At 67.8% G+C, this 53,708-nt stretch carries 64 protein-coding genes (2 of these 64 only partly in view); 36 read left to right on the forward strand and 28 right to left on the reverse strand.

What is annotated here, in order from left to right; genetic code table 11:
- The 8 genes from ACI8U3_RS12435 to ACI8U3_RS12470 form a co-directional block, all read right to left on the reverse strand.
- The coding region (locus tag ACI8U3_RS12435; RefSeq protein ID WP_415015192.1) for a type IV secretion system protein at positions 1-448 on the reverse strand (448 nt) is incomplete at its 3' end.
- A complete protein-coding gene (locus ACI8U3_RS12440) occupies positions 445-666 on the reverse strand; it encodes a hypothetical protein (RefSeq protein WP_415015193.1) in 222 nt (73 codons plus the stop codon). The genes ACI8U3_RS12440 and ACI8U3_RS12435, both read right to left, overlap by 4 nt.
- The gene (locus ACI8U3_RS12445) at positions 663-1,388 is read right to left on the reverse strand and encodes a type IV secretion system protein (protein WP_415015194.1); all 726 of its coding nucleotides are present in this window, start codon (positions 1,386-1,388) and stop codon (positions 663-665) included. Before ACI8U3_RS12445 ends, ACI8U3_RS12440 begins: the two co-directional genes overlap by 4 nt.
- Positions 1,385-3,760: a VirB4 family type IV secretion/conjugal transfer ATPase gene (locus tag ACI8U3_RS12450; protein ID WP_415015195.1), complete on the reverse strand. Its 2,376-nt coding sequence runs from the start codon at positions 3,758-3,760 to the stop codon at positions 1,385-1,387. Before ACI8U3_RS12450 ends, ACI8U3_RS12445 begins: the two co-directional genes overlap by 4 nt.
- Positions 3,753-4,088, reverse strand: a complete 336-nt coding sequence (locus ACI8U3_RS12455) for a type IV secretion system protein VirB3 (protein ID WP_415015196.1) — start codon at positions 4,086-4,088, stop codon at positions 3,753-3,755. The genes ACI8U3_RS12450 and ACI8U3_RS12455 overlap by 8 nt, the downstream gene beginning before the upstream one ends.
- A 76-nt stretch (positions 4,089-4,164) precedes the next feature.
- The gene (locus tag ACI8U3_RS12460; RefSeq protein WP_415015197.1) at positions 4,165-4,509 is read right to left on the reverse strand and encodes a TrbC/VirB2 family protein; all 345 of its coding nucleotides are present in this window, start codon (positions 4,507-4,509) and stop codon (positions 4,165-4,167) included.
- A gap of 178 nt (positions 4,510-4,687) precedes the next feature.
- Entirely contained in the window at positions 4,688-5,686 is a 999-nt protein-coding gene (locus tag ACI8U3_RS12465) for a DUF6624 domain-containing protein (RefSeq protein ID WP_415015198.1), read from the reverse strand.
- Positions 5,687-5,771: 85 nt separating this feature from the next.
- Positions 5,772-7,265, reverse strand: a complete 1,494-nt coding sequence (locus ACI8U3_RS12470; RefSeq protein WP_415015199.1) for a hypothetical protein — start codon at positions 7,263-7,265, stop codon at positions 5,772-5,774.
- Positions 7,266-7,615: 350 nt separating this feature from the next.
- On the opposite strand from ACI8U3_RS12470, the gene ACI8U3_RS12475 reads away from it, so the two are divergent.
- The gene (locus ACI8U3_RS12475; RefSeq protein ID WP_415015200.1) at positions 7,616-7,915 is read left to right on the forward strand and encodes an SDR family oxidoreductase; all 300 of its coding nucleotides are present in this window, start codon (positions 7,616-7,618) and stop codon (positions 7,913-7,915) included.
- 174 nt (positions 7,916-8,089) lie between these two features.
- Here the strand turns inward: ACI8U3_RS12475 and ACI8U3_RS12480 are convergent, their stop codons facing one another.
- The 7 genes from ACI8U3_RS12480 to ACI8U3_RS12510 form a co-directional block, all read right to left on the reverse strand.
- Positions 8,090-9,331 (reverse strand): hypothetical protein, encoded by a 1,242-nt coding sequence (locus tag ACI8U3_RS12480; protein ID WP_415015201.1) that lies wholly within the window; start codon positions 9,329-9,331, stop codon positions 8,090-8,092.
- A 55-nt stretch (positions 9,332-9,386) separates the two neighbouring features.
- Positions 9,387-10,163, reverse strand: coding sequence for a SagB/ThcOx family dehydrogenase (locus ACI8U3_RS12485; RefSeq protein WP_415015202.1), 777 nt, complete (start codon positions 10,161-10,163; stop codon positions 9,387-9,389).
- A gap of 37 nt (positions 10,164-10,200) precedes the next feature.
- The gene (locus tag ACI8U3_RS12490; RefSeq protein WP_415015203.1) at positions 10,201-11,544 is read right to left on the reverse strand and encodes a YcaO-like family protein; all 1,344 of its coding nucleotides are present in this window, start codon (positions 11,542-11,544) and stop codon (positions 10,201-10,203) included.
- Positions 11,541-12,410, reverse strand: a complete 870-nt coding sequence (locus ACI8U3_RS12495) for a TOMM precursor leader peptide-binding protein (RefSeq protein WP_415015204.1) — start codon at positions 12,408-12,410, stop codon at positions 11,541-11,543. Before ACI8U3_RS12495 ends, ACI8U3_RS12490 begins: the two co-directional genes overlap by 4 nt.
- Positions 12,411-12,490: 80 nt before the next feature.
- On the reverse strand, positions 12,491-12,640 hold the full coding sequence (locus ACI8U3_RS12500) for a hypothetical protein (protein ID WP_415015205.1): 150 nt from the start codon (positions 12,638-12,640) through the stop codon (positions 12,491-12,493).
- A 113-nt stretch (positions 12,641-12,753) separates the two neighbouring features.
- Positions 12,754-13,584, reverse strand: coding sequence for a metal-dependent hydrolase (locus tag ACI8U3_RS12505; protein WP_415015206.1), 831 nt, complete (start codon positions 13,582-13,584; stop codon positions 12,754-12,756).
- Between the two features lie 42 nt (positions 13,585-13,626).
- A complete protein-coding gene (locus ACI8U3_RS12510) occupies positions 13,627-14,844 on the reverse strand; it encodes an MFS transporter (protein ID WP_415015207.1) in 1,218 nt (405 codons plus the stop codon).
- 83 nt (positions 14,845-14,927) lie between these two features.
- On the opposite strand from ACI8U3_RS12510, the gene ACI8U3_RS12515 reads away from it, so the two are divergent.
- The 3 genes from ACI8U3_RS12515 to ACI8U3_RS12525 all read left to right on the forward strand — a co-directional run bounded on the left by ACI8U3_RS12515 (position 14,928) and on the right by ACI8U3_RS12525 (position 17,334).
- Positions 14,928-15,257, forward strand: coding sequence for a winged helix-turn-helix domain-containing protein (locus ACI8U3_RS12515; RefSeq protein ID WP_415015208.1), 330 nt, complete (start codon positions 14,928-14,930; stop codon positions 15,255-15,257).
- 333 nt (positions 15,258-15,590) lie between these two features.
- Positions 15,591-16,274 (forward strand): YkgJ family cysteine cluster protein, encoded by a 684-nt coding sequence (locus tag ACI8U3_RS12520; protein WP_415015209.1) that lies wholly within the window; start codon positions 15,591-15,593, stop codon positions 16,272-16,274.
- Between the two features lie 145 nt (positions 16,275-16,419).
- Positions 16,420-17,334, forward strand: a complete 915-nt coding sequence (locus ACI8U3_RS12525; protein ID WP_415015210.1) for an SDR family oxidoreductase — start codon at positions 16,420-16,422, stop codon at positions 17,332-17,334.
- A gap of 58 nt (positions 17,335-17,392) precedes the next feature.
- On the opposite strand, the gene ACI8U3_RS12530 is transcribed toward ACI8U3_RS12525, so the two are convergent.
- On the reverse strand, positions 17,393-18,256 hold the full coding sequence (locus ACI8U3_RS12530; protein ID WP_415015211.1) for a DUF2306 domain-containing protein: 864 nt from the start codon (positions 18,254-18,256) through the stop codon (positions 17,393-17,395).
- 366 nt (positions 18,257-18,622) lie between these two features.
- Between ACI8U3_RS12530 and ACI8U3_RS12535 the strand changes: the two genes are divergently transcribed.
- The 17 genes from ACI8U3_RS12535 (at position 18,623) to ACI8U3_RS12615 (ending at position 32,623) form a co-directional block, all read left to right on the forward strand.
- On the forward strand, positions 18,623-19,099 hold the full coding sequence (locus tag ACI8U3_RS12535) for a (2Fe-2S)-binding protein (RefSeq protein ID WP_415015212.1): 477 nt from the start codon (positions 18,623-18,625) through the stop codon (positions 19,097-19,099).
- Positions 19,096-21,435 (forward strand): molybdopterin cofactor-binding domain-containing protein, encoded by a 2,340-nt coding sequence (locus ACI8U3_RS12540; RefSeq protein WP_415015213.1) that lies wholly within the window; start codon positions 19,096-19,098, stop codon positions 21,433-21,435. The genes ACI8U3_RS12535 and ACI8U3_RS12540 overlap by 4 nt, the downstream gene beginning before the upstream one ends.
- Before the next feature lie 52 nt (positions 21,436-21,487).
- Complete coding sequence (gene moaA / locus ACI8U3_RS12545) at positions 21,488-22,528, forward strand: GTP 3',8-cyclase MoaA (protein WP_415015214.1); 1,041 nt, start codon at positions 21,488-21,490, stop codon at positions 22,526-22,528.
- Position 22,529: 1 nt separating this feature from the next.
- On the forward strand, positions 22,530-22,784 hold the full coding sequence (locus tag ACI8U3_RS12550) for a MoaD/ThiS family protein (protein ID WP_415015215.1): 255 nt from the start codon (positions 22,530-22,532) through the stop codon (positions 22,782-22,784).
- Position 22,785: 1 nt separating this feature from the next.
- Positions 22,786-23,244 (forward strand): molybdenum cofactor biosynthesis protein MoaE, encoded by a 459-nt coding sequence (locus tag ACI8U3_RS12555; protein ID WP_415015216.1) that lies wholly within the window; start codon positions 22,786-22,788, stop codon positions 23,242-23,244.
- Entirely contained in the window at positions 23,241-23,804 is a 564-nt protein-coding gene (moaB, locus tag ACI8U3_RS12560) for a molybdenum cofactor biosynthesis protein B (RefSeq protein WP_415015217.1), read from the forward strand. Before ACI8U3_RS12555 ends, moaB begins: the two co-directional genes overlap by 4 nt.
- The gene (gene moaC / locus ACI8U3_RS12565; RefSeq protein WP_415015218.1) at positions 23,804-24,280 is read left to right on the forward strand and encodes a cyclic pyranopterin monophosphate synthase MoaC; all 477 of its coding nucleotides are present in this window, start codon (positions 23,804-23,806) and stop codon (positions 24,278-24,280) included. The genes moaB and moaC overlap by 1 nt, the downstream gene beginning before the upstream one ends.
- The gene (gene glp / locus ACI8U3_RS12570) at positions 24,277-25,473 is read left to right on the forward strand and encodes a gephyrin-like molybdotransferase Glp (protein ID WP_415015219.1); all 1,197 of its coding nucleotides are present in this window, start codon (positions 24,277-24,279) and stop codon (positions 25,471-25,473) included. Before moaC ends, glp begins: the two co-directional genes overlap by 4 nt.
- A complete protein-coding gene (locus ACI8U3_RS12575; RefSeq protein WP_415015220.1) occupies positions 25,470-26,423 on the forward strand; it encodes an XdhC family protein in 954 nt (317 codons plus the stop codon). Before glp ends, ACI8U3_RS12575 begins: the two co-directional genes overlap by 4 nt.
- Positions 26,420-27,013, forward strand: coding sequence for a nucleotidyltransferase family protein (locus ACI8U3_RS12580; RefSeq protein ID WP_415015221.1), 594 nt, complete (start codon positions 26,420-26,422; stop codon positions 27,011-27,013). The genes ACI8U3_RS12575 and ACI8U3_RS12580 overlap by 4 nt, the downstream gene beginning before the upstream one ends.
- A 32-nt stretch (positions 27,014-27,045) precedes the next feature.
- Entirely contained in the window at positions 27,046-27,804 is a 759-nt protein-coding gene (modA, locus tag ACI8U3_RS12585) for a molybdate ABC transporter substrate-binding protein (protein WP_415015222.1), read from the forward strand.
- Positions 27,797-28,495 carry a molybdate ABC transporter permease subunit gene (modB, locus tag ACI8U3_RS12590; RefSeq protein ID WP_415015223.1) on the forward strand — a complete coding sequence of 233 codons (699 nt, stop codon included), beginning with the start codon at positions 27,797-27,799 and terminating at the stop codon, positions 28,493-28,495. The genes modA and modB overlap by 8 nt, the downstream gene beginning before the upstream one ends.
- Positions 28,492-29,136, forward strand: coding sequence for an ATP-binding cassette domain-containing protein (locus ACI8U3_RS12595; protein WP_415015224.1), 645 nt, complete (start codon positions 28,492-28,494; stop codon positions 29,134-29,136). Before modB ends, ACI8U3_RS12595 begins: the two co-directional genes overlap by 4 nt.
- A gap of 411 nt (positions 29,137-29,547) precedes the next feature.
- Positions 29,548-30,003 carry a MarR family winged helix-turn-helix transcriptional regulator gene (locus ACI8U3_RS12600; protein ID WP_415015225.1) on the forward strand — a complete coding sequence of 152 codons (456 nt, stop codon included), beginning with the start codon at positions 29,548-29,550 and terminating at the stop codon, positions 30,001-30,003.
- On the forward strand, positions 30,000-30,815 hold the full coding sequence (locus ACI8U3_RS12605) for an NAD-dependent epimerase/dehydratase family protein (RefSeq protein ID WP_415015226.1): 816 nt from the start codon (positions 30,000-30,002) through the stop codon (positions 30,813-30,815). Before ACI8U3_RS12600 ends, ACI8U3_RS12605 begins: the two co-directional genes overlap by 4 nt.
- Before the next feature lie 123 nt (positions 30,816-30,938).
- Positions 30,939-31,898 (forward strand): alpha/beta hydrolase family protein, encoded by a 960-nt coding sequence (locus tag ACI8U3_RS12610; protein WP_415015227.1) that lies wholly within the window; start codon positions 30,939-30,941, stop codon positions 31,896-31,898.
- A gap of 143 nt (positions 31,899-32,041) precedes the next feature.
- The gene (locus ACI8U3_RS12615) at positions 32,042-32,623 is read left to right on the forward strand and encodes a YybH family protein (RefSeq protein WP_415015228.1); all 582 of its coding nucleotides are present in this window, start codon (positions 32,042-32,044) and stop codon (positions 32,621-32,623) included.
- A gap of 51 nt (positions 32,624-32,674) precedes the next feature.
- Here the strand turns inward: ACI8U3_RS12615 and ACI8U3_RS12620 are convergent, their stop codons facing one another.
- A complete protein-coding gene (locus tag ACI8U3_RS12620) occupies positions 32,675-33,238 on the reverse strand; it encodes a TetR/AcrR family transcriptional regulator (RefSeq protein ID WP_415015229.1) in 564 nt (187 codons plus the stop codon).
- Entirely contained in the window at positions 33,235-34,194 is a 960-nt protein-coding gene (locus ACI8U3_RS12625) for an SDR family NAD(P)-dependent oxidoreductase (protein ID WP_415015230.1), read from the reverse strand. Before ACI8U3_RS12625 ends, ACI8U3_RS12620 begins: the two co-directional genes overlap by 4 nt.
- Positions 34,195-34,464: 270 nt before the next feature.
- Here ACI8U3_RS12625 and ACI8U3_RS12630 point away from each other — a divergent pair, with 270 nt between their 5' ends.
- Positions 34,465-35,310 (forward strand): SDR family oxidoreductase, encoded by an 846-nt coding sequence (locus tag ACI8U3_RS12630; protein WP_415015231.1) that lies wholly within the window; start codon positions 34,465-34,467, stop codon positions 35,308-35,310.
- A 263-nt stretch (positions 35,311-35,573) separates the two neighbouring features.
- On the opposite strand, the gene ACI8U3_RS12635 is transcribed toward ACI8U3_RS12630, so the two are convergent.
- The 6 genes from ACI8U3_RS12635 to ACI8U3_RS12660 all read right to left on the reverse strand — a co-directional run bounded on the left by ACI8U3_RS12635 (position 35,574) and on the right by ACI8U3_RS12660 (position 42,786).
- Entirely contained in the window at positions 35,574-36,011 is a 438-nt protein-coding gene (locus ACI8U3_RS12635) for a MucR family transcriptional regulator (protein WP_415015232.1), read from the reverse strand.
- Between the two features lie 154 nt (positions 36,012-36,165).
- Positions 36,166-37,713: a methyltransferase regulatory domain-containing protein gene (locus ACI8U3_RS12640; RefSeq protein ID WP_415015233.1), complete on the reverse strand. Its 1,548-nt coding sequence runs from the start codon at positions 37,711-37,713 to the stop codon at positions 36,166-36,168.
- A gap of 729 nt (positions 37,714-38,442) precedes the next feature.
- On the reverse strand, positions 38,443-39,366 hold the full coding sequence (locus ACI8U3_RS12645; RefSeq protein ID WP_415015234.1) for an AraC family transcriptional regulator N-terminal domain-containing protein: 924 nt from the start codon (positions 39,364-39,366) through the stop codon (positions 38,443-38,445).
- A gap of 105 nt (positions 39,367-39,471) precedes the next feature.
- Positions 39,472-40,821 (reverse strand): MFS transporter, encoded by a 1,350-nt coding sequence (locus ACI8U3_RS12650; RefSeq protein WP_415015274.1) that lies wholly within the window; start codon positions 40,819-40,821, stop codon positions 39,472-39,474.
- Positions 40,818-41,723: an AraC family transcriptional regulator gene (locus tag ACI8U3_RS12655; RefSeq protein ID WP_415015235.1), complete on the reverse strand. Its 906-nt coding sequence runs from the start codon at positions 41,721-41,723 to the stop codon at positions 40,818-40,820. Before ACI8U3_RS12655 ends, ACI8U3_RS12650 begins: the two co-directional genes overlap by 4 nt.
- Positions 41,724-41,883: 160 nt before the next feature.
- A complete protein-coding gene (locus tag ACI8U3_RS12660; protein WP_415015236.1) occupies positions 41,884-42,786 on the reverse strand; it encodes an SDR family oxidoreductase in 903 nt (300 codons plus the stop codon).
- Between the two features lie 80 nt (positions 42,787-42,866).
- On the opposite strand from ACI8U3_RS12660, the gene ACI8U3_RS12665 reads away from it, so the two are divergent.
- From ACI8U3_RS12665 to ACI8U3_RS12690, 6 genes are all read left to right on the forward strand, one after another.
- Positions 42,867-43,712 carry a helix-turn-helix transcriptional regulator gene (locus tag ACI8U3_RS12665; RefSeq protein ID WP_415015237.1) on the forward strand — a complete coding sequence of 282 codons (846 nt, stop codon included), beginning with the start codon at positions 42,867-42,869 and terminating at the stop codon, positions 43,710-43,712.
- Between the two features lie 234 nt (positions 43,713-43,946).
- Positions 43,947-45,038: an aldo/keto reductase gene (locus ACI8U3_RS12670; RefSeq protein WP_415015238.1), complete on the forward strand. Its 1,092-nt coding sequence runs from the start codon at positions 43,947-43,949 to the stop codon at positions 45,036-45,038.
- A gap of 1,286 nt (positions 45,039-46,324) precedes the next feature.
- Positions 46,325-46,792, forward strand: coding sequence for a nuclear transport factor 2 family protein (locus ACI8U3_RS12675; protein WP_415015239.1), 468 nt, complete (start codon positions 46,325-46,327; stop codon positions 46,790-46,792).
- Positions 46,793-46,802: 10 nt separating this feature from the next.
- A complete protein-coding gene (locus ACI8U3_RS12680) occupies positions 46,803-47,087 on the forward strand; it encodes an Atu4866 domain-containing protein (protein ID WP_415015240.1) in 285 nt (94 codons plus the stop codon).
- A 75-nt stretch (positions 47,088-47,162) separates the two neighbouring features.
- Positions 47,163-47,366, forward strand: a complete 204-nt coding sequence (locus tag ACI8U3_RS12685) for a hypothetical protein (RefSeq protein WP_415015241.1) — start codon at positions 47,163-47,165, stop codon at positions 47,364-47,366.
- Entirely contained in the window at positions 47,363-47,677 is a 315-nt protein-coding gene (locus ACI8U3_RS12690; protein WP_415015242.1) for a hypothetical protein, read from the forward strand. The genes ACI8U3_RS12685 and ACI8U3_RS12690 overlap by 4 nt, the downstream gene beginning before the upstream one ends.
- 102 nt (positions 47,678-47,779) lie before the next feature.
- On the opposite strand, the gene ACI8U3_RS12695 is transcribed toward ACI8U3_RS12690, so the two are convergent.
- Positions 47,780-47,935, reverse strand: a complete 156-nt coding sequence (locus ACI8U3_RS12695; protein ID WP_415015243.1) for a hypothetical protein — start codon at positions 47,933-47,935, stop codon at positions 47,780-47,782.
- A gap of 91 nt (positions 47,936-48,026) precedes the next feature.
- Here ACI8U3_RS12695 and ACI8U3_RS12700 point away from each other — a divergent pair, with 91 nt between their 5' ends.
- Genes ACI8U3_RS12700 through ACI8U3_RS12710 form a run of 3 tightly spaced genes read left to right on the forward strand, consistent with a single transcriptional unit; the run spans position 48,027 to position 49,080 of the window.
- Entirely contained in the window at positions 48,027-48,209 is a 183-nt protein-coding gene (locus ACI8U3_RS12700) for a hypothetical protein (RefSeq protein ID WP_415015244.1), read from the forward strand.
- Positions 48,210-48,262: 53 nt separating this feature from the next.
- A complete protein-coding gene (locus ACI8U3_RS12705; RefSeq protein ID WP_415015245.1) occupies positions 48,263-48,421 on the forward strand; it encodes a hypothetical protein in 159 nt (52 codons plus the stop codon).
- Positions 48,421-49,080, forward strand: coding sequence for an SOS response-associated peptidase (locus ACI8U3_RS12710; protein WP_415015246.1), 660 nt, complete (start codon positions 48,421-48,423; stop codon positions 49,078-49,080). Before ACI8U3_RS12705 ends, ACI8U3_RS12710 begins: the two co-directional genes overlap by 1 nt.
- A gap of 44 nt (positions 49,081-49,124) precedes the next feature.
- Here the strand turns inward: ACI8U3_RS12710 and ACI8U3_RS12715 are convergent, their stop codons facing one another.
- Positions 49,125-49,373 (reverse strand): helix-turn-helix domain-containing protein, encoded by a 249-nt coding sequence (locus ACI8U3_RS12715; RefSeq protein ID WP_415015247.1) that lies wholly within the window; start codon positions 49,371-49,373, stop codon positions 49,125-49,127.
- A gap of 115 nt (positions 49,374-49,488) precedes the next feature.
- The gene (locus ACI8U3_RS12720; protein ID WP_415015248.1) at positions 49,489-50,001 is read right to left on the reverse strand and encodes a helix-turn-helix domain-containing protein; all 513 of its coding nucleotides are present in this window, start codon (positions 49,999-50,001) and stop codon (positions 49,489-49,491) included.
- A gap of 284 nt (positions 50,002-50,285) precedes the next feature.
- Between ACI8U3_RS12720 and ACI8U3_RS12725 the strand changes: the two genes are divergently transcribed.
- The 5 genes from ACI8U3_RS12725 to ACI8U3_RS12745 all read left to right on the forward strand — a co-directional run.
- Positions 50,286-50,828 (forward strand): GntR family transcriptional regulator, encoded by a 543-nt coding sequence (locus ACI8U3_RS12725; RefSeq protein WP_415015249.1) that lies wholly within the window; start codon positions 50,286-50,288, stop codon positions 50,826-50,828.
- A 70-nt stretch (positions 50,829-50,898) separates the two neighbouring features.
- Positions 50,899-51,027, forward strand: coding sequence for a hypothetical protein (locus ACI8U3_RS12730; protein WP_415015250.1), 129 nt, complete (start codon positions 50,899-50,901; stop codon positions 51,025-51,027).
- A 98-nt stretch (positions 51,028-51,125) separates the two neighbouring features.
- Positions 51,126-51,251 (forward strand): hypothetical protein, encoded by a 126-nt coding sequence (locus ACI8U3_RS12735; protein WP_415015251.1) that lies wholly within the window; start codon positions 51,126-51,128, stop codon positions 51,249-51,251.
- A 119-nt stretch (positions 51,252-51,370) separates the two neighbouring features.
- A complete protein-coding gene (locus tag ACI8U3_RS12740) occupies positions 51,371-52,039 on the forward strand; it encodes a lasso peptide biosynthesis B2 protein (protein ID WP_415015252.1) in 669 nt (222 codons plus the stop codon).
- Between the two features lie 2 nt (positions 52,040-52,041).
- Positions 52,042-53,708, forward strand: the 5' portion of a protein-coding gene (locus tag ACI8U3_RS12745; RefSeq protein WP_415015253.1) for an asparagine synthase-related protein. The gene runs 49 nt beyond the window's last position; only the first 1,667 of its 1,716 coding nucleotides appear in the window; the start codon lies at positions 52,042-52,044; the stop codon falls past the right edge of the window.
- A protein-coding gene (locus ACI8U3_RS12750; RefSeq protein ID WP_415015254.1) for a prolyl oligopeptidase family serine peptidase crosses the window boundary here: on the reverse strand, positions 53,702-53,708 show its 3' end. The gene runs 2,366 nt beyond the window's last position; the window shows 7 of its 2,373 coding nt (coding positions 2,367-2,373); the start codon falls outside the window, past its right edge; the stop codon is at positions 53,702-53,704. The two genes, ACI8U3_RS12745 and ACI8U3_RS12750, sit on opposite strands and share 56 nt — an antisense overlap.

Here is a 53,708-nt window from a genome sequence, read left to right on the forward strand (position 1 = left end):
CGATGATGAAGACCGCCGCGGCCACCACATAGGGGGCCGGGTTGAAGGCGGAGGCGTCGCGCGAGATGTCCTCGCCCAGCCAGGCCGCATAGGCGAAGAACTGGTCGAAGGCGGCGCCCACCCCGGGCGTCTCCGCCCCGCTGACGGCCCGCGCCAGGGCGTTGGGCAGGTCGCTGAACAGGGGCTCGGCCACGAAGCTGGTATAGGCCGTGGTGGTGGCCAGGGCGTAGAGCAGGGCCAGCTTGATGGAGCGCACCGCGAAATCCATCACCGGCTCGGCGATGGCGCCGCGCAGGATGGCGAAGCCGTAGAGGACCACATAGAGCAGCAGCGCCACGCGCAGCGGGCCGTCCACCTGGGCGATCACCGAGGCCAGCCTCTCGCCGAGAAACACGTTCAGCCGCTCGTCGATGAAGTCATAGCTCGGCGCGAACACCCGGAACGTCATGACCCGGATTCCCGCATTGTCTCGGCGTAGGCGGCCATGCGCTCGCGGCGTCGCGCCTCGGCCAGGCGCGCGCGGGCCGCGTCGCAGTCCGCATGGGCAAGACCGCGGTCGCAGTCGGCGACCCTGCGGCGCGCCCGGCCCGGATCGGCGTCCGGCGCGGCCTCGGGCTGCGAGCAGCCGGCCAGGAGGAGGATGGCGAGGAGGCTGGGGCGGATCATTGGAACGCCCGTTCATAGGCGGCCTGACGGGCGGCGCGGGCCGCCTCGGCGCGCTCCCGGGCCCGCTGTTCCTCCAGACGGTCTTCCGCCGCCTGGGTCAGGGCCAGTCCCTGCATGCGCAGCTGTTCGTTCTGGATCAGGGCCTGTTCGGCGGCGAGGCGCGCCTCCAGGTCCAGGACGGCGCGGGCGTTCGGCGCCGTGTCGAGGGCCTGGCGCAGGGCCTCCAGCCCCTCCACCCTGCGGTCCGACGCCTGATCGACCGCCTCGCCGAGCGCCAGGTCGCGCGCGGTGCGGGCGCCGGCGCGCTCCAGGCTGTCGCGATACCAGGCGTCCGCCGGGGACAGGTCGTCCGCCGGGGGCGTGTAGAGGCGGGTCTCGCGCCGGATGGCTTCCGCCCGTTCGGCCAGATCCTCAAGGGCGGACAGATCGCCGTCGCCGGCGGCGCGCAGGGATCGGAGGTCGGGCAGGGGGCTGCGGACCTCGGGCAAGCCGAGGGTCCGGGCCAGCCCATTGACGTCTGACAGATCGTTCAGGCTCTCGAACAGCGCCTGTTGCTGCTCGATCTGGGCCTGCAGGGCCTGAAGTTGCTCCAGCGCGGTGCGGGCCTCCCGGATCATCTGGGCGTAGGCGGTCGGATCGTGGACGATCATCTGGGCTTTGGCGGGGGCGGCGACGAACAGAAGGGCGGCCAGACTGGCCGCCGCGAGACGACGCGGGGTCATGGGGAACTCCTTCGGGCGTGGAAGGGGGCGCGCCAGTGGGCGTAGTCGTCGCCGACCTCGGCGCGGATGCGGTCCAGAAGGGCCACGGTCTCGGCGCGGCCGGACAGGATGGCCAGGGCCTCGTCCATGCCGGACAGGTCCAGCTGGACCACCACGCTGTCGTGGCCCTGCTTGACCAGAAAGCGATGGGATTCCGGCGTGAGCTCTTCGCGGACGAGCCGATACTCCTCCCGGGTCAGGCCGAAGCCGTCCATATAGTCGCGCGCCTGGGCGCGCGGGTTGGGCAGGAAGATCCGGGTGGCGCACTGCTCCAGCACGGCATGGGCGATGGGCGAGCGCAGCACATCGGCGGGGGACTGGGTGCCGAACACCATCAGGGCGTTCTGCTTGCGCCAGGTCTTCAGGCCGTCGCGCGCCAGGTCGGTGAAGGCCGGATCGCCCAGCACCTTCCAGAACTCGTCGATGTCCAGCACCAGGCGGCGGCCATCAACCCGTTCCATGATCCGGTGGAACAGATACAGCGTGGCCGGCGTCCGGACCTCGTCGTGGTCCAGGAGCTGGGTCATATCGAAGCCGGCGAAGCGGGCGTCGAGACTGAGCACGTCCTCGTCATTGTCCAGCACCCAGCCCAGGGGCGCGCCGCTGCGCCAGCGCTCCAGCCGCGCGCCGACTCCGCCGGCGTCCGCCTGACCGAGCAGGCTACGCAGGGCCGCGATGGAGCGCCGCTCCCGGGGCAGGGCCTCCAGCGCCGCGACGCCGTCGTCAATGGCCCGCGCCTGGGCCACGGTGAGGGTTTCGTCCGGCCGCGAGACCAGGGCCCGCACCAACTGGACGAGGAAGGCCCGGTTGGCGGGGGAGGGGGCCAGGGCCTTGAAGGGGGCGAAACCGGTGGGCTCGCCGTTGCGCAGGGCGAGATAGGTCCCGCCGCAGGCCCGCACGAACAGCTCGGCGCCGCGATCCTTGTCGATGAAGACCTGCTGGGGCCCGAACCGTTCGAGCTGGGCCAGCATGAAGTTCTGCACCACCGTCTTGCCGGAGCCCGAGGGGCCGCAGATGAAGGTGTGGCCCAGATCGCCCACGTGGAAGTTGAAATGAAAGGGCGAGCCGGCCGTGGTCCTGAGCACGGCGACGGCCGTGCCCCAGTGATTGCCCTTGGCCTGACCGACAGGGTGGGCGTGCAGGGGCGCCAGGGCCGCGAAATTGAGCGAGGTGATGGCCGCCGGCCGCGTGCGGCGGGAGAAGACGCCGGGAAACTGCGCCCAGAAGGCGCCTTCCAGGCCCAGATCCTCCCTTGCGACCACAAGGCCCGACTCCGCCAGCATGGCGCGCGCCCTGGACAGATGATCGGCCAGCGCGGACGGGGTGTCGCCATGGACAAGGACCGAGGCCTGGTGCTCGCCCATGACGAAACGGTTGCTGACCAGGTCGTCCAGGGCCTCTGTGAGGCCGTCGATCTGGGAGCCGGCGCGGTCGCGCGCCGAGACCATCTGGTTCTGCTTGCGCTCCATCACCGCCCGCGCCGACGTCTTGGACAGAAAGGCGAAGGACTGGGACATGACGAAGCCGAAGGGCGCCTTGAGCAGGGCGTTCCAGAGTCCGGGCCGGGTGGCGGCCGGGTACTCCTTGACGGCCAGGATGGCGCCGTAGCGTTCTCCCGCCACATCGCGCAGCTCCAGCGTTTCCCGCCCGAAGATGGCGCGCACCGTGTAGGCCGCCGCGCCCAGATGGCCGCGAACCAGCGGGGCCGGTGCCCGGCGACCGGTCAGGATCAACTGGATGACCTCCAGGGGCTCCGAGAACCACAGGCCCTCCCGCTGGACGAGATCGAGCCGACGCGGCGTGTAGCGGGCGAGATGCTGGGCCAGGTCCCGCCCGGCGTCCTCCAGCCGCCGCACTTCGGCGGCCAGCAGCTCGTGGTCGTCGCGCCGGGCCCGGCGCAGGCGGCGCAGCATGGCGGCCGCACGGTCGGCGCCGTCCCGGCCGGGATGGAGAACGAGGGTGACGAAGAGCTCGTTGACCCACAGGCGCCGTCCCGACATCCGCGCATCGTAGGCGCCGGCCAGCTCGGCGGCGAACGCGGACCGGAAGCCGGTGGAGGCGGTCGGCGTGATCTCCCGGCGGACAATGTGGTGCCAGATCGCCAGCCGGTCGTCGGCGAGGTTGCGCCAGGCCTGGTTCAGCCGGGCGTGCCAGGCGTTGAGGTCGCGGGCGTCGGCGGTTTCGAAGCTCGCTCCGGCGACCTGGAACATCATCATCAGGGCGCCGCTGTCCAGGGCGACCACCGATTGCGCCACGTGCCGGGCATAGGGAAGCTGCGGCCCCGCTTCCGTTTCGCGGCGCAGACGCGCGCGGGAGAGTCGCGCCTCAGCCACGGCGGAACTCCGCCGGACCATAGCGGCGCACCACCGGCAGCGGGGAGACCGAACTGCCGCCCCACAGGGCGCCGTTGCGGCAGCGACCCTTGGTGTCGACGTAGACGAACAGGAGCCGGAAGGCGTTGTGGTCGGCGCGGCAGACGGCGCGGAACACCAGGTGCAGCGCGGGCGCCACCAGGAGATAGAGCAGGCTGCCGCCCACCAGAAAGACGACGCCGGAGACGATGACATTGACGCCCATCGCTTCCATGGGCACGCCCAGGACCATGGCGGGTCGGGTGCAGGCCAGAAAGAGCGGGTTCTCGATCAGGCGATCGTCGGTCATGGCCGCCTCCCGCCAGGGCCCGGGCGCAGCAGGGGATGACGCTCAGCCACCATGGAGATCGCCGTTGCGGCGGACATCAGGCGCCGCCGGTGATCAGGTTGACGATCTCCGCCGCGCCGAAGACGACGACGATGCCCAGCACCACGATCGCTGCGCGGCGCAGGTCGAACAGTCCGAACATCCAGAGGATGCCGACGATCACCACAGCGAGCACGGCGAGGAGGCGCGCGGTGTTGCCGGTCAGCATGTCGACCACGTTCTGCAGCAGCCCCTCGACGTTGGCCGAGGCCAGCGCCGGCTGCGCGGAGAGGGCCATTGCGGTCAGGGCGATGCAGACCAGGGCGCCTAGCCGGCGGCCGCAAGACGAGCGGGCCGGGACGGCGGATCGGGGCGGGGCGAGGACGGCGACGGAAGGGGTCATGGGCGTCTCCAGACGGGAGCGCTCATCTCAGCCGGTCCCGCGGGACGTCGCGACCCGTCAGGTCGCCGTGGGAGATTTACGGATGGAGGGGAAGCCGTCTGTTCCGGGTCTATATGACCTGAGCCGTTCTCCCCTCGCCTTCAGCACCGCCTGCCCGGTGGAGGCCGGCACACTAACGTCAGCCGTCCTCGGCTTCGGCGCGGGTGCAGAACCGCGCCCCGCGCGCCGCGTAGTCCGCCATTGGTGGCAGGCCCGCATCTTCCCTCAGCCGATCGAGCTGCTCCGGGGCCTCCAGCGGCCGAGGGCGCCAGTCCTGCGGGCCGGCGCAGTACATCTGCGTTCCATAGCGCTGCCGCCCGGTCGCGGCGAGACTGACCCGATCATGAAGGTAGGCGTACTGCGAAGCCGGGATGTCCCCGCTTTCGACCAGCGGCGCCATCTGGCCGAGGACCGTCCGCTGAAGATCCGGAAAGCCATCCGCATGCTGGACCATGAGCCAGGCTGCGCTGGCCGCGAGTTCGCCGTCACCAGACTCAGAAAACCATCCCCGCGTGGCCAGAATGTCCGTCAGCCATTCCGCGTTGGCGGCGTCGCTGGCGCAGACCACGGGCCACATCAGTCGCCGGTAGACGGTCTCCACAACCGCGAGGTTGGCGGGAGCCGGATCAAGCAGATCGCTCGAGGACATCCCCCTGAGGTACTGGTCCCTGGCCGCCCGACCGAGGAGTTCAGCGACCACGACATCCGCTTCGCTTCGCGAGGCTGTCAGGAATTCGTGGGCGCGAGTGACTGAAGGAACATCCCTCAACTGGCCGCTGGCCAGATCGGCCGTGATCGTGTCCGCCGCCGCCCGGGCCGCTTCAAGGCCGGCGCGCGCCTCCTCCGGCCCGAGTCCATCCGCCACGGCGTCAATGCGCGCCAGTGCGGTCGCTTCAGACGGCGCCGGACAGCCCCGGAAGCTCGCCGCATCGAAAATTGAAGACGCACCATGGGCGTCGGCGACCTCGCGATGGGCATTCCGCAGGACCTGGTCGAGTTCATCCGCGTCAAGAGCGGCCAGCTGTGGCAGCGTCATCGCCTTCCAGTCCGGCTCTGGAAGCCCGCCTGAAATCGGGGCGCAGGCGGCAAGGAGCGAAAGCTGAAGGAGACAAAGACACTTTCTGGAAGTTCTGATCATCGCCGACGCCTTGATTGAAACGGGGCCCTGACGGTTACTGGATATTGATCGCGCCAACGTCCCAGGTAGCCGTGATCTCTGTCTATCAGGGCGTTCTCGGCCGGGGGCGAATTGTGAATCCCGGCGAGGGGATCTCGACATCAGACGGGCAGGGCAGCTGAATGGATCGGCCTTGGCCGAGGCCCACCGTCAGTTGATCATCCGCCTGGCAGCTGGCCAGCATTCCATGAGCAGCTTCTGCGTCCTCCAGGAGGGTCTGCCCCGCGATGGAAATCACGTCCGGATCCCCGCTGAGGCCGCCGCAGTCCGATCCTGTTCTCAACCGCATGTCCTCACCGCCGATCTCGATGCCGGCGTCCACGCCCGCGCATGTCTCCGCCAGCAGGGTCCCGAGGATCGCCAGTCTGTAGGCGTCTTCATTCACGCCGAACTCGACCTTTAGTTTGTCGCTGGACAGTTCCGCGGCGATCCGGCTCCAGTCCTGGTGGGTGGACGCGCCCAGGACATGCCGCGCCATGCGCCAGCGCTCATCCGTCCCGCCGGCGCGGCGGTTCAGATTGTCCCAGAACCGGTCGCCGGGCTGGCTTCCCGGTCCGGCGTCGGCGGCCCAGACGGCCAGAAGGCCGCAGGAATAGGTGGCGTAGGACCGGCCGGACCCAAGGTCCAGGAAGGACCCGCCCCCCAGCAGGGACAGGCTGCTGTTTCCGGCCAGCCCGAGGCGGGAGGCGACCTCGGCCGGACCGTGCTCAAGCGCATGCGAACGGGCCAGCAGGGCCGCGTACTCGGCAGATCCTTCGCGAAGCCAGTCCGGCTGGTCAGCGCCTACCCCGGCAGCCAACTGGAAGACGTGGAAGATCTCATGGGCGATGAGACGATGTAGGGCGTTGGCAGCGTCCTCGGGAGGGCTCGTCCAGATGGCTCCTCCGAGACGCAGGGTCAGGAGGGCGGGCGGCGTCACGTCGCCGATCAACCCCATCGGGCCGGGTACGTCGTGCGCAATGATCATCTCCGCGCTCACGGCGATGGGCTCGGGCCACGCGGCCCGGTAGTAATGGAGAGCCTGCGCTGCGGCGCTGCACGCCGCGCTCGTCAGATCTGGCGGGGCGTCCGAGGCGACGGAGAGATCCGACCCACAGGCGACGATGGACCCCTCCGGCCCCAACAGGACGTTCCCAAGCGCCGCGTCGCCGGCGATCACCCCATGCGCCTGATCGCCGACAGCGAGGGTGATGCGGGCGCCGGCGAGGGAAGGAAGATACGGGCCGTAGACCACCAGACCACGCTCGCCGAACCTGAATGCGGGGCGATATTGCCCCAGGGCTTCATCAGCGCCCAGATCCGCGCCAAGTCTGATCGAGGTCCCCGCGGGGTCTGATGCGCCGGATGCCGAAGACGCGATCGGGCGCCAGTGATCGGAAGCGGACTGGACGTCAGCGAGGCATCCCGGCCGGGGGGTGAGAACCAGCTGCACGTTCGTCGGATCGCTCCAACCGAGTTCGAAACGTGCTTCTGCGACTGGCTGGTCACAGGCTGCGGCGGGCGCCGGGGACACGGCCAGAATGGCGGCCAGGAGCATCATCCCGGGATCTCCCTGGATTGAACTGATCCTGGTTGAGCGCTGCCCTTCAGGGGCGACACGCCGCAAGCTGTTTGAAAGGCGGTGGTCATTTGGGATTGGATGGCAAGGCCCGTGAGGTGGGCGATCGGAGGGCTGAAGGTTCAACTGCCTCAGGTTGTGTGAGCATCAGCCACTTCCAATGTCGTTTGCGCTGTGCTGGCCATGAGCCTTGGGGAGTTCGGTGGCCGTTTGCCTTGAGCGAGATGTCGTCGGCATGCGCGCTTCTCTCGGTGCGAGGCGTGTTTTCAGAAAGCCCAATGAACTCCCCAATCCCATGACACGCTCGCCTCGATACACTTAAAAGTCGAGTCATGTTCGCGACCTACGGCGTTTCTGCCGCCACCAAGGCGGCGGTGCAGAGTCTCAAGCAGATCCTCGCCCAGGAGATGCGGGGCCGCATGATCCCGGTCATTGGGGCGGCGCCCGGCCCGGCGAGGACCAAGCTGCCCCTGGACGGCAAGAGCGAGGAGCTGGTCCAGCGTCTAGCTGGAATGAATCCCATGGAGCGCCTGGGCGAGCCCGAGAGTATCGCCCGCCTGGTCGCCTTCCTGCCGGTCCCGGCGGCGGCGGGGTCAACGGCCAGACCATCCACCGATGGCGGCATGTGCTGACGCCGCGAAGCTGTGTGCATGCTCACGCTGAGGCCCTGCCGGTTTCCTGGGGCCGGGGCACGTCACCAATGGAGGTTCAGGCAGGTTTCCGTCGTTGCGCATTCGCCGTAACTCAAGGCTTCCGCTCACATGCGGCTCAGGTGTCGCCTCCTTCGTCGTCTAATCTGAATTGCATCAGGGACGGCGAACATGCTGCTCAAAGTCATCGAGCGCCCTGCGAAGATACGTGTCTGACGGAGCCATGGCGCTGGCCCGCGACAGGCTCGCCAGAGCGGAAGCCGAGGGACTCTCGGTCCCGTGATCGTCAAATTCAAGGAGGGTCGGTTGGGTGAGCGAGATCATATGGATCGCGGCGTCCAGCAGATGCCATTCAGGGGCGTTGGGCGAAAGCAACGATTTGAGGTACGCGGCGGAATCGCCAAGCCACGCAGAAACACCGCCCCCCCGCGGAAGAGCATGAAAAATCCGAAAAGCAAGCCAACGCGCACAGAGATGCTGAAGCGCCACCGCTCCTCCGCGAACGGACGAATCAAACAACAAGTTGTAAGTGTGAGATGCAAGTCTGCCGCTGCTGGAAAAGTCTACGAACGCAGCCATCGCCCTATCGTATAGGTCCGGAGGCGGGAGCGGGGTCGGAAACCTTTCGCCGAACAAATCCGATTCAATATCAGCAACAGGCGCGCTAAAAACTTGCTCGATAAAGTGAATGGAAGCACTCCCAGGCAGGCATGTATCATAAGCGGCCTTAAGGGAGCTGGAGCCAACTCGAAGCTGCATCTCTTCAACTAGACGCGCCGCGTAAAGGTAAGAAAATTTTCTCTGCCTCGGATTGTTGCTCACACTGGCAAAGAGGGCGTCGCCGGCCGGCACCAGCATCATAGCTGCGAGCGACCGCCGGAGTGGAGCGTGCGCCGCCATGATTTCCCCTTCCTCGTCCTCCGTGGCGAATGCTGCTGATGCAGGAGGAAAAAGCGTATGATTTACTACTGCGATACCCTCATCCAGAAACCGACAACCAGACCGAAAGAAGCAGTGGGTAAGCTCATGAGCAAGAATCGACTGTGCGGAGGGGCCGCATAGATCCTCCTCGCCGATGCCGACAACATGAAGCCCTTCCATCGCGTGGTCATTGAAGGCAAGCCTTCCAGCGCCGTTCAAAGGAACGACAAGAACACATCCATCATGGCTTCCGTACATTTCTTCCAGGTATGAAAATACGTCGACCGCGAGCCTAATCCATGTGCCGACAACGCGATACTCTACTGCAAACAGTTTGCCAAATGCACTTATATGACAACCTCGACTGGCCCCGGACATAATCGAGCGCAAGTGCGGATGATCCAGCCCCCACGCTTCAAGGGTCGACCAGGAACGCTCAATCTCGGCCTTATCGTTTCTCGCCATCGCATCGAGCAACGACCGAACAGTATCAACGTCATGGCGAGGGTGTGAGCGCCCTGAGGTCATCGTTTCAGCCTTCCGGCGGACCGCCAATAAGCAGGGTGTGCAGGACGGATTCATCCCTACCATCCAGTCCAATGATCTCATTCAATTCCGCGTCGTAGTACGCTCCCCACGCTGTGCAGGACAAGTTCAGGGCGGCGGCGCTGAGACAGACATTCTGGCCCATGTGTCCGGCTTCCAGGCACATGAACCGGTATGCGCGAAGGGCGTACTTTTCAATCACGCGCGAAAGGATGCCGGACACGACTATCGCGCAAGCAAACCCGTTCTTGAGGCCAAAAAACGGCTGCAGCAACATGTCCAGCGAGGCTTCCCTCTGGATCGAAGACAACGATCTCGATGTCGGGTTGTAATGATACACCCCTTTCTCAAGCCCCGTTACATCAGCAACCAGAATATAGACCTCACACGGATACAGAGCGCCCGGGGAGGGGTATGTTCTCTTATGTATGGTGGCGTCCCCGACCCTTGTTTTATCGATGCGTGTCACGCCAAAGGAGTCGGTGAGAAGCGTTTCCAGTTGGGGAAGCGTGACCGCCTGTGCGGTGGGCGGAGTCGAGCGACGCCGACCGAGGACCGGCTGCAGCGGCGAGGTCAGCGACGGAGGGCCCAGGAATGTCTTTTCATGCGTTTCGTACTGCTTTGCACGACCCAGCGCATGTCTGATGATCTCAGGGTCCGAGTTAAAGGCCGCAACATTCTGTGCAAACGAACTCCCTGCGTCGCGGTCCCATCGCTCGGCCAGCCTCAGCTCAAGCACCAGTCGCCATGCTGTATCGACCAAACTTGACTGCCGAGCGTAGCGCACTGAGAAATCTCCGTCAGGGGAAGGGGTGCGGATCCATGTTGACCGTCCCAGGCAGTTCAACTCCGAGAAACTCGGCAACCACCGCTAGACGTTTTGTGTCATTTGTGTAGTTTACTATACCGGCGTGAAGGGGTTGAAGACCAGGAACCAGAACACGACCTGTATATAGAGAGAGATCGCGCACGTCTTCGGTTGTCAGGTCCACAAAAAGCGTCTCGTATCCTCGCGCTGAAAGTGTGTTTACCATTGAGAACAATTGATCGGACTTATCGCCCACCTGGAATGGATCCGACAGCAGGAGAGACTGACGCGGCGAGTTATAGAGAAACTCAAGTCGTGGCTCATTATCTTTGCAGAGATAGAATTCCATGTGATGATGGAAATTGCTTATATCTTCTATCGCCGGCGGAGCTGTAACATTGGCCATCTTGGCCTGTAGAGCCCACGATAAAGAGTGATACGCCTCCACGATTGCTTTCGACGCCGCCTCTAGTGGATCGGGGTGTGCGGAAGCGCCGACCACTGTGGAAATTGATCCCCATCGCGGTCTAATAGTCACAAAGACCACGGGTACACCTAGGTCCGTAGTAATGTCGAATACAGTAATGGACAGCTCAGGCCGTTTCAGAATGCTGGATACGCCAGGGCTGAACAGCCCAATGGTTTCGGGACCAATCGCGATCTGTGGGGGAGATCGTCGGAGCGCCCACATGCAGGCGAATGCGTCGCGTTCGATTACCTCACGCAGTCCGGTCCAGGCCACGTCTACAATTTCGGCGCCGCACGCCATGCCGGTGGATGTGGATTGGGTCAGGATCTCTGCCCTATCCGCCGCTTTGTAGCCAAGATACACAAGCTGAGCTGGCACTAGCGTGGTTCGATCCCCAGACAGTAGCGTCGCATTGCACCACGCCCTGGAAGCGAGCTCATCGTAGGGCGCATAGGGAAAGCCATCTACGTACTGCTCGGAACTGAAGAGGACAAATTTTTCGCAATCAAAAGCGGATGAACCGAGGTCAATAGCGCTTGACTGTATTAGAGTGGCCGGATTGTATATTCCGCCAGCATAGCGCTCTATAGACTCTCCGATGGTTGAATAAAGACATTCAACGCGATTTAATCCTGCTCCAGCAGCGCTCAGGCGCTCGCTAGGTGCGCTCTGCTTTCCAGTTCTGGGATAATAGGGATCAGCCAGCCTGGTCCAGGCCGTGTAAAGGCCTGGCACGCTTTCATTAGGCTCACTCTCGGTGAGATTTCGAATGACCCCCAAGCGGGAATGGATGGCTCTTTCCATAAGGCGTTGGAGGTCGGCGGGGAGCTCTCCCATCCGCGGTATTTCGTATGTCTCTGAGGTCACGGAATGGTCCGGCAAGCTGGACAGTCAGGCAACCTGAGAATGGTGGCGCGCGCGGTGCGACCGGTTAGGGGATTTGTCTCCCAAAGTTCCGCAGGGTGGGAAGGGTGACCGGTCCCTTGAAGGGCTGAGAGAACCAGGCAGGCGACCTGGTGAGCCGCCCACGACGCCAGGAATGGGCTCGGCTTGTGCGGAAGCCAGGCGGGTTGATCAGCCCGCGCATCAAACTCTTTGAGGTGCAGGGCGCTGCTCCGCATTCGCTGGTGGTAGCATTCATAACATGCCGTGGCGCCAGGCCTGACGAACGGGCCCATCTGAATTGAGGACGCTGTAATGCCCACAAAAATGAACGCTGAGGCGGAAGTAGCGGCAATCAGGTCGGAATTGGCTTTCCGAAAATGCGAAGGATCATTCTGATCGGAACAGACCACAGCCAATGCCCCGGTCGAGAACAGTTCTCCAGGCGGCACGGTCCGACATTCTATGTCCAGGCCGGAGAACACGCGTTCGACCGCTTCTGCAAGCTGGCCACCGCCCGTTAGTTCAACTGGCCCGTCGAGATTACTGTCGCCCCCAAGATTCAACACACTGTTGTGCAAGCGATTCAACGAACGTATCGGATCGCCCTGCGTCTGTTCGCAATCGGCCAAAAAACCCTCCTGCTCCAGTGCTTCAAGGGCCGGACTTGCTGCTTCACCAACGATCCGCGTAAGCTTGCTCTGAATGTCACTTCGCCGGCGACCATTCTCAGAACCACGAAGCAATCCTGCTATTGCCTGGCCGTGACGGCGAAAAGTCTTGGCGGAGAACGGGCCTCGGACTTGGATCGCGTCCGGCCCCACGAAGATGATCTCGGTGGATTTCGCCAAGCATAGAGTTTTATCGCCCGAGAGAGCGGGCGGCTCGACCAATCCATAGCTAGTGTCGCCGAACCGCCCGCCGCCGGACATTAGTTGCCGACACCCTCTCCAACGTCCACCGTGGAACAAGAGCAAGTGCATCCAGCCGCGACCTGGGCGTCAAAGGCGTCAAAATCGCTTCCGCTTTCAGAGGTATCGGACATCAAAGCTTCAAATTCGGCGTTCAGATAATCAGTCATCTTAGTCCTCCGAGTCTGGGCAGCGGCATTGCTACCCAAATCTCAGAATGCAATTCTAAGTAGCATGAGTCAATCTCGCTTAAGTAGCACGCGCCAACTGCGCGCCATGCGCATCAATCCGGTTGCGCCGTCAGGGAGCTTTGATCCTTATCGTACTGATCCAGAAAGCTGATCAATGCCGATGGCGCGTGGTCGTGCTTGGGGTGATAAAGGGGACTCCTGATGCGCTCCATCCGGGGGCGGAAATAATTATCGAGTGCGTCGAAATACAGTATTTGATTTCTTATAGAAAAGCGATGTTCACCTTCACTCATGCCTGTGCGGTAACGCTTTAGGAGCTCGGCGCTTACATTTCCAGCATGTGATTTCATGTGATTGTAGGCGCGATCAACACTGTGCCGACGACGCAGGTATGCATTCGGTCCCCAGCCCGCAACTGCGTGGTAGGCCCGAAACGGGACTAGCCGGTGTTCAAACTCTTCTGCGAAATGCCAACTCCAGAGCGTCATTACGGCAGGATCTGCGTCCGAAATAGCAGGGGCGACAACATCATAAAAATAATGGGCGTATACGACGCCGATAGACTCTACGGCCTCGACGTAGGCCAGTCGGTCAACTATCGATCCTTCTGATAAATTTGCGAAGTAAGAAATAAGTGACTGGTCTAGGTTGTGGTACTCATCGGATTCATCATGCCAGGTGGATGAGTTAAAACTACCGTGATAGTGCTTGTGTGCGGTTTCCTGACGAATAAAGGTATCGACGTCTCTCGCAATGTCCGTGGGCAGGAATGGCTTTATTTCCGCCATGGCCCTGATCGCAAAAGTCTCAAAATGGGCCGTGTAACTGGAGACCGCGTTCAGCAAGAATGCGATTTCTCGATTTGACGGAATCCAGGCTTCATTGGATGAGGAAAAATCCAGCTTCGGGTTTCGGACGCGCATCGGCCTCTCCTGATCATTGAGATAGACATACTCGTTGGGCGTTTATCGAGCATCGCGCACATTCCGGCTCGATATGAATGCTGCCGCACCAAGGATTACGGATGCGATGAGAAATGGCCCTCCGGCGATGAGGGGATAATCGGAGACTGCATAGTAAATTATCCCAAACAACATTGGGCCGACTATACCCGAAAGGGCGGCCACCGACGAAACGCCGCCTTGGAGACGCCCCTGTTCGCGCGGTCCCACCTCGCGCGTCATGAGCGCCTGGGCCACGGGGCCGGACATCCCCCATAGCGCCATAACGGGGATTGCGAGCCAGAAAACCAGGCTGTTCGGCGCTGTTCCATACATAAGGAAGCCAGCAGCGCCCGCGGCTAAGGAAAAAACCAGCGCACCCTTTTCGCTCAGCCGCTTCAAGACCGCGCGAAGGACCAGAGTGTTGGCGAGTATTGCGCATACTCCCATCACGCCAAATGCGACGCCAATAGCCGTTTTTGACAGGCCGAAACGATTGGTTGCGTAAAGAACGAACGTCGCCTGAAGCGCATGGTGGGCAAACTGCGCCAGGAACGCAATAAGGGTGAGGTTGTTGAGCTGACGGATCGTCAGTAGCCACTTGATCGAACCGAACGCGTTCGCTGACTGCCATCTGAAGGGCGCGCGGTCTCGCTGAGGTAGCGATTCTGGCAGCAGAACCGCGCCGTAGAGCGCCACGAAACCTGCCGCTGCCGCAGAAACGAAAAAGGGGAGGCGTTCACCGAGGGCGCCTAAAAGCCCTCCCACTACAGGCCCGCATATGAAGCCTACGGCTATTGCAGCCCGCAGGGCGCCAAAGGCCGAGGCGCGGTCGCCTGGTGCGGTAATATCAGCCACATAGGCGTGAGACGCGGCAACGTTCCCGGAGAGAAGGCCAGAAAACACGCGGCCGAGGACAAGCCAGAACAGATCGGGTGCGAAGGCTATCAGAAGGTAGTCAGCAGCAAAGCCGGCATTTGACAGCACGATCACGGTCTTGCGCCCGTATCGATCGGACAGCGCTCCCAGGACTGGAGCTGCCAGGAAATGCAGGGCCGACCAGAGAGCGATCAGCGCTCCATTGATCCAACCGGCATGGCGGGGATCTGACGCCATTCCTTCGATGATCTGAGGCAGGACCGGAAAGGTTATGCTCAAGCTCATCGCACTGAACGCGGCGCTTGCCAGAATGAAAGGCAGCGCAGACGAGCTCGATCTTTCTCGCAGCAGGAATTTTCGCATTGACCCCTATCAGCCATCTGTCTGAGAAGTTAGCTCTGCAATGCAGAGCTCTTTGGGCTACGCTCGCTTGAGGATTGAGTTCAATGAAGCCGACGCGCGAATTCGACCTGAATGCTATCGATGACCTTGTGCACTCCAAGCTTAGGTTAGGCATTCTGACGCTGTTAAGCCATGTCAACGCTTCATCATTCAACGAACTAAAGTCTAAACTCGGCGCCACGGACGGCAATTTATCCGTAAACCTTCGAAAATTGGAGGACGCGGGCTATGTCTCTATTGAAAAATCCTTTGTGAAACGCAAGTCACTCACGGTCGTGAGCATGACCACCTTAGGGGATGAAGCATATTCGTCTTACAGGCAACACATGCTCGACTTACTCCTGGGGCGCCATGTTTCCAATTTCGATGGGTAGGTCCTGTCTGCGGCGCCGCCACGGCCCTACTTCCAAGCCTACCACCTTTCGTTGCAGAAAAGCTACATCGGATTATCTGTGATTGAGTGTTGGCTACGAAAGCGTTTTCGTCATTAACAATGGGCCGGCCAATCAATCGCCTTTGATCGCGACCGTCCAAGCCAAGCGATTGTGTTGTGTCGAATGGCGATCGCAGCGGACGAGTTAGCAAGAACGCCGCGTTGGCAGGCCTCCAATGTTACTGGAAGCGTTGTCTGATCGGTCGGACGTTCAGGCAGATAATCCGGTTTTTCAGGCATTGGCCGACGACCCAGGACCGTTAGCGTTCGGGGCATGACCACACACGCCGCCGACCAGATCACCGCTGAAATCGGCTGGGTGGGCGACCAGACGAGGGCGCTGGCCCAGCGCTACGAGGGCGTCTTTGCCTCGCTGCGCGAGGCGCTGCGATCGGAGCTCGCGGCCTGCGACTCGCTGGCGGACGGGGCGCTGGCGGCCATGGGACTGGCGGACGCGGCCGCCGACGCCTTCCAGACGTCCCTGCCGAACCAGCCCGCACGCGACTGCCGGGCGGGATGCGACGCCTGCTGCCACCTTCCGGTCATGGTCCCGCCCGGCGTGGCCGAGGCCATCGCCGGCCATCTGGTCCGGATTCTGGCGCCTGACGCCCTGGAAAGCCTGAAGGTCGAGCTTGAGCGGGCGGCTGGCCACGGGGAGGGCCCCATGTCGGTCCCTCGAAGGCGACGCTGCGTGTTCCTGACCGAGGAGGGGCGCTGTTCCATCTATGCGGTGCGCCCGCCGACCTGCCGGGCCTTCACATCAGCCTCGGCGGCCGCCTGCCGGACCATGGTCCATGATCCCGGCGGCGGCGTCGCCGCCATCCCCCAGAACCCCTCCCACTATCGCCTCTATGTGGAAGTCACCGCGGCCCTTGAGCAGGCCGCCCGCGCCCGGGGCCTTTCCGATCGGCAGACCGGTCTGGCGGCGGGGGTTCTCGCCGCCCTCGGGGCGGCCTGATCACCCCGCCGCCATCTGAACGGCGCTATGGCAGTGCAGGATCGGGCAAAAACACCATTGGTTTGGGTATTCGCTTTCCGGCGCGCGGCGTCAGGATGGATGCAGGTTTTTCTCCCGCTCACGCGGATGCTGAAAGGTGCAGACAATGGCGAAATGGACAATACGCGACATGCCCGACCAGACCGGGCGCTCGGCCCTTGTGACCGGGGTCGGCGGCCTGGGCTTCGAGGACGCCCTGGCGCTGGCGGGCGCCGGGGCGGAGGTGCTGATGGCGGGTCGCAATCCGGAGAAGGGCGCGCAGGCCGTCGCAAGGGTTCGGCACGCGGTTCCCGGGGCGAAGGTGACCTTCGTGCAGGTGGATCTGGCCAGTCTGGACTCCGTGGCGGCCCTGGGGGAGCGGCTGCGCGGGGAGCGAAATCACCTGGACATCCTGATCAACAACGCCGGGGTCATGACGCCGCCGGTCCGGCAGGAGACGGCCGACGGCTTCGAACTGCAGCTGGGCACAAATCACCTGGGGCATTTTGCGTTGACCGGTCACCTGATGCCGCTTCTTCGCGCCGCCGGAGACGCCCGGGTGGTGACCCTGTCCAGCATCGCGGCGCAGTCGGGGGCGATCAATTTCGACGACCTGAACGCGGAGCGAAGCTACGCCCCCATGCCCGTCTACGGCCAGTCCAAGCTGGCCTGTCTGATGTTCGCCTTCGAGCTGCAGCGGCGCAGCGCGGCCGCCGGATGGGACGTGATCAGCCTGGGGGCCCATCCGGGCGTCTCACGCACCGACCTGCTGCTCAATGCGCCGGGCAGGAACAGCATGTCGGCGCGGATTCGCAGCCTGGCGCCCTTCCTGTTCCAGCCGGCGGACCGCGGCGCCCTGCCCACCCTTTATGCGGCCACGTCGCCCGACGTGGAGCCGGGCGGCTACTACGGTCCTGACGGATTCCAGGGCGTCCGCGGCTATCCGACGCGCGCGAAGGTTCCCGCCCAGGCCATGGACGAAGGCGTCGCCCGCCGTCTCTGGGAGGTGTCAGAGGCGTTGACCGGGGTCCGTTACGGCTGACGGGTGGCAGGACTCCGGTCGCCCTCACGGCCGGCCGGAGCCTGTTCGCCAGGGGCGGCTAGGTCGGGCCGCCCACCAGGCCGCTGATGGCGCGCGGGCCCCATGCGCCGCGGGTGAACAGGAAGGTGGCCAGGATGATGAAGGCGGAGGCCGCGAACAGGACCATCGCGGCCCCGGACCCGACGACCGCGCCGGTTTCCGTCCTGCGCGCCCGGATGAACATCTCCGCGACGATCAGGTTGGGCACATAGAAGAAGAACATCATGACGGCGTCGAACCAGCCGCTGAAGCCGGCGCCCATGCCGATGCCGCCGGTGGTCACCGACCAGGCGGCGTACTCCATGCGGTAGAGCCATGATCCCACGGTCAGGGCGAAGAGCCGGATGGCCCAGGCCCGGTGCCGGTCATACCGGCCGGAGCGGGCGTTGGTGTACGCCAGGACCGCGCACAGGATCATCAGCACGCCGTACAGGCCGAAGCCCACATCCATGAGGGTTCCGCCGACGGTTCCCGAGCCGGCGATGAAGGCCAGGCCGCCGACGCCCGCCAGACCTGCCGAAACCACATAGACCCGGCCGAGCCAGCGGTGCAGGACAGGGACCCGGCGGCGCACGGCGCCGAACAGCTGGATCGGCCCCAGAAGCAGAAGGACGCCGCCGGCGAGGAAGTGGGCGCCGATGGCCGCGGTGGCCAGGGGTGCGGCGGCGTCGTGCAGGCCGGGCAGGGACTCGTTCCAGCGCTCGGCCATGCCCCGGATGGCGGAGCCGCCGAAGAAGGCGAGGATGTAGACCGCGAAGATCGCCCCGCTCACCCAGGTGGTCGCCACCAGCAGCCGACCGCTCCAGCGAAGGGCGGCGGCGGAGAGTGCGCGGTCGCCGCGGGCGCGTCGGCCAGGCTCCGGGTTTGCAGCGTAGTCCGTCATGGGGTCGGGCCTTCTGTTCGTGGCGGAAAGACCGGGGCCGAACGCCGGGCCCCTGTCCTGATGCAGCAAAGGATGGCCGGCCCCTGTCGGTCCATCCCCGAAGTTCCGCAAAACTTGCCTGATCGTACTCCGCGCGTCGGAGGTTGTGCCCTGGGTGACCGGACAGGCTCCACCGGGCCTCCTGCCCGGCGGCCGCCATTTTGGAGCATTGGGCAAGTATTGCGCAGCATAGGGCACGCGGAGCGACCGCACTCCGTCGCATGGTGACCCGGTCAGCTGTGTGGCGGCGTGCGTAAGCCTGCAGCGGGCCGGGAGCCGTCGTTGCATCGGCGGCTCCTGATCCCGTCAATGATAGCGGAGGCCGGCATGGTCGCTCTCACCGTCAATGGAACACGCGTAGAGGTCGCCGCTCCCGACGACAAACCGCTTCTTTGGGCGCTGCGCGAGGATCTCGGCGTACTGGGCCCCAAATACGGGTGCGGCGTGGCCCAGTGCGGCGCCTGCCGGGTCCTGATCGACGGGGTTTCGACCCCGTCGTGTATCGTCCCCCTGGGCGAGGCCGCCGGGCGGTCCGTGGTGACCGTGGAGGGCCTGGCGGATGCGGACGGGACCCTCTCCATCATCCAGCAGGCCTGGATCGACGAGCAGGCTCCCCAGTGCGGCTACTGCCACCCCGGGTTCCTGATCGCCGTGACGGAGCTGCTGGCGACCAATCCGCAACCCAGCGACGCGGATATCGACGAGGCCATCACCAACATCTGCCGATGCGGGACCTATTCCCGAATCCGCAAGGCCATCCATCGCGCCGCCGCGGCGCGCCGGAGCGCAGGAGCCGCCGCATGACCCGCCGTATTCTTTCCCGCCGCAACTTCCTCATCGCCGGCTCCGTGATCGGCGGCGGGGCCCTGGTGACCGCCGTCGGCGGCGTGGGCCTGCTGGCCAGCGTCGATGTGGACGGGCTGGACGGCTATGTGGACGGCGAACGCGCCGTGCTCAACGCCTTCCTCGTCATTCACGAGGACGGGCGCACGGTGATCTACGCGCCGCGCACGGAGATGGGGCAGGGCATCCACACGGGCCTCGCCATGCTTGTGGCCGAGGAGGCGGACCTGCCCTTCGACCGCATTACGGTCGAGCACCCCACGGAACAGCTGGCGGTCTACACCACCCTTGCGCCGCTTCAGGTGCGCTTCGAGGAGGCGAGCGGGCCGGGTTTCTGGGCCGCGCGACGCGCCATGGGCCTGTTCCCCCTGGTTGGCACCGGGGGATCCCAGTCCACCATGGGCATGTGGACGCCCATGCGGCAGGCGGGGGCCGCCGCGCGGCACATGCTGGTGACCGCCGCAGCCGCGCGCCTGGACGTTCCGCCAGGGCAGCTGACCACGGCGGACGGCATGGTCCATCACGCCCGATCGGGGCGCAGCGTGCCCTATGCGGAGCTGGCCCGGGCGGCCGCCACGGTACGCCCGCCGCGCGAGATCGTCCTGAAGACGCCCTCCCAGTGGACCCTGATCGGCCGGTCCCAGCCCCGGGTGGATCTGCCCGCCAAGGTGCGCGGCGAGCCGGTGTTCGGCGTCGATGTGGTCCTGCCGGACATGCTTCACGCCAGCATCCGTCACGCGCCGGTGTTCGGCGGCGCCGTCGCCCGGATCAACAATGAGGCCGTCGTCCGGCGCCAGCCCGGCGTGGTGGACGTGGCCGTGATCGGCGACGCGAGCGTGGCGGTCGTGGCCGATTCCTGGTGGCGGGCGGAGACCGCGGCGCAGCTGCTGGACGTGACCTGGGCCGCCGCGGAGGCGGACGGGGTCTCGAGCACGACCATGGACCGGGACCTGCGCGCCGCCCTGGACGCGGGCGATGCGCGCGAGCACCTGCATGACGGGGATGTGGAGGCCGCCCTGGCGTCAGACGGCGGGCGCCGCGTGGAGGCAGACTATTTCACGCCCTTTCTGGCCCATGCCTGCATGGAGCCCATGACCGCGACCGCCATCGTCCGCGATGACGGCACGGCGGAGGCCTGGTGCTCGTCGCAGTCTCCCTTCTCCATGCGTGTGTCCCTTGGCCGGGGCGTGAGCCTGGCCGACTTCAGCGTCCGGTCCATCACGCCCCATGTGACCATGAACGGCGGGGCGTTCGGCCGGCGCAGCGAGCCGGATGTGATGGTCGAGGCGGGCTATCTGGCGGCGCGCCATCGCAACCGCCCCGTCAAGGTGATGTGGTCGCGGGAGGAGGACATCGGCCGGGGGGTGTTCCGCGCCATGGCCGGCGGGCGTCTGCGCGCCGTGCTGGGAGCGGACGGCCTGCCGTCCGCCTATGACGCCCTGGTGGCGACGCCGTCGCTGGCCCAGTCCACCTCAAGCCGGATCCTGCCGATCGGCGACGGCGCCAGTCCTCACCGGGACCGGTATTCCATCGAGGGACTGGACAAGCACCACTACGCCCTGCCCAACCGCCGCATCAGCAGCCGGCACGTGCCGAGCCATGTGCCCGTCGGCTTCTGGCGGTCCAACGGCTACTCCTTCAACACCTTCTTCTCGGAGTCCTTCATCGACGAGTGCGCCCTGGCGGCAGGCGAGGATCCGCTGGCCTACCGGCGCAGGCTGCTGCGGGACAGTCCGCGCCATCTGGCCGTGCTGGACCGGGTGGCCGACATGGCCGGATGGGGCGCGCCCATGGGGCCCGGCCGCGGCCGGGGGATCGCCATCGAGGCCTGCTACGAGAGCGTCATCGCCGAGGTGGCCGAGGTCACGGTGTCGCCGGACGGCGAGGTGACGGTGGACCGCGTCTTCTGCGCGATCGACGTGGGAACGGTCGTGAACCCCGACGCGGTCATCGCCCAGATGGAGGGCGGGATCCTGTTCGGGGTGACCACGACCCTCAACAGCAACATCACCTTCGAGCGCGGGACGGTGATGCAGACCAATTTCGACGACTACCCCATGCAGCGCCTGCACAATGCGCCGGAGGTGATCGTCGAGATCGTACCCAGCACCCTGCTGCCCGGCGGGGCCGGCGAACCCGGAATCGTCCCTGTCGCCGGGGCCATCGCCAACGCGATCCATGCGGCCACGGGCCGGCGGTTGCGGTCCCTGCCGCTGACCCTGACCGAGACCGTCGGCGTAAGGCGCACCCGTACGGTGCTTCCGCCGGCGGCCGCATCCGCCGCGCAGGCGGCATGACGCGCCTGTCCCTGACCCCCGGTTCCCCGCCCGAACGAGGCTCCTTATGGGCATGACGACGCTCTTTCGCGCCGAACATCTGCGCACCGCCACGCCGGCCCTGGTGGACCCGTTCGGTCGCCGGATCGATTACCTGCGGCTGTCGGTGACCGACCGCTGCGACCTGCGATGCGTCTATTGCATGGCCGAGCGCCAGACCTTCCTTCCGAAGTCGGAGGTGCTCTCCATCGAGGAGCTGGCGCGGCTCAGCCGGGCTTTCATCGGCCTGGGCACGCGCCGTCTGCGCCTGACGGGCGGAGAGCCGCTGGTGCGCAAGGGCTTCATGGACCTGGTGTGCGAGCTGTCGCGGCATCTGGCGGACGGATCGCTGCAGGATCTGACCCTGACCACCAACGGGACCCAGCTGGCCGCCCATGCGGAGGCCCTGGCCTGGCTGGGGGTGCGCCGGGTCAATGTCTCGCTGGACACCCTGGATCCGGACGCCTACCGGCGCATCACGCGCGGCGGCGACCTGGCGCGGGTGTTTGACGGACTGGCGGCGGCCCGCGCGGCGGGCCTGGCGGTCAAGATCAATACCGTGGCGCTGAAATCCGACAACGCCCATGAGCTGCAGGACATGGTGGCCTGGGCCCACGGGCTGGGCATGGAGATCACCCTGATCGAGACCATGCCCCTCGGCGAGATCGAGGCCGACCGCACCGACCAGTTCCTGTCTCTGGAGCAGGTGCGCGAAGCCATGGGCCGCCGCTGGATCCTGAAGCCCCTGATGAAGCGCACGGGCGGCCCGGCGCGCTATGTGCGGGTGGAGGAAACCGGCGGGACCCTGGGCTTCATCACCCCCCTGAGCCACGGGTTCTGCGAGGCGTGCAACCGGGTGCGGGTGACCTGCAAGGGCGAGCTGTTCCTCTGCCTTGGGCAGGAGGACCGCGCGGACCTGAGGCCCCTGCTGCGCGACCATCCCCATGACGACGCGCCGCTGATCGACGGTATCCGCGAGGCCATCGGCCGCAAGCCGAAGGGCCACGACTTCCGCGTCGCACGCAACGGCGACGGGTCGACGGTCATGCGGCCCATGTCCATGACGGGGGGCTGAGATGGCGAAGGTCATGCTGTTCGGCGCCCTGGGCGATCTGGCGGGCTGGAGCGAGCGGGACATCGCCGCCGACACCCTGGGCGCGCTCAGGGGCGCCGTGGCGGGCGACGACACCCGTCTGGCCGAGCGGCTGGCTCACGCCAGCACCCTGGTGATCCTCAACGACGCCCTTTTACCGGCCAGCCAGCGCCGTGACGACCGGCCCCTGGCGCCGGCCGACCAGGTGGCCTTCGGCTCGCCGGTGAGCGGAGGCTGAGATGATCCGCATCACCCGCGATCTACTTGACCCGGCCGGCCTGCTGGCGGCCTTCTCCAGCGGGCTGGACCAGACCGGGGCGGTGGTCAGTTTCACCGGCCTGACCCGGGCGGGGGAACCGGACCGGCCGGTGACGGGGCTGACCCTGCAGGCCCATCCGCGTTTCACCGAGGCGGTGATGACGGAGATCGAGGCCGAGGCGCGACGCCGCTTCGACATCCAGAAGGTAGCGGCCGTCCATCGCTGGGGCGAGATCGCGGTGGGCGCGCCCATCATCTTCGTGGCCGTGGCCGCCCGTCACCGGCGGCCGGCCTTTGAGGCCTGCGACTACCTCATGGACCAGTTCAAGACCCGGGCGCCCTTCTGGAAGCGGGAGGACGGGCCGGACGGCGGGCGCTGGGTTGAGCCCCGGGAAGAGGATCTGACGGATCTGGCCCGCTGGGCCGAGGAGACGCGATGACGACTGCAGACCCTTCAGATCTCCCGCCCGCGGGCGGGAGACTGATCGACGCCCCGCTTGTCCCCGTGCGGATCGGCGTCCTGACCGTATCCGACACCCGGGACGCCGAGAGCGACACCTCCGGCGCCATTCTGGTCGACCGCATCGCGGCGGCCGGGCACGCGGTGGCGGCGCGCGCGATCGTGCCGGACGCGGTGGAGCTCATTCGCGACCGGGTCCTGGCCTGGATCGAGGCGGGCGAGGTTGACGCGGTGATCACCACGGGCGGCACCGGACTGACCGGGCGCGACGTCACCCCGGAGGCCCTGGAGCCCCTGTTCGACAAGCGCATCGAGGGCTTCTCGGTGATCTTCCACCAGGTCAGCCACCAGAGCATCGGCCTGTCCACCCTGCAGTCCCGCGCCACCGCCGGGCTTATCGGCGGCGTCTTCGTCTTCTGCCTGCCCGGGTCCAACGGGGCGGTGCGCGACGGCTGGGACAAGGTGATCCGCTGGCAGCTCGACAGTCGCCACAGGCCCTGCAACATGGTGGAGCTGATGCCCCGCCTGATGGAGCGGTGATGGCGAACCTGACCCACATGGACGGGGACGGCCGCGCCCGCATGGTGGAGGTGGCCGCCAAACCCGAGACCGCGCGCGAGGCCGTGGCGGAGGGGCGTCTGGTCATGGCGCCGGAGACCCTGGCCCTGGCCATGGGCGGGGGCGGCGCCAAGGGCGACGTGCGGGCGGTGGCCGAGATCGCCGGGGTCATGGCGGCCAAGCGGACCAGCGACCTGATCCCCATGTGTCATCCGCTGATGCTGACCTCGGTCAGGGTGGTGGTCGAGCCCTCCGAAGACGGCGCGGGTCTGGCGGTCACGGCCACCGTGCGCACCACGGGACGCACGGGGGTGGAGATGGAGGCCATGACCGCCGCGACGGTCGCCCTGCTGACCCTGTACGACATGCTCAAGGCGGTTGATCGCGCCATGACCCTTGAGGACGTGGGGCTGGTCTCCAAGTCCGGCGGCGCCTCGGGCGACTGGCGGCGGCCATGACCCTGCCGGACGTGGAGACGGCGCGGACGCGCATGCTGGAGGCGGTCCGGATTCTGGAGTCTGAGTCTGTGTTTCTGGACCAGGTCGACGGTCGCTGGCTGGCGGAGCCCATAGCGGCGATGCGCGACCAGCCGCCCTTCGACGCTGCGGCCATGGACGGCTATGCGGTGCGCGGCGCCGACGTCGCGCCCGGGGCGCGGCTGAAGATTGTGGGCGAGAGCGCGGCGGGCGGGCGCGGGGCGCTGCGCATCGGGCCGGGGGAGGCGGTGCGCATCTTCACCGGGGCCGCCCTGCCCGAAGGCGCGGACAGCATCCTCATCCAGGAAGTGGTCACCCGTGAGGGTGAGGGAATTCTGTTGGGCGACCAGGCCCCGGATCCGGCCCATCGCCGTCCGCGGGGGGTGGATTTCAGGGCCGGGGACAGGCTGCTGGCGGCGGGGGTGCGCCTCAATCCCTGGCGCATCGCTCTGGCCGCCTCGGCCGGCGCGGCCGCCGTGAGCTGCGCCCGCAGGCCCAGGGTGGCGATCCTGCCCGGCGGCGACGAATTGGCGGTGCCGGGCGCGCCGATCGAGGCGCATCAGATTCATGATTCCGCAGGCCCGGCCCTGACGGCCTTCGTGCGGCGCTGGGGGGGAGCTGCGCGGACGCTGCGGCCGGTCCAAGACGATGACGGGGCCATCCGGGACCGATTTGAAGGGCTCGATGTGGATCTGGTGGTGACCATCGGCGGGGCTTCGGTGGGCGACCATGACCGGATGAAGCCTGCGCTGCGCAGCCTGGGCGCGGAGCTGACGGTGGAGGGGTGCGCCGTGCGGCCCGGCAAGCCGGTCTGGTGCGCGCGGCTGCCTGACGGCCGGCTGGTGCTGGGCCTGCCGGGCAACCCCGCCTCGGCCCTGGTCTGCGCCGAGCTCTTTCTGGCGCCCCTGCTGGTCCGGCTGCAGGGCGGAATCCCGTCTACAGTTCTGGAGACCGCCATTCTGAACACGCGCCTGCCGGCGAACGGGCCGCGCGAGCACTACATGCGGGCCCGGCTCCTGTCCCAGCCGGATGGAACCCTGCGCGTCCTGCCGTTTTCGAACCAGGACTCTTCGCTGGTCACCGTCATGGCCGAGGCCGACGGGCTGGTGCGTCGTCCGGCCGGCGCCGATCCGGCCTCGCCGGGCGCCGTGGTTCAGGTGCTGAGACCCGCATGACCCCGGAGGCGCTCACCCACGCGCAGACAGACGTCTCGAGCGACTGGTATCCGGCCGGGCTGGAGGATGACATGCGCCCGCGCATGTTCGCCTGCGCGGATCGCGGGGAGGCCTTCGCCCTGGCCACCATCGTGGCGGCGGAGGGGGGCGGCCCCCGGGGCGTGGGCGCCCAGATGGTCATCACACGGGACGAAATGGCGGGCTTCCTGTCCGGCGGATGCATCGAGGCGGACGTGGCGCTTCACGCCCGCCAGGTGTTGACCCACGGCGATCCCGTTCATCTGATCTATGGGCGCGGCAGCCCCTTCGTGGACACCCGCCTGCCGTGCGGCGGGCGGCTGGACGTCATGGTGGAGCGTTACGCTCCGGATGATCCGGTCCTGAAGGGCCTGCGGGAGGCCGACCGCGGCCGGCGCTGGGTGACCCTGCTCTCGGACGGTCGCGCGCGCAGCCTGGCCGCCGGCGACGTGCTCCGGCCTGATCGTGTGCGCGCCTATGGGCCGCGACAGCGCCTGGTGGTGATCGGCGCGGACGCCTTCGCCCTGGCCATGGCGCAGCAGGGTCTGGCCCAGGGCTGGGCGGTGACCCTGATCCGGCCCAAGGGACCCGAGACGCCGCCGCCGCTGCCGGCGGCCTATCTGCGCGGGGCGCCCGCTGAAGCGCTGAGACGCCTGACGCCCGATCCCTGGACGGCCGTGGCCATCGCCACCCACGACGCGGATCTGGATCACGAGGCTGCGCTCGAGGCGCTGGCGTCCGGCGCCGGATATGTGGGGGTGCTGGGATCGCGCCGCCGGTTGCCCGAGCGCCTGGACCGGCTGGACGCGGCAGGGGTCTCGCCCGCGGCCCTGGCCAGACTCCGCGCGCCCATCGGCTTGAAGATCGGGGCCCGGTCGCCACAGGCGGTGGCGGTGGCGGTGATCGCCGAGATCATCGAGGCCCTCTCGTGAGCCGCCATGCCATCGTCCTGGCGGCCGGCGCGGGACGCCGGTTCGGCGGTCGGAAGCTGCTGGCGCCCTGGCGCGGGGCGCCCCTGCTGCAGGGCGCGGTCAGGGCGGCCCTCGGGACCCGAACCGAGAGGGTGACCGTGGTGCTGGGGGCGGACGCCCGGGAGGTGCGGGGGGCGATGGTCGGACTCGACGACCCCCGGCTGGCGACGGTGACGGCGGCGGACTGGCGTGCAGGTCTCTCGGCGTCCCTGCGGGCGGGGGTGCGGGCCTTGCCCGACGACGCCTCGGCCTGTGTGGTGTTCCTGGGCGACATGCCCGAGGCGTCCGCCGCCCTGGCGGACGCCCTGCTGGACCGGGTCGAGGCCGGAGCCCCGGCGGCGCGTCCGGCCCATGCTGCGGGACCGGCCCATCCCATCGCCTTCGGCCGTGGGGTCTTCACGGGCCTGATGGTCCTCACGGGAGATCGCGGCGCGCGGGATCTGCTCTGCGCCCTGGGCGAAGCGGTGGCCCACATCCCGGTGAGCGACGACGGCGCCGTGTTCGACATTGATCATCCCGGCGATCTTGAGCGATGGGGCGGGCCGAAATGAGCGCGTCCGGGCTCCCTAACCGCCGCCGGTTCATGGCTGCAGGCGGGGCCCTGGCGCTCTCGGCCTGCGCGCCGCCGGCGGACGCGGACGCCGTGCGGGTGTTCGCCGCCGCCTCCCTCACGGACGCCCTGGGCGCCCTGGCGGATCAGTGGCGGCGCGGCGGGGGCGGGGAGACCGTCCTGTCCTTCAGCGGCAGCGGCGCCGTGGCCCGTCAGGTCCTGGCCGGGGCGCCGGCGGATTTCGTGGCGCTGGCGGACCCGGCATGGATGGACCGCCTGGGGGACGCGGGCGCGGTGCGGCCGGCGAGCCGGTTCGATCTCGTGTGCAATCGCCTCGTGGTGGTGGGCGGGGCCGACTCGGCGTCTTCCGGGGACCCCATCGGGGCCCTGCTGCGCGGCGCGGGCCGGCTGGCCATGGGGGATCCGGACAGCGTGCCCGCCGGGGCCTATGCCCGGGACTGGCTGACCCGGATCGGTCGCTGGGACGATCTTCAGGACCGCATCCTCCCTGCGGCGGACGTGCGCGCCGTACGCAGCTTTGTGGCGCGAGGCGAGGCCGAGCTGGGCGTGGTCTACCGCAGCGACACGGTGGGCGCGTCCTCGGTGCGTGTGGTTCTGGAGCCGCCGCCGGGCGAGCAGCCCCGCATCGTCTGTCCCGCGGCCCTGACCCTCGCAGCCGGGCCCGTCGCGGAAGCCTTCGCCGCCTTCCTGCGTTCGACCGAGGCGGCAGCGGTGTTCAGCCGCCACGGGTTCGCCCCCCTTGACCGGTCGGGGGCAGGGTCCGGTGTTTGAGCCCCTGTCATCGGCCGAGCTCGAAGCCCTGCTGCTGTCCCTTCGGGTGGCTCTGGTCGCCCTGATCGGCGCGGCGCCGGTGGCGCTCGGCCTGGCCTGGCTGCTGGCGCGTCGCAGCTTCGCCGGGAAGTGGCTGGTGGAGGCCGCCGTCAACCTGCCCCTGGTCCTGCCGCCCGTGGTGACGGGCCTGTTCCTGCTGATGATCTTCGGCGTCCGGGGCCCGGTGGGCGGCTGGCTGCTGGAGACCTTCGGGGTGCGCCTGGCGTTTGAATGGACCGGCGCGGCCCTGGCGGCCGGGGTGATGGCCCTGCCGCTGATGGTGCGGCCCCTTCGTCTGGCCCTGGAGGCGGTGGACCCCGACCTTGAGTCCGCTGCGGCCAGTCTCGGCGCGCCGCCGTCCCATGTGGCGATGCGGGTCATCCTTCCCCTGGCCCTGCCGGGGCTACTGGCGGGGCTGGTGCTGGGCTTCGCGCGCAGCTTCGGAGAGTTCGGGGCCACCGTGACCTTCGCCGGGGCCATCCCCGGCGAGACCCGGACCCTGCCGGTGGCCATCTACGGGGTGCTGCAGCAGGCCGACGGCGAGACCCTGGCGCTGCGGCTGGCTGTGGTGTCCGTGGGGGTGTCGGTGCTGGCCCTGGTGGTCGCCGAGGCCCTGAACCGGCGGCTCAGGACCCGTGTCGGCGCATCATGAGCATCGAGGTCCGCATACGGGCGCGCCGGGCCGGGTTCGGTCTTGAGGCCGCGTTCGCCAGCGAGGCTTCGGCGGTCGGGGTGACCGGCCCCTCGGGCGCGGGGAAGTCCACGCTGTTGCAGGCCATCGCCGGGCTGGCGCCGGTCGAACATGCCCGGGTGCTGATTCAAGGACGCGTCCTGGTGGATACCGACCAGGGTCTGAACCCGCCGGCCCATCGCCGGCGGATCGGGCTGGTGTTCCAGGACAGCCGCCTGTTCCCACACCTGTCCGTGGCCGGGAATGTGGCCTTCGGCGCGCGCTATGCGGCCGATCCGCTGCCGGTGGACGCGGCCCTGGCGCTGGTGGACATGACCGGCTTCGGCGCCCGGCGCCCGCACACCCTGTCCGGCGGCGAAGTGCGGCGGGTGGCTATCGCCCGGGCGCTGGCGGCGCGTCCCCGGCTGCTGCTGCTGGACGAACCGTTCACGGGTCTGGACGGCGAGCGCCGCGAGACGGTGCTCGCGCATCTGATCCAGCTGAGGGATGAGCTTCGAATCCCGATGATCCTGGTGTCCCACCACGAACGGGACATCGAGGTCCTCTGCGGCCACGGCGTCAGACTTGTAGAGGGCCGGACCGTCGGCCCTGCGCCCGGGTGAAAAATGGCCGCCGAGGCGAGCCCGGGTTGGAAGGCGCCCCGGCGGCCCGGCATCACCGCGGGTCCAGGGGGTGGACGGCGATCCCGTTCGGTCGGGCCGGGGGCAATGGGGAGGAGCCTGGTCCGACCGATGACTGAAGGCTATCGCGAGCAGCGCCCCATTGAGATGCCGGGACGTTCGAAAAACTTGCCCGGACCTCCAGAGTTTGGGCGGACCGACATAAGAGCGTTTTCTGGCAGGAGCGGCGCCGGCCTCGCACCCGGTTGTCGTGACGGAGGTCGCCATTGGGGCTGGGACGTCGGCTTCGATCGCCGTTCCGCTTTTCCACCGACTGGCGCGGGTATGAGGGCCTTGACAGATGTTAGGCGCCATACATAGTTGTTAGGGAGCTAACAACCTTGGAGCACGCCCTTGAGTGACGACCGTGACAGCCAGGCGCTGGTGGGGGCCTGGGCGAAGCGATGTTACTTCGCCGGCCGGGCCGTCATGGACTCGGCGCTTCGTCCTTATGACCTCGGCTCCGTGCAGTGGTACGTGCTCCACCAGCTCGTGCAGTCGGGCCCGACGATGCAGCGCGACCTGGTGCGCCTGCTCCAGATCGAGCGCGCCACGCTGAGCGGCATCGTCGCGGCGCTGGTCCGAAAGGGCCTGGTCGAGCAGGAGCCCGACCCGCTCGACCAGCGACAGAAGCGTCTGCGCCTCACGGCCGCCGGCGCCAGGCTTTGGGACGACCTGCCCGATCTGGCCTTCATTCGCTCCGTGGCGTTCGACGACATCGATCCGGCAGAGGCGGCGACCGCCGTCCGGGTCCTCCGGACCGCCACGGAGCGGCTCGAACAACTTCTCAGAAAAGGAACACAGCCATGACCGTACTGGTGACCGGAGCGACCGGCCTTGTCGGAGCCCGCCTGCTTCCGCGCCTCATGGAGGCCGGGGTGGACTGTCGCGCGCTCATCCGCAGCGGGAGTGCGGCGCCGGCCGGGGCCAGGGCGGTGGAAGCCGACCTCATGGACCCGGATTCCCTGATACAGGCGGTGGAGGGCGTCTCTGCGATCATCCACCTGGCCGCCGTTTTCCGCACCGCCGACACCGACCTGATCTGGAGAAGCAATCTCGAGGGGACGCGAAACCTCATCGAGGCGACGAAGGCGCGCGCGCCGTCTGCGCGCTTCATCCTGGCGAGCACGTCGAATATCTACGGCGGGGCTGGGCCGCGCCCGGGTCGCGAGGACGACGAGGTCGATCCGCAGCAGGCCTATCCGGCCAGCAAGCTCGCGGCCGAAAAACTGCTGCGAGAGAGCGGCCTCACCTGGTCAATCCAGCGCTTCGGGTTCGTCTACGGCGACCAGGACGGCCACCTGGAGGATCTGCCCCGCCTCGTCGGGAGCTTCAAAATGCACCCGGCCCAGCGAATGAGCATGGTGCATCACCGGGATATCGCCACGGCCATGACCCTGGCGCTCACCGGCGCCATGGACGGGCGCATCGTCAACATCACTGACGACGCGCCCACCTCCATATACGAGCTGGTGTCCCTGGCCGGAGGAACGATGGAGCCGTCTTCGGAACCGCTGGCCGAGCCCTGGCGCCTGCACATTGACGGCGCTCGCGCACGAAGCCTGGGTTTCAGACCGGTCGTCCGCACTGTCCATCAAGCCGTCGAGGAAGGTCTCCTGTGAGGAGGCTCCGGCGGCAGGCGGCTGTCTTCCCGGCCACCTGGGTAGCGTCCATACCCCTATAAACTCCCATCTTTTAGGGGTGTGAGATGCGATTCACAGTGGGGTTCCAGCGAAAGGAATCCCGTGAGCACATCCCACCAGACGCCGCCTGTCGCCGCCGACCGTGGGCAGGCGCTCATCGACGGCGTGATCGCCGGCTATCGACAGCAGCCGCGGTCCCCCGTGCTGAAGACGCCGGCCAGTCAGGGCCTCGCCTATGAGGATGTGACCTTCCCGTCCGAGGACGGGGTGCCGCTCGAGGCCTGGTTCATTCCGAAGGCGGGGTCGGACCGTCTCATCATCTGCAACCACCCGCGATACTTCAGCCGCTACGGCTTTCCCTCGCACCTCCAGCCGTGGAAGGGGCTCTTCGGCAAGGCGGGAAACGACTTCGAGGTGGATTTCAACCTCGACTACCGGATCCTGCATGACGCCGGCTACAATGTGCTCACCTACGACCTTCGCAATCTGGGCCGCAGCGGCGCCGCCAATGGCGGCATGACCACGGGCGGTCTCTTCGAGTCCCGGGATGTCATCGGCTCCCTGGACTGGGTCAGGTCCCAACCGGGGCTGTCGGAGATGACGCCCGCCCTGTTCAGTCGCTGTCTGGGCTGCAACGCGACCCTCTTCGCCATGGCCCGCAGGCCCGAAGCGTTCGCCGGTGTGCGCTGCATGGTGGGCGTGCAGCCCCTGTCCGTCCGGCGCATCATGGAAGGCATCCTGGCGCTCAATGATGTTCCGGCGGAGCGCATCGCGGACATCGATGAGGGAATCCTGCACGCGACCGGGTTTGGGCTCGACGCCATGTCGCCCATCGGCGCGGCGGCGAGCGTCACCCTGCCATCCTTCATCACCCAGGTGCGCGATGACGTCCTCACGCGACCCGACGATGTGCAGGCGATCTTCGACGCCATGCCGGCGGCCGAGAAGTCCCTGTTCTGGATCGAGGGCACCACCCGGCGATGGGACGGCTACACCTATTTCGCGCGCGATCCCGACCGGATCCTGGGCTGGCTCGACCGCTTCATGCAGCCGGCCCCCTGAAGGCCGTGCGAAAGCCCCGGTCCTGCGGCGCAGGCGGGAACGGCTCTCCAACGGCCTCGCCGGCGACTCCGCCCGGTGCGCGCCCGGCCCGGTCCCGGAAAGAGGTCCGAGCGAAACCTCCATCAAATGCAAAGGATGCAGACATGAACCGCAACATCACTGCCGCAGCCGCCGCCGGCCTTTTCATGGCGACAGCGCTGGCCGGACCCGTCCAGGCCCAGACGGTCCCGGAAGACCTGCCGTTCGAGGTCATCATTCCGGACTACGCGGAAGACCCCGAGGCGGCTCTTGCGGTCGCCGCCCGGCGCAACGCCTGGCGGGAAACGTTCGAACGGCAGGACGTGGAGGGCATGATGTCCTTCTATGTTCCCGAGATCTATTCCTATGACCTCATGGCCGCCCCAGAAGCGGACGGCCTGAAGCTCGCCTTCGACGGCGAGGACATCTGGCGTCGCAACTGGGTGGCCTTCTTCGACATGTTCGAGGATGACCTGGAGGTCACGATCGAGAACCTGACGGTCTATCAGTCGGGCGACATCGCGACCGTCCGCGGTCTGACGCGGCTGCAGGGCACCATGACCTCAGGCCAGTACGTGGACATGTGGTCCCGAGAAACCAATGTGCTGCGCCGGATCGACGGCGCATGGCTGGTCGTCCACGACCACGTGTCGGTGCCCATGGACTTCGCCACGGGGCAGGCCCTGACCACCCTGTCCCCCGACTGACGCGCCGGCCCGGCGCATGGCGGCGTTTGCCGGCGGCGACGGCGGTCGGGATCAGCGGGCCAACAGCTTGACCATCAGCTCCATGCTGTCCTCGATGGCCGGCAGTCCCTTGTCCGCCCGCAACTGGCCCTGGGCCTCCAGAAGAACGAGGCCATGCATGGCCGCCAGCAGAAGGCTGGCCAGGCTCTTCGTGGGCGCCGCGGGAAGCGCTCCGGCGTCCTTGCAGTCATCGACCAGCGCCATGATCCCGGCGAGGCAGGTCGCGCTGCGGGCCTGCAGATCGGGATGGTCCCGGGCCAGCGTCGGGGCGCCGAACACCAGCCGGTAGCGGGACGGCTGCTCGCGGCTGAACGCGATCAGCGCGCCGATAGCGGCCAGCAGCCTGGCCCGGGGCGTCCGGGCCGAACCGCGGATGTCGCCGAAGGTCGCGCTCAGGGTCTCGAGGTCGGCCGAGGCGACGGCGGCCAGAATGGCGCCGCGGTTCCGGAAATGCCTGTAGGGCGCGTTGTGGGAGACGCCGGCCGCGTGGCCGACGGCGCGCAGGGTGACCGCCTGTTCGCCGCCTGTGTCCAGCAGGGTCGCGGCAGCGCGGATGAGCGCCTCGCGGGTGGTCATCTCAATGCGAGGGGTGCTTCGGCCGCCGTGAGGCCCGCCAGGGTTCTGGAGTCGCGCCAGAGCGCCCGGGCCAGGTCCTCGTCGTAGGTCATCGTGGCCGAACGTCTCTCCACGAGGCCGCCGTCCTTCCATTGGTAATAGCGGCCTGACTCGAAGTCCGGCGACGTGGCGAGATCGGCCAGGGCCCGGCCGGACTGGACGAGGTCGCCGAGGGTCAGGCCCACGCGCTTCATCAGCCAGCGGACGGGCGGCGAACCGATCACCAGGCGCGCCGGCCCCGGCAGGTCCCTGAGCAGGCCGGTCTCGGCGATGGCGCCGGGATCATAGGCGATGGCCGACAGGGACAGACCCGCCGCCTTCGCCCGGCGGTCCAGCTCATAGGCGTGCAGAACCGTGCAGAGCTTTGATGTGGTGTAGCGCCGGCCGCCGGAAAGCGGTTCGCCGCCGTCAACGCCCATGGTCGCCAGGGCGATGGCGTCGGGCCTGACGGCCGGGCCGATGAACCGGCCGTCGGCGGTGTCGGGGTCATGGGTGCCGCTGGCGGTGAACACCACGCGGCCGTCAGGCTCGAGGCTGTCCAGCAGGAGCTGGACCAGCAGGAAATGGCCCAGATGGTTGGTGGCGAAGGTCAGCTCATAGCCGTCCACGCTGTAGGCGGGAGGGCCCCGGAACGTCGCCCCCGCATTGCACAGGATCGCCTCAAGCCGGCCCGCCGCGCCGCTGTCGATCATTTCGCGGCAGTGCGCGGCGCCCGCCCGGACCGAGCCCAGCGAGGAGACGTCCATCTCAAGGGTGGCCGCCATCACGCCCGCGCCGGACCGGAGCGATGCGGCCGCCTCTTCGAGACGCGCCGGGTTTCGGCCGGCCAGAATGAGACCGACGCCGCGATCGGCGAGCGACCGGGCGCATTCGAGCCCGATGCCGCCGTGCCCGCCGGTGATCAGGACTGTCGGCATGTTCAGACTCCCGAGGTTGACACTGTCAACACTGCACACCCGCACCTCTGCAGTCAGCCGCGCGGCGGGATGGCCGCACGTTCCGGCAAGAAATACGGTGGATCAGGCAAACGCCGCCGCGTGGTCACTGAACGGCCAAAGGGGTTGGAAGGGCCGGCGAGATGCGCAAGCGCTCGCAGGATCGGACAATTGTTCGTTCAGAACGGGCAAAGCCGGGCGCGCAGGGCGGAGGTTATGGATAGGGCTCCAGCAGAAAAGGAGTTAACCCCAATGTCCGACACCTCCCGCCGATCCCTCCTAGCGCTCGCGGCCGTCGCCGGACCCGCAGCCGTCGCCGGCGCGGGCGCGGCCGCCGCCCAGACCGCCGCGACCAGCCCCGCGGCCCGCCCGGGTGCAGGGCGCGCCGCGATCGTCACCGGGTCCTCTCGCGGCATCGGCGCGGCCACGGCGAAGCGCCTGGCCCGGGACGGGTTTGCGGTGACCGTGAACTGCCTGGTCAACCGCGACCTGGCCGCCCAAGTGGTGCGCGACATCGAGGCGGAGGGCGGCCGGGCCATCTGGCGCCAGGGCGATGTCGCCGATCCGGCCGCCATGCGCGCCCTGTTCGACGCCAATGACGAGGCGTTCGGCGGCGTCGATGTGGTGATTTCGAACGCCGCCATCATGAACACCGCGCCCTTCGCCCAGTTCGAAGACGAGGCCTTCGACCGGATGATCGCCACCAACATCAAGGGCAGCTTCAACGTCCTGCGCGAGGCAGCGCGGCGCGTCCGCGACGGCGGCCGGATCGTCACCCTCGCCTCCACCTCCATCAAGGCCAAGCGCGCCACCCACGGGGGCTATGCGGCGACCAAGGCGGCCCAGGAGATCTACGCCGGCTGCCTGTCCAAGGAACTGGCCGGGCGGCGCATCTCGGTCAACGCCCTGGCGCCCGGGCCCACCAATACTTCGCTGCTCGATGTGCCGCCGCCGCTTCGCGCCCAGGCCGCGCAGATGACGCCCTACGGCCGCATCGGCGAGCCCGAGGACATCGCCAACGCCATCTCGGCCCTGTGCTCGGGCGAGGGGGAATGGATCAACGGGCAGGTTGTGTTCGCCAACGGCGGCTTCCTCTGAGGCCGGTTCCGCCAGACTTCTGACCGGCAGGTCGCTGCGGATCCCGCAGACAGCCATGCCTTCCGGGCGTGGCTGTCTTGCCGTCTTCAGTCGGTTGAGGGCCCGGTCGCGGCCGGGCGGGGGACGTCCTGCCTGCCGGAGCCGATCGCCACGACGACGTGCGCAGGCTCAGACCCGTGCCGGCCGGCCGATGTTCACGGTCGCCAATGCCGCGACGCCTTGTCCATCGCCGTCATCGCCGCATGGGTATCCGCCGCAAATGCTCACGCCCTGGGCTTGCGCGGCTTCCTGGCGGGCTTCCTCCCGCCCTGGCCGAGGCCCATGGATTTGGCCAGCTCCGAGCGGGCTTTGGCGTAGTTGGGCGCCACCATGGGGTAATCGGGCGGCAGGCCCCACTTGGCCCGGTACTCCTCCGGGGTCATGTCGTACTTTGTAGACAGGTGGCGCTTCAGCGACTTGTACCTGGAGCCGTCCTCAAGGCTGATGATGTAGTCGGGCGTGACGCTCCTGCGGATCGGCACGGCCGGGGCCTGCGGTTCCGGCTCCGGCCCGGATCCGGAGGCCATGCCCGTCAGCGCCGTGTGCACGCTGGTGATCAGGTTCGCCAGGGCGTCCGGCGCCACCGTATTGTTCGACACATAGGCCGAGACGATGTCGGTGGTCATGCCGACCAGATCGGCCTCGGTGCGGGTCTCATCCATCAACTGTGGTCTCCAGGGCGCGGTTCAGGGAGCGGCGCAGCTTGCATGAACGCCCTGCGCCTGGAAACGGGCCGCGTCAATAATCGCCCGGACAGTCCGCTGCGGCCGCTGGGAGCGCGGGCCTTAGGGCCTTCGCTCTCAGGGGATTCGCCTTTCAGCCCGGCAGCAGGCCCAGCGCACGATAGACGGGCGCCGTGCGCTCGAGCAGGGTCGCCGCGTGCCGCTCGAGGGCGTCAAGACTCTCCTTCGGGTCGTCGATGCGCTGGCCGTCGCGGAAGATGCGTTCGTTGGTGCGCAGATATCGGGCCCATACCGTCTCGGCCAGCTGACGCGCCGGGCGCTTCAGAACATCGGGCTCAAGCAGGATCAACTGGACCGGCCGCGGAACAGGCACGCCTCCGCCCGTGACGGGCGAGGCGAGAAACCCGAGCTCCGGCGCGCTCGGCATGTTCAGGGTCTGGTGACGGTTGAAGGCCGCGCAGCGGGCGATGATGGATTTTGACGGGGTGACGACCGGGGTGATCGCATTGACGCCCAGACAGATGATCACGGCGCCGGCGACCTGCTGCTGCGGCTGTGACGCCAGTGCGGGATGGGTGCGCAGCTCGGCGATGGACTTCGGCCGATAGTCGTCCGAAGCCAGGGCCTCCAGAACGGGGCGGTAGATGTCCTCGGGCAGGTCCGCCTCGCCCCGGGCGCCCCTGACCTTGAGGTCCACCTCGGCGGGCGGTTTGAGCAGGGCGAACGGCTGGGACTCCAGGGCGTCGCGCTGGGCCTCCAGGGTCAGCCTGTGTCCGCCCTTGACGAACAGGTCGCAGCGGAAGCGCTGGTTGACCAGGTAGTCGCGCAGGCTCTCGCGCAGGACGGGATCGCCCATGCCGTCCAGCAGGGCGGCGCTCCTGGGCGAGAGATTGATGTCGTCGATCCGGTCCAGATGGCGCGCCGGACCGACCCAGGTCATCTTGGCCTCGCGCATGGCGGCCTCCACCTCCGAGAAGTAGGGCAGGTGCCAGTCGGCGTTGAGATACTCATGCGCCAGGTACCGGCCGTCCTTCCCGGTCAGGCTCAGGGCGTGATCACGCGCAGGACGGTTGAGCGCGTAATAGGCTCCCTCGGCGTCCACCACGGCCTTGACCATCTCGCCGGCGTTGCGGATGCGGCCGGCGGGCCCCTCCCGCCGGTCCGAGAAACGCTCGCTCAGCATCATCAGATGGCGGGTCGGTCCGTCCACCGCCCACCCCGGCAGGCAGTTGTAGCTCATGTAGACGATGCCGCCCGGCTTGAGGCGCCGCCGGATGAGATCAAGGATGGCTGCGCGGCTCTCGTCGGAGATCCAGCTCCAGACGCCGTGCAGGGCGATCACGTCGAACCCCGGCAGATCCGTTCGGCGGGCCAGGTCGGTGAAGGCGTCGTCCAGCAGGGTCAGATCCGCATCGGTCCCGGACGCGAGGTCCCGGGCGTGCACCACATGGCTGGGGTTGAGGTCCGCCCCCCAGAAGCTGCCGGCATTGGATGCGGCATGAATGTTGAGGGCGTATCCCTGGCCGAAGCCCAGCTCCAGATAGGTGCAGGGGTCGGGCAGGGCCACGTCCAGGCCCGACGCCCGGCAGGCGAGGCGCAGCCGGACCGGCGACAGATCGGGATAGTAGCCGTAGGTGTAGTTGAGGTCGGTGAAATAGCCGTGGGACCAGGCGCTGGACACTGTCGTCAGGCCTCCGGATCCAGGGAGGAGGGACTCCCGAAGGCGGACGGTGGCCCGCCGGCGTCACCGGCCGGAAGATCCGGGGCGACGGTGATCCAGGGGGCGGATCGGGCCAGGGGCGCGCCCTCTCCCTCGAAGCGGAATGCGCACCCGGCGCGGTAGTGCTTTCCCCGGGGCGGGGCGCCCGGGGATGAGGTCGTCCCTGTACTGTCGGCCATGGTCTGTCCCTTGTTCGAGGCTGGCGGCGTTCGTCCCGACGCGGCGCCTTGGCGGTTCGTTCACGAATTTCGGCGACAGGCGGGACCGGTGACGCCTTCACGTCCGCGCGGTCCCATGACGCCGCTCGCCAGTCTGAAGGGGCGGACCTGAATGCGTAGGCCGGAAGCGCCGGATTTCTTGCCCGGATCTGCAAAGCCGAACGGCCTTTCAGGATCCAGGCGGTCTGCAGGCTGGGGGTGAGACGGACTTGCCGTTCGGTGAACGCCGACGCCCAAGCCGCCCGGAACGCCGCTGGGACGCGGGCGTCCCACGGACGGCGTCCTGGGCGACATTGGGCGCAGATCTAGGGGCGCCGGCGCGGTTGCGCGATCAGGGGCCAGCGTACCGGAGTGCCGGGGCGCTTCGGCCGGCTTTGCGGCGGACCGAGCAGGGCTGAAGGCCGATCGACGCCATGGGGATCGCGGGAGGCCGGCGGATGCGTGGGCCTCGGCCCTGTCAGGCCCGGAGGGTTCAGAATGACGCTTCCATCTGTGCGGCGGTGCGGGAGTGGTCCGCCTTGGCGCGCTGGGTCTCGCGGCGGGGCGGCGCGCCGAACATGCGGGCGTACTCCCGGCTGAACTGGGAGGCGCTCTCATAGCCCACGGCGATGGCGGCGACCCCGGCCTTCTCGCCGTGGGCCACCATCAACCGGCGGGCCTCCAGCAGGCGCAGGTTCTTCTGATACTGCAGCGGCGTCATGGAGGTCAGCGCCTTGAAGTGCTGGTGGAAGGACGAAGGGCTCATGCCCGAGGCGCTGGCCAGTTCGGGGACGCTGACCGGCACGTCGAAATTCTCACGCAGGTGGGCGATGGCCCGGGCGATGCGCTGGGGCTGGCCTTCGGGCAGCACCATGCGCGCCACATTGTGGCCCGCCGGACCCGTCAGCAGCCAGTAGGAGATTTCGCGCATGATGGCGGGATAGAGGATGTCCACGGCCTGGGGCTGGCCGCTCACCTCCAGCAGGCGCTGGAACGAGGCCATGATCTGGGCGTCCAGATCGGTCACCATGAGCCCGAACGCCTCGGCCGGCTGGCTGGACGGCGGCGTGTTCATGCGGGTCACCACGTCGAGCAGAATGGCGGGGTCCAGGCTCAGGCTGGCCCCGACGAAGGGCGCATCGCGCGACGCCTCCAGGGCCTGGCTGACCACGGGCACCTCCACGGTGACCACCAGGGACTGGCCCGCTCCGTAGGTGACGACCCTGTCGGCCACCATGACCTGTTTCGCGCCCTGGGTGACCAGACAGAGCTTGGGTTGGTACTGCATGTGCTGGGGCGCCAGGAGCTCGGAGAAGCGCATCAGGGTCAGTCCCGGCACGGCGGTCAGGCAGAACCCGTCTCCGGTGATCTGGGCGTCCAGGGTGCGGTTGATGGTGTCGTTGAGTTCACTGAGCATGATGGCAGGCCTTGGTGGTGGGTGCGCGCAGCCGGGCAGGACCCGGCGGCGCGCGGTCGTGAGCAGGGGTCCCGGCGACGGGGACGAGGAAGACGGACCGGGCCGTCATGGGGTCGCCTCCTGCCGGGCGCCGCCCAGCACGGCGGCGATGCGGCGGTTGGCGTTCAGATAGCCAAGGCCGGCGACGACGCAGGCGGCGGGGACCACCAGCAGCCCCAGGGCGAGCGCGTTCGGCAGGCCGGCCGTGGCGGCGGCGTCGCTGATCATCCCCACCAGGACCGGGCCGAGCGTGGGGCCCACGAGGCCGACTGCGATCACCAGCAGGCTCGAGGCCAGGGCCTCTCGTCCCGGTCCCGCCAGGGCGTGGGCCGCCCCGAACCCCCAGGGCAGGGCGAAGGCGAAGGCCAGCATGGCCGGAACCAGCAGGGCGGCGGCGAGCCAGGGCGACGGCGCCTGGAGAGCGGCGGCCGTGGTCAGGCCGGCGATCAGAAACAGATAGGCCGGCGGGCCCAGCAGCCGGCCGGTCCCCCTGCGCATGGCCCGGTCGAACCCCCGTCCCCCCAGCACGGCGCCGGCGATCCCCATGGCGCCCTGGAGAAGGCCGAAGACCAGACCGGCCTCGGTGGCGGAGAGGCCATGGCTGCGGATCAGGAAGGCGGCGGAAAAGGCGTAGAAGGGCGCGGCGGCGAAGCCCATGGCGAGGGTGGCGGCGAACAGCCAGCGAAACCCCGGCGCAGTCAGCAGGCCGAAGGCGGAGCGGAGGAAGGGCTCGGGACTGGCGGCGGAGGCGGGGCGGGGCGGGGTGGGGCCGATCACCGCAAGGGCCAGCAGCGCCACCAGAACGCCGACGGTCCCGGCGCCGATCATGGCGGTGCGCCAGCCGAACTGGTCGCCGATCGCCCCGCCCACCACGAAGCCCAGCATGGTGCCCAGGGGGATGCCCATGGAGAAGACGCCGATGGCCAGGCCCCGGCGCTCGGGCCGGATGCGCCGGGCGATGATGGCGTGGCCCGAGGGAATGGCGCCGGCCTCGCCGAACGCCACCCCCAGCCGCGTCAGGGCCAGCAGGACGAAACCGGCGGCGAAGCCGCCCAGGGCGGTCATGGCGCTCCACAGCACGATGCACACCACAAGGACGATGCGCGGCGAGCCCCGGTCCGCCGCCCGGGCCAGCGGCAGGGAGAGCAGGGCGTAGCAGGCGGCGAAGGCCGCCCCGGTGAGCAGGCCGATCTGGGTGTCGCTGAGTCCGAACTCCAGCCGGATGGACTCCGCCAGGATGAAGGGCAGGATCCGGTCCACCTGGGACAGGGCGTTGACGAGGAACAGGGCCAGCAGGATCGCCGCGAAGCGCCAGCCCGTGGCGAAGCCGGGCAGGGCGCGGCCCTCCGGCTCCCGGGGGCGGAGGGCGCCGGCAGGATCCGGCTCGCTCGCCGGCCGCCGCGGCGGCGGGGTCAGGCCGCGGCCCCAAGCCGGTCCGCCTTGATCTTCTCCACCGCCTTGCGGGGCGGGGAGCCGAACATGCGCGCATAGTCGCGGGTGAAATGGGAGATGCTTTCATAGCCCACCGACAGGGCGGCGGGCCCCACCTTCTCCTCGTCGGTGAGCATGCGGCGGCGCGCCTCCAGCAGCCGAAGGTGCTTCTGGTACTGCAGCGGCGACATGGCCGTCAGCGCCTTGAAGTGCTGATGGAAGGAGGACAGGCTCATGCCAGCGGCCCTGGCCAGGTCCGGCATGTGGATGGTCTCCTCGAAATTCTCGCGCAGATGGCGGATGGCCTGGACGATGCGGCCCGGCTGGCCGGTGGGCAGGACGGTGCGCGCCACTTCCGCCCCGGTGGGACCGGACAGGAGCCAGAAGGAAATCTCCCGCATGATGCCGGGATAAAGAATGTCGATGGCTTCGGGCTGGTCCGCCAGCGCCACCAGGCGGATCATCAGGCCGGAGATCTGGCTGTCCACGTCCTTGACCGCCATGGCCGATCCGGTCTCCCGGTCGGAGCTGTCGCCGTCGCCCAGCTCGGTGGCCACCTCCAGAAGAATCTCCGGGTTCAGCTCCAGGGTGGCGCTGACGTAGGGCGCGTCTTCCGAGGCGTCCACGATCTGCGCGAGCACGGGAATATCGATGGTGACCACCAGCGACTGCATGTGGCCGTAGGTGATGGTGCGGTCGCCTGCCAGCACTTCCTTGGCGCCCTGGCAGATGACGCACAGGGAGGCGCGGTAGGTCATCAGGCGCGGCGCCACCTTGCTGTGGGTCCGCACCAGCCTCAGGCCGGGAACGGGCGTGACATGCACCCCGTCGCGGATGCCGTGCCGGTCCATGACGCCGGCGATCGCGGCGGTGAGGGCGCTGGGCATGTCTGGTCTCCTGCTGCTTGGGTTGAGTGTAACAGGCCTTCGAGGGTCAGCAACGGTGGTTGTAGAATCGGGCAAGAAGTTCGGAGAATCCGGCAGGGGCGCCGCTGTGTGCCCCGGGCGGCGCCTGCGCCCGGGGCACACAGGGCCCGGCCTGCAGGCGTCACGCGGACGCCGGCGCGGCGTAGTCCATGGTCCGCAGGTCGGACAGCAGGTCCGGGCCTTGCGGCGTCCACCCCAGCTGCGCGCGGGTCCAGGCGCTGGAGGCGGGCAGGTCGAGCTCGGCGAAGGCGGCCATGGGTCCGAAATGATCGGCCGCCGCGTCCGGGGCGATGGAGACGGCGGGGACGCCAAGCCCGGCGCCCAGGGTCTCGGCGATGGCGCGCAGGGCCACGCCCTCCTCGGCGACGGCGTGGTATCGCGCGCCGGCCCGGCCCTGCTCCAGCGCCAGGCGATAGAGCCGGGCCACGTCCGTGACATGGGCGGCGCAGTAGCGGTTGGTCCCGTCGCCGACCCAGGCGGCGACGCCGCGCTGGCGGGCCACGGGCAGCAGATAGGAGATCAGGCCCTGGCGCACGGTGTCGTGCACCTGGGGCAGACGGATGGCGATGACCGCGACGCCTTCGGCCCTGAGCGCCTCGCCGGCCTGTTCGGACGCCACGCGTGGGCTGGGATCGTTGGCGTTGAACTGATCCTCCGTGGCCAGGGCCCCAGGGGTGGGCGAGCCCATGCCGGTGCTGGAGGTGATCAGCAGGGGCCGGTCGGTCCCCTTCAGGGCCTCGCCGAGGGCCGTGACCGCCCGCCGGTCCTTCTCGCAATTGTCCACGTAACGGCTGAAGTCGTGGTCGAAGGCGGTGTGGATGACCGCGTCGCACAGGGCCGCGCCCTGGCGGAGGCTGTCCAGGTCCTCGATGTCGCCGCTGTGGGGCTCGGCGCCCCGGGCCCTGAGGGCTTCGGCGCCGGCCGCGGACCGGGTCAGGCCCAGCACGGTGTGGCCGGACGCGAGCAGTTCGGGGACGATCCTTGAACCGATGAAGCCGGTGGCTCCGGTGAGAAAGACGCGCATGGGGGTGGCTCCTGAGTTGTCAGGAGCGCCGTGTGGGGTCATTCTGGATGCTGTTAAAGGTGTGAGGTTATCCTGTTATAATGACTGCTCCCATCAGCGAGGAGGGCCGTCTCGGCGCCTATCTGCGCAGCCGCCGCGCGCGCCTGGATCCGGCGGCCCTGGGTTATCCGGTGGGGCGTCGGCGGACGCCAGGGCTGCGCCGTGAGGAAGTGGCCCAGCGGGCCAACATCAGCCCCACCTGGTACACCTGGCTGGAGCAGGGGCGGGGCGGGGCGCCCTCGGCAGACGTGCTGGACCGCATCGCCAGGGGGCTCATGCTCACCGAGGCCGAGCGCGAGCATCTGTTCCTGATCGCCCTGGGGCGGGCCCCGGACGTGCGCTACCGGCCCGTGGACGAGGTGACGCCGAGGCTGCAGGCGGTGCTGGACGCCATGCCGTTCAGTCCGGCCTTCATCAAGACCGCCACCTGGGACGTGGTGGCCTGGAACCGGGCCGCGGCGGCGGTGCTGACCGACTATGGCGCCCTGCCGCGTGAGGAGCGCAACGTCCTGCGGATCATGTTCGGAAACGAACGGGTGCGGGCGGCCCAGGACGACTGGTGGAGCGTGGCGCGCTTCGTGGTGGCCAGCTTCCGGGCCGATGCGGCGCGGGCGGGAGCCAGCGCCGAGATGACCGAGCTGGTGGAGGACATGTCGCGCCGGAGCGAAGCCTTCGCCACCCTGTGGCGCAGCGACGACGTTGCGGCGCCGGGCGGCGGCGCCAAGCGGCTGCACCATGCCGAGGCGGGGCTGCTTGAGCTGGAGTTCTCCACCTTTGCGGTGGACGGGCGGCCGGAGCTGGCCATGGCGGTCTACAATCCGGCGACGGAGGAGACGGCGGCGCGGGTGCGGGCGCTGCTGGAGGGTGCAGCGTCCCGAACGCCCTGACGGGCCCCCGGGCTGGACGAGGGTGAGCGATCCCGGACAACCCGCAGGAACGGGCAAGTCATCCGGAGGATCGGTTCAAGGGCCTGCGCGGCGGCTCGCCTATGCTTGGGCCACTGCGGCGTCAGCGTGCGCCGGCGCGGCCCTGCCGGGTCCGTTGCCGGGCGCCGGCGCCCGTGCAAGTCGGGCTTACGCCTGACCCTCCCGGGGCGACGGCCCCCGCAACAGGAGCTTTTCATGGCCGGCGAAACACGCTCACAGCTTGGACGACGCGGATTTCTCGGCGCCCTGGGGGCGGGCGCCGCCGGCCTCGGCGCCGGTCTTGCGGCCGCCCCCGCGGCCACGCAGGGCGTTCAGGCCGCCCCAGGGGCCCTGCCGGGACCTGCGCGCACCCGCACCATTCCCCGTACCGGCCAGGCCCTCACCACCCTGGGCCTTGGAACCTTCCTGACCTTCGATGCGAGCCCGGGCGATGATCGCTCCCGCCTGCGTGAGGTCTTCCGGCGCTATGTGGAAGGCGGGGGGAGGGTGGTCGACACCTCGCCGCTCTATGGCTCGGCCGAGGTGTCGGTGGGCGCGTTCCTGGCGGGCGCGCCGGAGGCGGACGATATCTTCGTGGCCAACAAGATCTGGTCTACGGGCGAATACCTCGGCGACGACAGTCATGCCGAGGCCAGCCTGGAGCAGTCGCGGCTGCGCACCTGGCGGGACACGCCCGATCTGATGCAGTGCCACAGCCTGGTCAACGCCTCGGTGATCGTCCCGCTGCTGCAGGCCTGGAAGCGCGAAGGCCGCATCCGCCATGTGGGCGTGTCCCACAACGAGAGCAGTCAGCACGACGCCCTCGCCGCGGTGATCGCGGGAGGCGGGGTGGATGTCGTCCAGACCAACTATTCGATCTTTGACAGGGCGGCGGAGAGCCGGCTGCTGCCGGCGGCCGCTGAACACGGGGTCGGCGTTCTCGTCAATCTGCCCCTTGAGAAGGCGCGCCTCACCCATGTGGTCCAAGGCCGGCCCCTGCCGGATTTCGCACGCGAGTTCGGGGCCGCCTCCTGGGCTCAGTTCTTTCTCAAATGGGTGATGGGCCATCCGGCGGTGACCACGGTGCTGTGCGGCACCTCCAATCCGGACCATGCGGCCGACAACGTCCTGGCCATGCAGGGTCCTTTGCCGGATGAGGCCATGCGCCGCCGGATGGTGCGCCACATGGAGACGATCCCGGGCTTCGCCGATATCGGACGCATGCCCTGGTATCCGGGCAAGGAGGCCCAGTACGGGGGCCTGATGCGTGCGGCCCAGGCGGAAGCGCAGGCTCGCCTGATGCCATAAGGCTCTGACTGCGGCTTGCAAGCTGCCGCACGGCATCAAACTTGGGACCATCTCGCCAAGCCGTTGTCAAATCCTGGCCCCCGATAATTGCCCTCTTCGTGTCGCCAGCGTCTCCGAGAGGGGCGCGAGGGACGAAAGGTCGGCAATGGCCTCATCGCTGACGTTGAGAGCGTCTGGCAGCGATAAGCAAAGCGCTTTGAATACTTGACGGCATCATTCACTCCTGAATCTAGGCGGGGCGATCCATGTGATCGAGGAATCCAGGGTCTCTAAAGACCGCCTCAGATCACCAAACATGTCCCAGTAGAGACGCCCGTCCGGAAGGCGCGAATCGACTGATACAGGAGCGCCCCCTGGATGAGGCGCGATCCCGTTTCGTGAAATTGCAGTCGTGAGCGTGCGATCAGCTTGCGATGCTTCCAATCGCAGTTGGTACGGCTCTCCGCTTGCGTTTGGCTCCAGCGTGCCTTTGATGATGACGCCACCTGCACCACAGTTCTCTGAGCGACCGACCCGGGGGGCGGATTCGTCTGAAGGCTGGTGCCATTGCTGGCCGTGTCGACCTAGCGCCCCGTGTGCCCACCCATGAAGCTGGGCCAAGAGCGCTGCTTCGTTAAGCGCATTGCCCCCCACTGGATCAATACCAGACAGCAGCGTTACATTCGCTGAAACGCAGATTTGCGTAGAGCGGTCGATCATTATTTCGTCGCCGCTCACGACCATCCTGTTGTACTCGATGGGAGGCTGAACGTTTTTCAGAGAATTGTCTCCGGGAGCGCTCTGAGCGGAGCAGCCAGCGGCGAAACTGAGCAAAAATACGGATGCAGCATGCGAAATGCGGTTTCGCCGTGCTTTGATCCTGCAGGCATTGATCTCCGGCATCGCAGCGCCAATCCCTCAAGGTCGCGAGAAATCAAGGTTTCCTATCTGCAGACAATCGGCAAGCGAAAATTACGCGTGTGACGTGTGTCGACGCGGGGCTTAATACGAGTACTGAGGGTTCATTGGGTTACGGATCGACGGCATATTGTTGATTCGAGGAGCCCCACTTGGGGCTGGATCTCTGTCAAGCTCCTTTTCCCTCCGGCCCGAGCAAGAAGGCTGAGGACGGCGATCCCTGGACGATCCGGCAAGGAGTTCGGACGGTCGTGCTACCGGCCGGCGCACAGACTGGGCGACAACAGGGCGGGGGGCCGAGTGCGATCGTCAAGAGAAGGACACCACCCATGATCAGGAGTTTCAGGCTTGCGGTCTGCTTGGCCGGCATTGTCGTAACGACGGCGGCATTGGCGCCGACTGCCGTCCTGGCCCGTATGACAGACGAGGGGCTCGCCGCCCAGGCGCGTCACAACAAGGCAGCGGTCTCAGCGGCCTTTGAGCGATGGGCTGCCGGTGGATCGGGCTTCTTCACCGAAATGCTCGCGCCCAATGTGATCTGGATCATCCACGGATCAGGGCCCAGCGCCGGGCGCTTCGAGGGGCGCGATGCCTTCATGGAACGTGCGGTGGCCCCGTTCGCCAGCCGTCTGAGCACGCCGGTGCGGCCGGTCGAGACGGAGGTCTGGGCGGACGGCGACCATGTGATCATCCGCTGGGACGGGGAGGGGGTCGCCCGTGACGGCCGGCCCTATGAGAACAGCTATGTCTGGATCTTCCGTCTGGTGGGCGACCAGGCCGTGGAGGTGACGGCGTTTCTCGACCTGGCTCCCTATGACGACGTCCTGCGCCGCATTCCGGCGCCCGCTGGCGAGTGAGGCAGGCGCCATGACATCTCACCCCTATGTCGGCATGTGGGTCACTGCGGATGGCCACATCCGTCAGGAACTGCTCGCCAACGGCCGGTATGACGAGGCCCGCGGCGCACGCGCCAGCGCCTACCAGGGCCGATACGAGATCTCGGGGACCCACATCGACTACTGGGATGACACCGGCTTCACGGCGGATGGGGAATTCGTGTCTGAGAATGAGCTCCGTCATGGCGGCATGATCTTCTTCAGGGAGGCCGCAAGCGCTGTCGCCGGGTCTTCCACAGCGGACCAGAACGAATAATGAACATTCTCTGGACTTCGACCCATTCGACGTCCTAGCAACTCTCCCGGGTCGGCGGCTTCTAAGGAGACCGTCGTGAGCGAGACCATCACCATCATCCGCCGGATGGCCGAGGCGGCCGGCGGCGACCTCGGCGCAGACTTCCGGGCTGGTCTGTCCGTGGGAATAGCCGAAGCAGAACGGCAGCAGCCCGGTTTCTTGAACGGCTTCCGGCAGGTGGAAGGCGAGCGCCCCCTGGCGAGCATCGCCCGGCGCGCGGCGTTGCTGAGGACGCCATGAGCGGACACAAGGGCGTCTCGAAGAAGCAGGTCCTTACGGTCGAGGACCTGGCCGAGCTGGTGGATATTCATCGGCGGCTGCAGCGGATGCATGCGACGCTCAACCACGCCTCGCAGCAGCAGTTGCCCCTCATGGCCGCCTCGGCCACCGTCAAGGCGGCCTGGGCGGAACTCAGCGGCGCAGGGTGGGCCTGGTCATATCCGACCACGGCGGTGCCGCTCAACGGCGTCGCTCCCGAGGTGAAGGCGCGTGAGCGCCGTGAGCGGGGCTCCATGAGACCAACCGGCACCCTGGAGGCAGAGGGCGGCTAGTCCTGCATGGGTCCAGAGGCCGTTACACGGAAACGGCGCATGCACGAGAAGGCCCCGCCCGACAACGCGGGCGGGGCCCGATCCCGTCAGACGTGCAAGTGGTCAGTCGGCCGTGCCGAACCCGGCGGAGCCTTTGCCGCCTGTGGCGGGCGAACCGGGCGTCTGGCCCGGCTGACTGTCGCCGGGCGTCTGGCTAGGGGCGCCGCCCTGACCGGGCTGGTCCTCGGTGTTGTCCTGTTCAATCGGTTGATCGGTCATGGTCTGCTCCAGTGGTTGCCTTGGCCAACCGTGGATGTGTCCGCTTGTTCCCGGACTCCCCGATGACCGGGGTTGGCGCTAGGCTGCGCCCATGCCGCCCCTGGACCCGCCGCCGCTCGTGCCGATGATCGTCCATCGATCCCTGCTGCCGGAGATCCGGAAGGGGGAGGTGTTTGTCCTGGGCGAAGAGGAACTGCTGGTGGCTGACGAGCCCTGGATCGAAGGCGAGTTCTGGCGTTTCCAGGCCCGGAGAAACGAAAGGCCAAGTGCGTGAGGCCGAAGCTTCGATCCGTCGTGGGATGGGGAGCAGCGGGCGCGGCTGCGCTCGTGTTCACCTTCCATGGCGACGCGCGGGCGCTGCTGCCGGAAGCCTTTCGGGGCTGGACGTACTGGATTCTGGGATCTGCCGCGGGATTCTTCCTGTTCTGGAGCCTGGCCGGGTTGTCCAGAGGGGCTCGCCGCGATCAGCCGCCGGGCGACGGCTGATGTGCAATCTCTATTCCATCCGCAAGGGGCCGGCGGCGATTCTGGACCTGGCGCTTGCAATGCAGAATGACGCCGGAAATCTGGAAGGGGGCGATGTCTATCCGGACTATGCCGCGCCGATCGTGCGGACGAACGAGAAAGGGGATCGCATCCTGGCCACCGCGCGCTGGGGCATGCCTTCGCCGGCATTTGCGCTCGAGGGCAGGAAGACGGACAGGGGCGTCACCAACATCCGCAACACGCGCTCGCCCCACTGGCGGCGCTGGCTCGGACCGGAGAACCGATGCCTTGTGCCGCTTACGGCCTTCAGCGAGCCGGGCCGGGACGCCCAGGGCAGACATGAGCCGGTCTGGTTCCGGCTGAGGGGGGAGGATCCGGAGCCTCTGGCCTTCTTCGCCGGAATCTGGACGCCGAAGTGGACCAGCGTCCGCAAGGTCAAGGAAGGGCTGGTGACGGCTGATCTATTCGCCTTCCTCACCTGTGAACCCAGCGCTGAGGTTGCGGCTGTTCACCCGAAGGCGATGCCGGTCATCCTCACGGAGCCCGGAGAGCATGAGCTCTGGATGACCGCGCCGTGGGAGCGGGCGGCGGCGTTGCAGCGGCCGTTGGCGGATGGGGCGTTACGCCCATTCCGACCACCCGCCCGCCCTCAGGCTTAGGGACGCACCTGCGCGACCCGGTTCCCAGGGGCGCCATAAGAGCTTCATGTCTCGCGGGCGCGGCGTTCGCTGAGCGCGAGGCGCGCCACGGCCTGGATGCGGGTCCGCACGCCGAGCGTTCGGCAAGCGCCCGTAAGATGCTCGTCGACGGTGCGGGGCGACAGCCCCAGGCGCATGGCGATCTCAGATGATGTCAGGCCGGTGGCCGCCAGTTGCACGCATTCCATCTGGCGTGCCGACAGGTGAGGGCTTTCGGTCCGGCGCCGGGGCGTCTCATGTTGAATAGCCGTCATAGGGGGATTCAAACGTCGGCGTGTCGGCGACGGCCAGTCCGGTTGCCGACGACCGGAGACGGACGACCGCAGATTTACGGTCTGACGGATGCAGCGCCTCTGTCCCGCTTCGGGTTCAGTCGCTTCCTTCATCGGCGCGCGGGTCGTCCGTCTGCGGCGTCACCAGCCTGTGTCGCCGCTCATCGAGCCAAGCTTCAGCGTGACTGTCGCGGATCACCGCCAGGCCGGCGAGCTCCTTGAGGGCCCGGGTGAAGGTGTTGATGATGGTCCGCGCATCCAGCTCCGCCACGGCGTCTCCGACCTCCTCGTCGAACTCCTGAAGAACGACCATGAGGATCGTCGCCAGTTTATTGTCGACGCACCGCAAGGCGAAGGCCGGCGATCCGAGCGAGAGAGCCGCTATGATGGCGTGGGGATCGCTGTCGGTGACCTGGGCGAAGCGATGAATTCGCTCGAGGTTGATGCGACCCGCTCCGGCCTCGAAATGCTCGTAGGAGCGCAGGGCCATGTTCATGCCTTGGGCCACGTCGGCGGCGCGCATCCGCCGGTGAGCGCGGATCAGCCGCAAACTCGCGGACAGCAGGGCGCTGGGCGGCGGAGGCTTCTCCGTCTCGATGTCTCGGTTCATCGCCTCGACTCCGGGTTTGATCGCCGGCCGTTCCTCCTGCCCCCTTTTGGTTGAAAAGTGCCCCAGCCTTGGATCAAATGAAAGTCCATATAGATCAACACCCTAAAAGCTGCGGGTATGAGGCAAGAAACTTGCGGACATGAGCATAGACACCGTCCAGCGGCGCCGGCTTGCCGTATCCGCGCGGTCAGCCGTCTGCGGGGTGGACGGAGGGATTCGTCCGCCAAAGTCGGAGACGTCCCTCAAGGCCGGAGCGGTCCATGAGAACCCGCGACCCCTTCGGCATGGCGCTCGGCAGTCTGCGCGGCGCCCTTGAGCAGGGCCTGGCGCCGGGCCGGCATCTGCCGGTCGCCGACATCGCCGCTGCGCTCAAGCTCAGCACCTCGCCGGTCCGCGAGGCGCTCTCGCGGCTGTGTGGCGAAGGCCTGATCGAAGATCGACGCGGCCTCGGCTATTTCACCCGCATGGCTCCCCAGGAGGATATTGTGGGATTGCTTGAGCTTGAGGCCGTCCATGTCCGCCTCGCCGCCCGGGCCTACCCGGACCCCGCGCCCGCCAGCGGTTCGGACGCCGTGATCGAGGCCTGGATCAGTCGCGTCATGGACGGTTGCGACAACCAGCCGCTCGTGGAGAGCTATGAACGCGTGCATCGGCGCCTCTGTGCGATGCGGCGGCTGAACGGGCCGGTGAATCCAGATCCCGCCTGCGAGATCGGCGATGGCCTTGACGCCTATTACGACCGATGGCGCCGCGCGTCAGGGAGCCTGTCAGCCCAGCTGCGGCGTCTGGATCCTGGGCCGTGCGAATACACGATCAATATCGTTTGAATCGATTTCCATCCGGGTGCTGATGGTTGGTCGTCGACGTTCCTGTCGACTTTCAGAAATGGAGACGACCATGACTGCTCGATCCACCCCCCGCCTCGTCCGTCTGGGCGCGGCGCGCCGGCTCACCCGTGCTGTGAACGACGCCACCTATCTGGAGCTGAACTCCAGCCGGGAATACGACATCCCGCCGGGCGAGTGACCCGCCGGCCGTCCTGAGGGGCGGCCCCGACGCGCGGCCAAGGGCCTCGCCCGCACGTCGCATGCAAGAGGCCCTCATCGTCGGAAAGGAGACGGATCATGACGATCCCGACCAGGACCGGCCTGCTGCGCCTGGGCCGTGCGTGTCGTTTGACGCGCGCCGCCACCGACGGCGAGTTCTTCGAACTCAATTCCCAGCGCAGATGGGACATGCCGCCCGAGTGAGGACGGAAGGGCCGTCGGTGACGGCGGCCCGGTCCCGCGAGCGAGCCCTCCGCCTGCAACTGGCGGCAATCCGTGGAAAGACGCGGACCCTGAGAGCGCGCACCCTAGTGGGAGACCCAATGATGCACGCAGACCTGGCGACTTACGGCGTTGCGGACCAGCACGCGCAGCTCGCCACGGGGATACACGCCGTCCGCGTCGGGCGGGACCTGGTGCTCCTGGATCTCGCAGCCGACGACTATCTGTGCCTGCCTGAATGCGGTCCTCTGGAGATTATGGGCGCGACGGTCCGCGGCCCGATGGAGACCCTTCTGCGGCTTGCGGCGGAGGAACTGCTCCACTCCGGACCTGCGCCGGCGTCCGAACGTGCTGCTCCGCCGTCGCTTCCGACTGAATCATTGACCTTGCCTGAGGCGGCGCGTCCTACGCTGCGCGATGCGGCCGTCTTCGCCCGCATCTGGGTCGACGTGGCGCGTCGGCGTCCGACGCTCGGCGAACTCGGCCGGCGGGTGAAGAGTCGCCAGGGCCGCCGGGATGACCTCGAAGCGATCGCCCGGCGGGTGGCGGTGTTCAACAGCCTTCTGCCTCTGGCCCCCTGGACGGGCGCCTGCCTCCTGCAGGCCGAGCTCCTGCTGCGGTTCCTGAACGCCGCCGGTCTGGATGCTGACTGGGTGTTTGGCGTGCGAACGTGGCCGTTTCTCGCCCATTGCTGGCTGCAGATCGGGACTGCCTGCGTCAGCCAGGTCCCGGAAACCTTGACCATCTATCGCCCGATCATGGTGTTCTGACCGTGGGCGCGGACTCGGTCATCATCCTTCTCGGCGATGATCCCGCAGCGTTGGCGGACGTCGTCGCTTCGGTTCGTCGCCGCCTGTCGCGGGCGGGATGGTCCCGCCGGGTGGATCATCCCTTCATCAAGGGGTTCAGTCCGACTGAGGCCCGCCTTGAGATCACGCCAGCCTTCGATGGCCACGGCGTCCTGGTCGGAGAGGTCTTCGACGGAGCCGGTCGCCCCCTGTCGTCGGAGGCGCGACGCACGCTCGGTTGCCGGCGCCTGGATGTGGGGCGGGCCCGCGACGTCGTGCGGTCGGTCTGGGGACGCTACCTCCTGATCCGCCGAACAACCGGTGACGTGGCCGTGCTGCGCGATCCCTCCGGCGCCCTGGACGCGGTGATCTGGCGCAGGGCCGGCGTTACGGTCGTCTCGACCGGGACTGAAACCGTCCTTGACCCCTTGTTGCCCGACGATGTGGCCATCGACTGGACGGGCGTAGCGGCTCTCGCGGCCCGTCCCGGGGAGTTCCGGCATGCGCCGGCGCTGCACGCTGTCCTTCCCATAGCCGCAGGCGAGCTGCGCATCCTTGGCGCGGGATGGACGAGCCGGGAACAGGTCTGGACCCCCGCCATGGTCTATCGGGAAGGGCGGGGGCGGGCGGCTCCGCCCCTGCGGGAGACCGTGGAACGGGCCGTGCGCGCCTCGGCCGGAGACCGTCGATGGGTGGCGGAGATATCGGGCGGGCTGGATTCGGCCATCGTCGCGGCGGCGTTGGACGAAGGTCAGCGCAACCGGGTCACGGCCTGGGTCAATCACTACGTGGATCAGCCCGAGGGCGATGAGCGGGCCTACGCCCGCGCGGTCGGCGATCGGCTCGGCTTCACCCTGACAGAAGTCCGGCGGGACGCCCTGTTGATCGACGAGGCGCGGCTCGCCCGTTCGGCGGACGGACTCCGGCCCGCCATCAATGACCTGGACCTCACCTACAACGACGACATCGCCGAGCGGATCGACGTCACGGGGGCGTGGGGATCTCTGACCGGTCAGGGCGGGGACGCCGTGTTCTTCCAGATGCCGACGCCGCTGATCGCCATCGACGAGGTCTGGGAGCGGGGCCTGGGCGCCCGTCCGTCCGTCATCCACCGCACCGCGCGTTGGACTCGGCGTTCGGTCTGGCCCCATGCCTGGTGGAGCGCCTGGCGCGATCACCAAAGAAGCCGCGCGACCTGGGACCATCCGTGGCTTGCCGATCTGCGCGGCGTACCACCCGCCAAGGCGCTGCAGATCTCGGCCCTGGCCTTTTGCCAGACGTTTCAGGGGCCAGCCGGACGGAGCCGGCGCGGACCCTGCGTCAATCCTCTGCTCAGCCAGCCGGTGATGGAGGCGGGACTGGCGTGGCCGGCCGTCGACCTCACCCGCGGCGGCCGCGACCGGGCCGCCGCGCGCGCCGCCTTCGCCGATGTTCTTCCCGCGTCGCTGGTCGCCCGACGCTCAAAGGGCGAGCTTGGGGTCTTTTACGGCGAGGCCGTTTCGGCCCGGCTCGACTTCCTGCGCGACTATCTGCTGGGCGGCGCGCTCGCCGACGCCGGGCTGATAAGACCCGAGCTCGACGCCCTTCTCCGCCGGGAGACGCTTCTGTGGCGTGGCGGCTTCCAGAAGGTCCTCGGGCTGACCCTTACCGA

Origin of the sequence: Brevundimonas sp., assembly GCF_047617075.1 — a bacterium.
Taxonomy (GTDB): Bacteria; Pseudomonadota; Alphaproteobacteria; order Caulobacterales; family Caulobacteraceae; genus Brevundimonas.

Bases quoted from the DNA above. Each gene is read 5' to 3' on its own strand.
- ACI8U3_RS12440 (WP_415015193.1), bottom strand. From the start codon at position 666: ATGATCCGCCCCAGCCTCCTCGCCATCCTCCTCCTGGCCGGCTGCTCG.
- ACI8U3_RS12445 (WP_415015194.1), bottom strand. From the start codon at position 1,388: ATGACCCCGCGTCGTCTCGCGGCGGCCAGTCTGGCCGCCCTTCTGTTC.
- ACI8U3_RS12455 (WP_415015196.1), bottom strand. From the start codon at position 4,088: ATGACCGACGATCGCCTGATCGAGAACCCGCTCTTTCTGGCCTGCACC.
- ACI8U3_RS12460 (WP_415015197.1), bottom strand. From the start codon at position 4,509: ATGACCCCTTCCGTCGCCGTCCTCGCCCCGCCCCGATCCGCCGTCCCG.
- ACI8U3_RS12465 (WP_415015198.1), bottom strand. From the start codon at position 5,686: ATGATCAGAACTTCCAGAAAGTGTCTTTGTCTCCTTCAGCTTTCGCTC.
- ACI8U3_RS12470 (WP_415015199.1), bottom strand. From the start codon at position 7,265: ATGATGCTCCTGGCCGCCATTCTGGCCGTGTCCCCGGCGCCCGCCGCA.
- ACI8U3_RS12475 (WP_415015200.1), top strand. From the start codon at position 7,616: ATGTTCGCGACCTACGGCGTTTCTGCCGCCACCAAGGCGGCGGTGCAG.
- ACI8U3_RS12500 (WP_415015205.1), bottom strand. From the start codon at position 12,640: ATGACTGATTATCTGAACGCCGAATTTGAAGCTTTGATGTCCGATACC.
- ACI8U3_RS12505 (WP_415015206.1), bottom strand. From the start codon at position 13,584: ATGCGCGTCCGAAACCCGAAGCTGGATTTTTCCTCATCCAATGAAGCC.
- ACI8U3_RS12510 (WP_415015207.1), bottom strand. From the start codon at position 14,844: ATGCGAAAATTCCTGCTGCGAGAAAGATCGAGCTCGTCTGCGCTGCCT.
- ACI8U3_RS12515 (WP_415015208.1), top strand. From the start codon at position 14,928: ATGAAGCCGACGCGCGAATTCGACCTGAATGCTATCGATGACCTTGTG.
- ACI8U3_RS12520 (WP_415015209.1), top strand. From the start codon at position 15,591: ATGACCACACACGCCGCCGACCAGATCACCGCTGAAATCGGCTGGGTG.
- ACI8U3_RS12525 (WP_415015210.1), top strand. From the start codon at position 16,420: ATGGCGAAATGGACAATACGCGACATGCCCGACCAGACCGGGCGCTCG.
- ACI8U3_RS12530 (WP_415015211.1), bottom strand. From the start codon at position 18,256: ATGACGGACTACGCTGCAAACCCGGAGCCTGGCCGACGCGCCCGCGGC.
- ACI8U3_RS12535 (WP_415015212.1), top strand. From the start codon at position 18,623: ATGGTCGCTCTCACCGTCAATGGAACACGCGTAGAGGTCGCCGCTCCC.
- ACI8U3_RS12540 (WP_415015213.1), top strand. From the start codon at position 19,096: ATGACCCGCCGTATTCTTTCCCGCCGCAACTTCCTCATCGCCGGCTCC.
- moaA (WP_415015214.1), top strand. From the start codon at position 21,488: ATGACGACGCTCTTTCGCGCCGAACATCTGCGCACCGCCACGCCGGCC.
- ACI8U3_RS12550 (WP_415015215.1), top strand. From the start codon at position 22,530: ATGGCGAAGGTCATGCTGTTCGGCGCCCTGGGCGATCTGGCGGGCTGG.
- ACI8U3_RS12555 (WP_415015216.1), top strand. From the start codon at position 22,786: ATGATCCGCATCACCCGCGATCTACTTGACCCGGCCGGCCTGCTGGCG.
- moaB (WP_415015217.1), top strand. From the start codon at position 23,241: ATGACGACTGCAGACCCTTCAGATCTCCCGCCCGCGGGCGGGAGACTG.
- moaC (WP_415015218.1), top strand. From the start codon at position 23,804: ATGGCGAACCTGACCCACATGGACGGGGACGGCCGCGCCCGCATGGTG.
- glp (WP_415015219.1), top strand. From the start codon at position 24,277: ATGACCCTGCCGGACGTGGAGACGGCGCGGACGCGCATGCTGGAGGCG.
- ACI8U3_RS12575 (WP_415015220.1), top strand. From the start codon at position 25,470: ATGACCCCGGAGGCGCTCACCCACGCGCAGACAGACGTCTCGAGCGAC.
- modA (WP_415015222.1), top strand. From the start codon at position 27,046: ATGGCTGCAGGCGGGGCCCTGGCGCTCTCGGCCTGCGCGCCGCCGGCG.
- ACI8U3_RS12595 (WP_415015224.1), top strand. From the start codon at position 28,492: ATGAGCATCGAGGTCCGCATACGGGCGCGCCGGGCCGGGTTCGGTCTT.
- ACI8U3_RS12605 (WP_415015226.1), top strand. From the start codon at position 30,000: ATGACCGTACTGGTGACCGGAGCGACCGGCCTTGTCGGAGCCCGCCTG.
- ACI8U3_RS12615 (WP_415015228.1), top strand. From the start codon at position 32,042: ATGAACCGCAACATCACTGCCGCAGCCGCCGCCGGCCTTTTCATGGCG.
- ACI8U3_RS12620 (WP_415015229.1), bottom strand. From the start codon at position 33,238: ATGACCACCCGCGAGGCGCTCATCCGCGCTGCCGCGACCCTGCTGGAC.
- ACI8U3_RS12625 (WP_415015230.1), bottom strand. From the start codon at position 34,194: ATGCCGACAGTCCTGATCACCGGCGGGCACGGCGGCATCGGGCTCGAA.
- ACI8U3_RS12630 (WP_415015231.1), top strand. From the start codon at position 34,465: ATGTCCGACACCTCCCGCCGATCCCTCCTAGCGCTCGCGGCCGTCGCC.
- ACI8U3_RS12635 (WP_415015232.1), bottom strand. From the start codon at position 36,011: ATGGATGAGACCCGCACCGAGGCCGATCTGGTCGGCATGACCACCGAC.
- ACI8U3_RS12645 (WP_415015234.1), bottom strand. From the start codon at position 39,366: ATGCTCAGTGAACTCAACGACACCATCAACCGCACCCTGGACGCCCAG.
- ACI8U3_RS12655 (WP_415015235.1), bottom strand. From the start codon at position 41,723: ATGCCCAGCGCCCTCACCGCCGCGATCGCCGGCGTCATGGACCGGCAC.
- ACI8U3_RS12660 (WP_415015236.1), bottom strand. From the start codon at position 42,786: ATGCGCGTCTTTCTCACCGGAGCCACCGGCTTCATCGGTTCAAGGATC.
- ACI8U3_RS12665 (WP_415015237.1), top strand. From the start codon at position 42,867: ATGACTGCTCCCATCAGCGAGGAGGGCCGTCTCGGCGCCTATCTGCGC.
- ACI8U3_RS12670 (WP_415015238.1), top strand. From the start codon at position 43,947: ATGGCCGGCGAAACACGCTCACAGCTTGGACGACGCGGATTTCTCGGC.
- ACI8U3_RS12680 (WP_415015240.1), top strand. From the start codon at position 46,803: ATGACATCTCACCCCTATGTCGGCATGTGGGTCACTGCGGATGGCCAC.
- ACI8U3_RS12690 (WP_415015242.1), top strand. From the start codon at position 47,363: ATGAGCGGACACAAGGGCGTCTCGAAGAAGCAGGTCCTTACGGTCGAG.
- ACI8U3_RS12695 (WP_415015243.1), bottom strand. From the start codon at position 47,935: ATGACCGATCAACCGATTGAACAGGACAACACCGAGGACCAGCCCGGT.
- ACI8U3_RS12700 (WP_415015244.1), top strand. From the start codon at position 48,027: ATGCCGCCCCTGGACCCGCCGCCGCTCGTGCCGATGATCGTCCATCGA.
- ACI8U3_RS12710 (WP_415015246.1), top strand. From the start codon at position 48,421: ATGTGCAATCTCTATTCCATCCGCAAGGGGCCGGCGGCGATTCTGGAC.
- ACI8U3_RS12715 (WP_415015247.1), bottom strand. From the start codon at position 49,373: ATGACGGCTATTCAACATGAGACGCCCCGGCGCCGGACCGAAAGCCCT.
- ACI8U3_RS12720 (WP_415015248.1), bottom strand. From the start codon at position 50,001: ATGAACCGAGACATCGAGACGGAGAAGCCTCCGCCGCCCAGCGCCCTG.
- ACI8U3_RS12725 (WP_415015249.1), top strand. From the start codon at position 50,286: ATGGCGCTCGGCAGTCTGCGCGGCGCCCTTGAGCAGGGCCTGGCGCCG.
- ACI8U3_RS12730 (WP_415015250.1), top strand. From the start codon at position 50,899: ATGACTGCTCGATCCACCCCCCGCCTCGTCCGTCTGGGCGCGGCGCGC.
- ACI8U3_RS12735 (WP_415015251.1), top strand. From the start codon at position 51,126: ATGACGATCCCGACCAGGACCGGCCTGCTGCGCCTGGGCCGTGCGTGT.
- ACI8U3_RS12740 (WP_415015252.1), top strand. From the start codon at position 51,371: ATGATGCACGCAGACCTGGCGACTTACGGCGTTGCGGACCAGCACGCG.